Raw genomic sequence first — 57,671 nt, 5'->3', positions numbered from 1 at the left:
GGCGTGTCGACGAGGTTGGACAGCGCCGTCACGTACAGCCGGGCGAAGGCACCGCCGCCGGTGTCCAGCGCCAGGTGCTTGCCGCTGCCCGGGTCCAGCCAGCGCGGGCTCATCACCCAGGAGTACTTGTCCTCGAAGTCCCGCTTCTGCGGCACCGGAAGCGTGGTCTGGTTCCACGGGTGCCGCATGTCGATCGGGTTGCCCAGCGGGTCGCGGGTGACGAACGGCTCCTCGTTCACCCAGTCGTCGTAGTAGGAGCTGCCCAGCAGGATGCGCATGCCGAGGTTGATGTCCACCAGGTCGTTGGTCAGCAGCGCGCCGTCCACCACGATGCCCGGGGTGACGAACATCGCCTTGCCCCAGCGGTTCATCGTCTCGTACCGGTAGTCGGTGACGTCGGGATCCTGGAACGCCCCCCAGCACCCCAGCATGATCCGGCGGCGGCCGACCTCCTCGTAGCCCGGCAGCGCCTCGTAGAAGAAGTCGAACACGTCGTCGTTCATGGCCACGGACCGCTTGATGAAGTCGACGACGCGGATGAGGCGGCTGAGGTAGTCGGTGAACAGGGTCGGCTCCGGCATCGTGCCCACCCCGCCGGGATACACCGTCGACGGGTGCACGTGCCGCCCCTCCATCAGGCAGAACATCTCGCGGGTGACGCGGCTGACCCGCAGCGCCTCCTGGTAGAAGTCGCCCTCGAACGGGTTGAACGCCGCCATGATGTCGGCGATCGTCCGGTAGCCGTGCAACCGCGCGTGCGGCGCCTCGGTGGTGCGCGCCCTGGCCAGCAGCCCGGGGTTGGTCTCCTTGACCATGGCCTCGCAGAAGTCGACGAAGACCATGTTGTCCTGGAACAGGGTGTGGTCGAACATGTACTCGGCGGCCTCGCCGAGATTGATGATCCACTCGGCCAGCGGCGGGTTCTGGATGCCGTAGGCCATGTTCTGCGCGTACACCGAGCAGGTGGTGTGGTTGTCCCCGCAGATGCCGCAGATCCGACTGGTGATGAACCCGGCGTCGCGCGGGTCCTTGCCCTTCATGAACACCGAGTAGCCGCGGAACAGCGACGAGGTGCTGTGGCACTCCACGACCTGCCGGTTCGCGAAGTCGATCTTGGTGTAGATGCCGAGGTTGCCGATGATCCGGGTGATCGGGTCCCACGCCATCTCCACGAGCTGGCCGGGTTCGGCGGGTGCGGGTCTGCGCTCCGTCGTGGTCATCCGCCCGATTCCTTTCGTCCCGTTCCGCTGGTGCCGTCCGCCGGTGCCGTGAGCGCCTTCGCCCGCCCCGCCGGCTAGGGCCGGTAGCGCGGGTCGTAGCCGCTGGTGAGCACGTCACGGTTGTGGTGCCACTTGGGTTCCTTGTTCGCCGTGCGGTTGGTGATCGCGCGCAGGCGGCGGATGGCCGCCCCGTACGGCTTGATCGCCAGGGAGGAGAGGCTGCCGCCCGGCGGCTGGTCCATGAACGGCATGAACTTGTCCGGGAAGCCGGGCATGGTGCAGGCGATGCAGATGCCGCCCACGTTCGGGCAGCCGCCCAGGCCGCCCATCCAGCCCCGCTTGGGCACGTTGCAGTTGACGACCGGTCCCCAGCAGCCCACCTTCACCTGGCACTTGGGGGAGTTGTAGTCCTTGGCGAAGTCGGCCTGCTCGTAGTACGCGCCGCGGTCGCAGCCCTCGTGCACCGTCTTGCCGAACAGCCACTGCGGCCGCAGCATCGAGTCCAGCGGCGGCGGGGGCGCCGAGCCGGCCGCGTGGTACAGCACCCACGTCAGCGTCTCCATGAAGTTCTCCGGCTGGATGGGGCAGCCGGGGACGTTGACGATCGGCAGCCCCCCGGCCGACCGGAAGTCCCACCCGAGGTAGTCGGCCAGCCCCATGCAGCCGGTCGGGTTGCCCGCCATGGCGTGGATGCCGCCGTAGGTGGCGCAGGTGCCCGCGGCCACCACCGCCCACGCCCGCGGCGCGAGCACGTCGATCCACCGGTTGAGGGTGATCGGCTCGCCCGTCTCGGGGTCGTTGCCGAACGAGGTCCAATAGCCGTCGCCGTTGATGTTCTCGTTGGGGATCGATCCCTCGATGACGAGGATGAACGGCTCCAGCTCGCCGCGCGCGGCCGCGCGGAACGGGGCGAGGAACTGCTCGCCGCCGGCTGCCGGCGACAGCACCTTGTTGTGCAGGTTCACCTTGGGCAGCCCCGGGATGATGCCGTTCACCACGTCCTCGATCGCGGGCTGCGCCGAGGCGGTCATCGAGACGGTGTCGCCGTCGCAGCTCATCCCCTCGGAGATCCACAGGATCGTGATCTCGTCGATGCCCTCGCGGGCGGGGGCGGTCGCTTCCTGTGCCTTGGTCATGTGCGTGGCCTCCCCTGGATCCGGTCGCGGACACGGTCGTGGACGGCGGCCGCCGGGGCGGCCCCCGTCGGTACGGGCGGCCGGTCGGGGGCGGCCGGATGGCCGCGGGACGGCGGCTCGGCCGTCCGGCGGTCATGGGCGGACGGGGCGGCGTCCATCAGGCACCGTCCCGGACGGAGCCGTCCATGGTGATCGACTCCAGCACGACGTCGTCGTGCCCGGTGACCTCGACGTCCACCCCGCCGCAGTTGGGGCAGGCGACCAGGCGGGCGGCGTCGTCGACCGGCGAGCGGGCGCCGCAGCCGCCGCAGCGCGCCGTCAGCGGCACCACCACCAGGTCCAGGGCGGCGTCCTGGGCGACCGTGCCCGCAGCCGCCATCCGGAAGCCCTGCTCCACGACGCCCGGGTCGACGGCGTGCCCGCCGACGCGCACCCGCACGCCGCGCACCCGCCGCCCGCCGGCCCGGCGCACCGCCGCCTCGACGATCGCCTCGCACATGCCCATCTCATGCATACGCCCGCACCCCTTCCCCGGTCGCGTCCGTCCGGGCCGCCTCTGTCCGGGCCGCCTCTGTCCGGGCCGCCTCTGTCCGGGCCGCCTCTGTCCGGGCCGCCTCTGTCCGGGCCGCCTCCGCGCGGGCCACCTCGGTGACCAGGCGGACGGCCTCCGGCACGGCGGCGGCGACGGGCGGCGACAACCCCATGCGCTCGTCGACGCTCTCGGGGCGGCACCCCACGACCAGTGCGCGGTCCACGGCGCCGCCGAGGCGGTGCAGCAGGCGCAGCACCGTCAGCGGGTCCATGCCGTGCCCGTCGACGACCGGTGCGCAGGTGTCCGCGGCAGCGCCGCCGGTGCCCGCGGCGCCATCGCCGGTGTCGCGGCCGGTGTCGCGGCCGGTGTCATGGCCGGTGTTGTGACCGGTGTCCGAGGCGGTGTCGCCGACGTCGAGGACGGCCAGGGTGCCGGGCGGCCCGTCCAGCGGCACCGCGTCCACCATGATCAGCGTGTCGTGGCGGCCGTCGAGCAGCTCGTAGGCCAGATGCAGGCCGCGGATGCCGTAGTCGGCGACGTCCACGGCGGGCGGCAGATCCGCGGCGTCCAGACGGCGGACCACCTCGACGCCGAAGCCGTCGTCGCCGAGGAACACGTTGCCGATGCCCGCGACGAGGACGCGGCGCGGCCGGTCGCGGCTCATGCGCCCCTCCCCTCGCCGGGCAGCGGCTCGACCTCGTCGGGGCGGAAGTAGCGGAACCGGCCGTACCAGCGGTGCAGGTCGGCGCCGGGGTCGTCCTCGACCGTCACGGCCAGGTGGCGGGCGCCGTCCACGTCCAGCAGCACCGCCTCGACCACGGCGGTCCGGCCCTCAAGGAACGCGTCCTGCGGGTCCGTGCCCTGGGCGCGCGGCCGCAACCGCACCCGGGAGCCCCGGGACACCGGCACGCCGGACACCATGACCTGGTCGTTCTCCGGGGAGACCGAGTCGTCGGCGCCCGGATCCCACCACGGTGCGGACGGGCGCTCCACCGCCGCGCCACCGGACGGGGCGTGGGCGTGCGGGACCGGCCGCCGTGACCGGATCGCGCCGTGCAGCCGCGACAGGACCGCCGGGGGCATCCCCTCGACCTGGTCCAGGATCCGCGCGGCCCGCGGATCGGTCGCCCGCGCCTCCCGCTTCTCGGCGTCGGTCAGGGTGCGCGTGCGCAGCGACAGAATCTCGTCGATCTCGGTCGCGTCGTGCAGGTCGCCGGGGCTCTCCGGCGCCACGCGCGGGTGGTCGTACAAAAGGATCGGCGACGACAGCACCACCTCGCGCCCGCCGGGCTCGCCCGCCAGGACCGGGAAGGTGTGCTGGTTGGTGCACGCGCGGACCGCGTCCGCCGCCCACGCCGGAGGGTCCAGCAGCGACACGAACGCGCCGTCCCGCACGGCGAGCAGGACGTGCGAGGCGATCGGCGACACCCGCAGCGCCTCGTCCCGTGTCGCCTCCACCCGGAAGGTGTCGTTGAGGTTCTCCACGCGCACCCGCAGGCGGAACAGCGGGGGCCGCGTGCGGCACGGCACGGCCGACAGCGCCAGCAGCGCCGTCACCGGCCACCGCCTGCGCACCACGCGCCCCACCGGGCGGCCCGCGTCGTCGGTCAGCGGCTCGACGTCCTCGCCCTCGTCGGCGTGCAGCGTGACGCGGTGCTCCCCGGAGAGCAGGTCGCCGAGGGGCGCCGCCGCGTCGAACTCCCTGGGGACCGCCTCGTCGAAGCTCAGCTCCGGCCGGGAACCGGCGTCCAGGGCGTCGGCGGGCCGGTAGGAGCCGTCCGGCAGCAGCCGCTCCACCGACCGGTGCTGCACCTGCAGGAACCTGACCCGGCAGTCGACGAGGGCGTCGCCGGCGGTCTCCACCAGGCAGTCGGTCTGCTGCCACCAGGTCTCCGCGGACCCCGCCACACCCGCGTCGGCCGGGCCGCGCGCCAGCGTCCACGTCCGCGGCGTGAGGACGCCGAACTGCCAGCGCACCCGGTTCTTGATGGACGAACGGCGGTACGGGTACAGCAGGTAGCCCTCGTAAAGGATCGCGTCGGCCACCGCCCGCGCGGCCTCGAACCCCGCGGTGGCGGCACCGGCCTTCCCCATACGATCGTCCTCCGTTGCGCTGGATTCGCTCGCGGACGGCAGGCGGGGACTTTCCCGGTATAGCAACGGCGCACCGGGGCGGGTAAGTGGCGCCGGACGATAGGTGACGGGCGCACATAGCGGCATATGCGGGAATGCCGAAACGCCGCAGCCGTCCGCGGCGACCGCCCGTGAATCCGCTGATTCCCTTTCCGGGGCGGGCCGCCCAGCGCGCCGCCCGGAGGGCCCTTCCACGTCGACCTCTCGGACTGCTCCGCACGAGGTAAATCGCCAGGCCGGACGGGGGTTGCGCCGGTGAGAAGCGGCACGGGACGGGTACGACGGACCCCATGATTCCGGCGGGGGGCCGGTGAGCACCGTGCTCGCACTGGCGGCGGCCTGCTTCATCGGTGCGGGGTTCGTCGCCCAGCAGCACGTCGCCTACCGCGAGCCGCTGGACGAGATGCTGCACCTGCGGCTGCTCACCCACCTGGTCCGCAAGCGGGTGTGGCTGCTCGGCATCGCCGCCATGGTCTGCGGCCAGGTGCTGGGCGCGCTGGCGCTGACCGGCGCCGACCTCGGCAGCGTGGAGCCGCTGCTGGCCACCAACCTGATCTTCGCGTTCCTGATCGCGCACGCGGTCTACCAGGAATGGCTGAGCCACGCGGCGTGGTGGGGGGCGGTGCTGGTCACCGGAGGGGTCACCGGCTTCCTGGTGTTCGGCCGGCCGCAGGCCGGGCAGGCGGCGGGCCCCACGTCGCCGCGCTGGCTGGCCGCCGGGGCGGTGCTGGCGCTGGCCGCCGCGCTGGCGCTGCTCGCCGCGCCGTGCTCGCTGCGCACCAAGGCCCTGCTGTTCTCCGCCGCGGCGGGCATGATGTTCGGCGTCCAGGACGCGCTGACCCACGGCACGCTGCAGGCCCTCGAGCGCGGCGGCCTGGCCGCCGGCCTGTGGAACTGGCAGCCGTACACCCTGGTCGCCGTCGCCGTGGTGTCGCTGCTGCTGGCGCAGAGCGCGTTCGACGCCGCCCCGCTGGCGATCTCACTGCCCGCCATCACCGCCGCCGAGCCGATCATCGGGATCGTCCTCGGCGTCTTCGTGTTCGCCGAACGCCTGCAGATCACCGCGGGGGCGCTGGCGGCCGAGGTCGCCGGGCTGAGCATGGTCGTGCTCGGCATCGTCGTGCTCGCCCGGGCCCGCTATCCCGGCAAACCGGCGACCACCGGGGACGAACCGCCATGATCATCGCGATCGTGTTCGCCCTGTGCGCCGCGGCGAGCAACGCCCTGTCGTCGGTGCTGCAGCGGCGCGCGGCGCGCTCGGTCGCGCCGGGGGACTCCTTCCAGATGTCGGTTCTGCTGCGCCTGGTGCGCGACACCGGCTGGCTCCTCGGCATCGGCGCGCTGATCGCGGGTTTCCTCTTCCAGGCCGCGGCGCTCACCGTCGGCCAGCTCGCCCTGGTCCAGCCGATCCTGGTGACCGAGCTGCCGTTCACCATGGCCTTCATCTGGCTGCTGCTGGGACGTCGGCTCGACCGCGAGGCGTGGACCGCCGTCGGCGCCATGACCGTCGGCCTGGCCCTCCTGCTGGCCGCGGCCGACCCGGGCCACGGCACCCGCACGCCCCACCGGATCGAGTGGGCGATCGCCATCCTCGTCACGGTCGGGCTGATGGCGTTCCTGGTGTCGTCGTCGCGGGCGGTCCGCGGCCCGCGACGCGCGGTGCTGCTGGCGGTGGCGAGCGGGCTGGGGTTCTCCTTCACCGCCGCGCTCATGAAGGAGGCCACCCTCGCCATCCCCGGCGGCGCGGTCGCGGTGCTGACCTCCTGGGCCTTGTACGCCATGGTGGCGGCGGGGCTGGCGAGCCTGGTGCTGCTGCAGGACGCCCTGCGCAGCGGCACGCTGGTGGCCGTGCAGCCGGGGCTCAACGTGACCGACCCGGTCGCCAGCATCGCCTACGGCGTCGGCCTGTTCGGCGAGTCGATCCGCCTGGGCGGCTGGGCGGTGCCGGAGCTGCTGGGCATCGGCCTGATCCTCTACGGCAGCATCCACCTCGCCCGGCCGCTGCGCGACCACGACGGCGGCGCCGACGCCTACGACTGAGGCGCGCTCGGCGCCGCCGCGAAGGCACCGCCGAGCAGCAGCGCCTCGGCGGACGGCGCGGCGAACAGGGCGGCGCCGGCGGCGACCAGCCGGGCGCGTTCCGCGGGATCGGCCAGCCGGTCCAGCGCGGCCAAAAGGTCCCGGGGGCCGCCGGCGTGGACGCTCAGCCCGGCGCGCGCCATGGCCAGCGCGCCGTCGCGGCCGTGGCCGGGGATCGGCCGGTAGGAGACCACCGGCAGCCCGGCCGCGAACGCCTCCCGGCAGGTCAGCCCGGCGGCGTTGTCGACCAGCGCGTACGCGTCCGCCATCAGCGCGGGCAGGTCGTCGCGCCAGCCCAGGGCCAGGCCGGGCCGGACCGCGGCCAGGCGGCGGCGCAACCGCTCGTTGCGGCCGCACAGCACGACCGGCAGATACCGCCCCGAACCCGCCAGCACGCGCGCGGCCTCGGCCACCTCGCCGACCCCCCACGATCCGGCCGAGACCAGCACCAGCCGGTCGTCCGGCCGCACGCCGAGCCGCTCTCGGACCCGCCGGACCGCCGCCCGCGCGGCCGGCGGGCGGCGGAACGCCGGGCCGGTGAGCGGGGCGCAGCACGCCGCCGGACGCCCGGTCAGCGCGGTCACGCGCCGCGCGGTCGCCGGGGACGGGCACAGGTAGCGGTCGTTGCCCGGATGCAGCCACATCCGGTGCACGGCGAAGTCGGTCAGCAGCACCGTGCTCGGCACGGCGAGCAGGCCCCGGCCGCGCAGCCGCCCGGCCGCCTGCGCGGCCACGTGGAACGTGGTGACGACCTCGCCCGGACGGCGGCCCGCCACCAGCCGCCGCAGGCGGGCGGCGGCCAGCACCGTCAACGGCGAGTCCCAGGCGCAGGCCCGCCGGTGCCGCCGGGGCGGCGGGGGAGCGAAGAACACCCGGTAGATCAGCGCGTACAGCCACGGCGCCGACCGCATCATCCAGCCGTACCAGCGGCGCAGCCCGCCGCCCAGCCCGAGCGGCAGCAGCTCCAGCAGGTCCACCACCTCGGCCGCGCCGCCGGCCGCCGCGAGCCGCCGGGCCAGCTCGGCGGCGACGCCGTCGTGCCCGGCGCCCATGCTCGCGCTGACGATCAGCACGCTGTGTCGCGCTGGCGTCACCGTCCGGCATGGCGCAGACTGGGGAGGGTGGCCCGCGCCGCGCTGACGCTCACCGGCCTGGCCCTGCTGCACGCGGGGCCCGCCGCGTCCTGGCTGCCCGCCGTGCGCCGCCGCCTGCCGGGGCTGGCGGGCGTCGGCCGCGCCGGGCACGTCGCGCTGACCTTCGACGACGGGCCGGACCCCCACTCCACGCCGCTGTTTCTGGACGAGCTGCGGCGGCTCGGCTGCCGGGCCACCTTCTTCCTTCTGGGCGACATGCTGCGCCGCCACCCCGAGCTGGGCCGCCGGATCGCCGCCGAGGGCCACGAGACCGCCGTGCACGGCTGGGCCCACCGCAACGCGCTGGTGACGCGCCCCGGCCGGGTGACCGCCGAGATCGCCCGCGCCGCCGACCTCGTCGCCGCCGTCACCGGCGCCGAACCGGTCTGGTACCGGCCCCCCTACGGGGTGCTGAGCGCCGAGGCGCTGGCGGCGGCCCGCCGCCGCGGGCTGCGGCCGGTGCTGTGGACGGCATGGGGCAGGGATTGGACGCGCACGGCGACGCCGGCGTCGGTGCTGGCCGCGCTCGCCCCCGGCCTGCGGGGCGGGGCCACCGTCCTGCTCCACGACTCCGACTGCACCTCCGCTCCGGATTCCTGGCGGGCGGCGCTCGGCGCCCTGCCCGGCCTGGTGGCCCGCTGCGCCGACCTCGGCCTGCAGGTGGGGCCGCTGCGGGAGCACGGCGTCCGCTGAAAAGGGCCGCCCGCGCACCGGACACGGCGCGCGCCGGTCCGGTGGCGGTGCGTCACCACACGTTCCACCCGTCTGCCCGGTGGACCGCCCGGCCAAACCACCCCGGCCCGCGGGCGCGGGGCCGGGTCAGTCCGGAGGGACCGCGCTGTGCGGAGCGGAGTCCCGCCGCTGCTCGGGGAGCACCGGTTCCATCCGGTACATCGACGGCGTGCACGAGCCGCGCGTGCGGTCGGGGCCGGGGACCCCGGCCAGCGCCGCGACCAGGTCGCGGGCGGTGACCAGGCCGACGAGCTCGCCGTGCTCGCCGATCACCGTCACGTAGTCGCGCTCGACCGCCAGCATCGCGGCGGCGGCCTGCGCGAGGGTGGCCTCGGGCCGCACGCACATGGGGCCCCGGCGCGGCAGCAGGGTCGTGACCGCCCTGCGGGCGCCCAGCGGGCTGGACGGCTCCCACGTGGCCGTGAGCGTCGCCGCGTCGACGACGCCCAGGCAGTGTCCGCCGCCGTCCACCACCGGCAGATGGTGGACGCGCGCCCGGCACATCAGCTCCCAGGCCATCAGCACGGTCTCCTCGGCGGTGACGGTCAGCAGGTCCGTCGTCATCACCTCGGCGACCGTGCGCAGGTTCGGCGGCCTGCGCGTGTTCACGACTCCTCCCCGGCATGGGCGCAGACGGCGTCCCGCTGGGGCGGCCGCACGATGCGGCGGCCGCTGACCTGCCGCGCGGTGACGCGGATGAAGTGGTCCCGCATCCCCGGCGACCACGGCGTCAGCGGCAGCCGCGCCAGCCGGTCCCGCTCGGCCGGCGACGTCACGGCCCGGGCGGGCCCGATCAGGGTGACCGACCAGCCGGTGCGGCTCGCCTCGTCGAAGTCGTCGGCCTCGAACGCGACGATGGCGCCCCGGGTCGCCGCGGCCAGCTTCGACCCGGGCACTGTCCGGATGATCACGCTGTCGTCGGCGTCGAGGACGAAGTTCACCGGCTGGATCGCCGGCAGCGCACGGTCGGTGAAAACGATCCTGCCGATCGGCACCGACCGCATCAGGTCCAGGCACTCGCGCGTGCCGATGACCTGAAGCCCGCAGCGGGCGTCTGTTGTGTCGTGCCTCATATCGTGCCTCACGTTCTCCGTTCCGGCGCTGCCCTCATTCCTCCACTGTCGGCCCGCGCACGGGCGCTTGGGCAGGGTCGAACGTCACCGGATGCGGGGACGTCGGCGCCCGGACGGATCCCCGGGTGCGGACCTTCGTCCCTGTCGCCGCCGGTGCGGGCGGTGGTGCGATTGCCGTGCCCGGCCGCGGGGAGGTCGTCCAGATGCGGAACGCTCCGCGGACCTCAGGCGGCGGACCGGTCCCCGCCGCAGGCACCGACAAGGCGAAGGAACCGCCATGAAGCAAGCCGAAGCGCTGACCGACCACGACGTGCGACTGATCGACGCGTACTGGAGGGCCGCCAACTACCTGTCCGCCGGGCAGATCTACCTGCTCGACAACCCCCTGCTGCGCGAGCCGCTGCGCCGCGAGCACATCAAGCCGCGGCTGCTCGGCCACTGGGGCACCTCCCCGGGGCTGAACTTCTGCTACGCCCACCTCAACCGCGTGATCAAGGCCCGCGACCTGGACATGATCTACATCATGGGGCCCGGGCACGGCGGCCCGGCGGCGGTCGCCAACGCCTGGCTGGAGGGCACCTACAGCGAGGTCTACCCGCACGTGCCGCAGGACGCGGCCGGCATGGCGCGGCTGTTCCGGCAGTTCTCCTTCCCCGGCGGGGTGCCGAGCCACGTCGCGCCCGAGACGCCCGGATCGATCCACGAGGGCGGCGAGCTGGGGTACGCGCTGGCGCACGCCTACGGCGCGGCGTTCGACAACCCGGGCCTGGTGGTGGCGTGCATCGTCGGCGACGGGGAGGCCGAGACCGGCCCGCTGGCGGCCGCCTGGCACTCCACCAAGTTCCTCGACCCGGTGCGCGACGGCGCGGTGCTGCCGATCCTGCACCTGAACGGCTACAAGATCGCCAACCCGGCGGTGCTGGCCCGCATCCCCGAGGACGAGCTGGTGTCCCTGCTGCGCGGCTACGGCCACCGCCCGATCCTGCTCAGCGGGGACGACCCGGAGCAGATGCACCGGGCGATGGCGGCCGCGCTGGACGAGGCCCTGGACGAGATCGCCCGCATCCAGGCCGCGGCCCGCTCCGGGACGCTCGCCGGACGGCCCCGCTGGCCGATGATCGTGCTGCGCACCCCCAAGGGCTGGACGGGCCCCAAGGAGGTGGACGGCGTGCCCGTGGAGGGCACCTGGCGGTCCCACCAGGTGCCGCTGGCGGGCGTCCGCGACGACCCCCGGCACCTGGCGATGCTGGAGGCGTGGCTGCGGTCCTACCGGCCCGAGGAGCTGTTCGACGCCGACGGCCGTCCGCTGCCCGAGCTGCGCGCGGCCGCGCCGGCGGGGGAGCGGCGGATGAGCGCCAACCCGCACGCCAACGGCGGGCTCCTGCTGCGGCCCCTCGTCCTGCCCGACTTCCGCGCCTACGCGGTCGCGGTCGACCGGCCGGGCGCCGGCTCCGCCGAGCCGACCCGCGTCCTGGGCGCGTACCTGCGCGAGGTCGTGGCGGCCAACCCGCGCAACTTCCGCATCATGGGCCCGGACGAGACCGCCTCCAACCGGCTGGGCGCGGTGTTCGACGTCACCGACCGCGTCTTCACCGGGGACCGTTACCCGACCGACGAGCACCTGGGGCCGCACGGCCGGGTCATGGAGGTGCTCAGCGAGCACCTGTGCCAGGGCTGGCTGGAGGGCTACCTGCTGACCGGGCGGCACGGGCTGTTCAACAGCTACGAGGCGTTCGTCCACATCGTCGACGCCATGTTCAACCAGCACGCCAAGTGGCTGAAGGTCGCCCGGCAGCTGCCGTGGCGGCGGCCCGTCGCCTCGCTGAACTACCTGCTGTCGTCGCACGTGTGGCGGCAGGACCACAACGGGTTCACCCACCAGGACCCCGGCTTCCTGGACGTGGTGATGAACAAGAAACCCGAGATCATCCGGGTCTACCTGCCGCCGGACGCCAACACCCTGCTGTCGGTGGCCGACCACTGCCTGCGCTCGCGCGACTACGTCAACGTCGTCGTCGCGGGCAAGCAGCCGTCCCCGAACTGGCTGTCGGTGGACGAGGCCGTCCTGCACTGCACCCGCGGCATCGGCATCTGGGAGTGGGCCAGCACCGACGGCGGCGCCGACCCGGACGTGGTGCTGGCCTGCGCGGGCGACGTGCCCACCCTGGAGGCGCTGGCCGCCGCCGACCTGCTGCGGCGCCACTTCCCCGAGCTGCGGGTGCGGCTGGTCAACGTGGTGGACCTGATGCGGCTGCAGCCGGACTCCGAGCATCCGCACGGGCTGAGCGACGCCGAGTTCGACGCGCTGTTCACCGCCGACAAGCCGATCATCTTCGCCTTCCACGGCTACCCGTACCTGATCCACCGGCTCACCTACCGCCGCGCCGGCCACCGCAACCTGCACGTGCGCGGCTACAAGGAGGAGGGCACCACCACGACCCCGTTCGACATGGTCATGCTCAACGACCTGGACCGCTACCACCTGGTCATGGACGTCATCGACCGGGTGCCGTCGCTGGGCGGGCGGGTGGCGCACGTCCGCCAGCGCATGATCGACAAGCGGCTGGCCCTGCGCGCCTACACCCGCGAGCACGGCGAGGACGCGCCCGAGGTCCGCGACTGGACCTGGCCCGGCTGAGCCCGCGAGGAGGCAGCGAAATGCGGATACTGACCGTCAACCCCGGGTCCAGCAGCCTCAAGCTGAGCCTGCTGGACGACGACGCCCCGCCGACCCGCGCCGAGATCGCCGCCGGCGACGGGGGACGGCAGTCCGAGCGCCTGGCCGCCGCGGTGGCGCGGATGCCGCGGCCCGACGCGGTGGGGCTGCGGTTCGTGCACGGCGGCCGCGACCTCGTCGAGCCGGTGGTCGTCGACGACCGGGTGACCGAGCGGCTGTACCGGCTGGTGGACCTGGCGCCGGTGCACCAGCCGCTGTCGCTGTACGCGCTGGGCGAGATCGGCCGGGCCCTGCCCGGCGTCCCGGTCGTCGGCTGCTTCGACACCGCCTTCCACGCGCACCTGCCCGAGGCCGCCGCGACCTACGCCGTCCCGGCGGAGTGGCGTGAGCGCCACGGCCTGCGCCGCTACGGCTTCCACGGCCTGTCCTACGCCTACGCCACCCGGCGCGCGGGCGAGCTGCTGCGGGCCGATCCCGCCGCGCTGCGCATGGTGGTCTGCCATCTGGGGGCGGGCGCCTCGCTGGCGGCGGTCGCCGGCGGCCGCTCGGTGGACACCACGATGGGCTTCACCCCGCTGGAGGGGCTGGTCATGGCCGAACGCGCCGGGAGCATCGACCCCGGCATCCCGCTGTGGCTGATCCGGCACGGGCTGTCCGCCGAGGAGGTCGGCGACGCGCTGGAGCACCGCTCCGGCCTGCGCGGGCTGGCGGGCACCGGCGACATGCGGCGGCTGCGCGCCCGGGCCGCCGACGGCGACGAGACCGCCGCCCTCGCGCTGGACGTCTACCACCACCGGCTGCGCGCCTGCGCCGCCGCGATGGCCGCCGCGCTCGGCGGCATGGACGCGCTGGTGTTCACCGGCGGCGTCGGCGAGCACGATGCCGAGACGCGGCGCCGCCTCGCCGCGGACCTGTCCCACCTCGGCGTCGCCGTCGACCCCGAGGTGAACGCGGCCGCCCGCGGCGACGCCGAGATCACCGCCGCGGGCGCCCCCGTCCGCACCCTGGTGGTCACCGCGCGCGAGGACGTGGAGATCGCCGCGGGTGTGCGGGCCGCCCTCGGCTCCGCCTGAGGGCCGGGCGCCGCTCCTACCGGGAGGCCGCCTGGTCTGCCGAGTCGGGGGAGGGGACCGGGATGCGGCGCCCGGAGTACATCTGCGGACGGATGCGGACGAACTTCTCGCGCTCTCCCGGGGCCCACGGCGTCAGCGGCAGCCGGCGCAGCTCCTCCAGCTCGCCGGGATCGGTGACGACGCGGGCATGGCCGACGACCACCACCGACCAGCCGGTGCGGGTGGCGGCGTCGAAGTCGTCGGCCTCGAACGCGACGACGGCGCCCCGGACCGCCGCGGCCAGCTTGGACCCGTTGGACGTGCGGATCACCACCTCGTCGTCCACCAGCGCGAAGTTGACCGGCTGCACCGCGGGCAGGGCCCGGTCGGTGAACACGATGCGGCCGACGGGAGCGCTTGCCAGCAGGGCACGGCACTGGTCGGCGTCCAGGATCTCCAGTCCGCTGCGATCGAGAGGCATGCCCCTCAGCCTCTCGCCGGTCCGCGCGCCGACACCAGGGACGAAGGTCCCTGGACGAAGCCGGGGCGGCCGTGTCCGGAACGGTTTCATCGCCGCAGCCCACCGCCACTGGACGGTTCGGAAAGGGGCTTTCGGCCCTACGGCGGCGCGCGCGGACGAGGGTCGATGGAGATGAGAGGACGAGGAGGGCGCCATGGCGCACGGTTCGCACGTGCTCGTCGGCTACGACGCGACACGGGAGAGTGAGCGGGCGCTGCGGTGGGCGGCCGAGGAGGCCCGGCTGCGCGGGCTGCCGCTGCGCGTGTGCCACGCGTGGCGATGGCCGTACCCCGTCGGCTACGTCGACCACGAGTGCATGGCCAGGGTCCGCCGGATCGGCGAGCACATCCTCGACCGCGGGGTCGCCCTGGCCGGCGACGTCGCGCCCACGGTGCGGACGCAGAGGCAGCTGGTGGACGGCCCTGCCGACGCGGCGCTGACGCACCACGCCCACGGCGCGGAGCTGATCGTGGTGGGCTCGCGCGAAGGCGGCGACGTGTCCGCCGGGTCGATCGCGCTGCGGCTGCCCGCCCGCGCGCGCCGCCCGGTGGTGGTCGTGCGCGCCACCGGCACCCGGTCCGGCGAGGTGGTCGTCGGCGTCGACGGTTCGGCGGCCGGCGACGCGGCGCTGGCGCTGGCCTTCGAGGAGGCCGAGCTGCGCGGCTGGCGGGTGCGGGCCGTCTACGGCTGCTGGGAGCCCGGCGCGGCGCGCGACTGCGACCTGGGGCTGTTCAACGACCGGGAGAAGCTGCGCCGGATCTGCCGGGAGCGCCTGGACCGCGCGGTCGCGCCCTGGCGTGCCCGGCACCCGCGGGTCGAGGCCGAGACCGCCCTGGTGGTGGAGCCGCCGCGGCAGGCGCTGTTCGCCGCCGCCGAGACCGCCGACCTCGTCGTGGTCGGCAACCGCGGTACGGGCGGGCTGGAGCCGTCGGAGCTGGGGACGACCAGCACCGCGCTGCTGCGGCAGGTGCCGTGCACGGTCGCCGTCGTGCAGGCCGGCGGGTGGTTCGCCGAGTACTGACGGGCCGGGCCCGGCGGGGTGCGGTTCAGCGGTCGCGTGCGGCGTCGGCGCGGGACCCCTCCGCCCGAAGCTGGGCGGCCAGCGCGGCGGCCTGCGTGCGGCGGCTCATGCCCAGCTTGGCGAACAGGTTGGAGACGTAGTTCTTGACGGTCTTCTCGGCCAGGAACATCCGCTCGCCGATCTGCCGGTTCGTCAGGCCCTCGCCGATCAGCTCCAGGATCTGCCGCTCCTGGTCCGACAGCGCGGCCAGGGGGTCCTTGCGCTCCTGCCGTTCGCGCAGCCGCTGCAGCATCCGCTGGGTGCTGCGGGGGTCCAGCAGCGACTGCCCGGACGCGACGGTGCGCACCGCGCCGACCAGGTCCGAGCCGTGGATCTGCTTGAGCACGTACCCGGCGGCGCCGGCCATCACCGCGTCGAACAGGGCGTCCTCGTCGTCGAACGAGGTCAGCATCAGGCAGGCGATCTCGGGCTGACGGGAACGGACCTCGCGGCAGACGCTCACCCCGTCGCCGTCCGGCAGCCGCACGTCCAGCACGGCCACGTGCGGGCGCGCCGCCGGGATGCGGGCCAGCGCCTGCTCGGCCGAGCCCGCCTCGCCGACGATCTCGATGTCGTCCTCGGCCGACAGCAGGGCGGCGACGCCGCGGCGCACCACCTCATGATCGTCCAGGAGAAAGACCCGGATAATCTGGTTTTTGTCGGCCGTTGGGTCCGTCATGACATCAGTCCCCTAGTCTCGTGGTGTCGTCCATTGTTCGACGCTAGCCGCAAGGCGAGGGGGCGAACGGCGCCAAGGTCCCCGATCCGGGGGACCAAGGTCCCGAAATGGACGCCGGACCGCAGACGAGAAATGCTGAACGGGTGATCCACGACAACGGCTCCGGGGAAGAGGCCCGGCCCATGCTGCCCCATCTGCGGCTGGACGACCTGCTGGCCGAGCTGCAGGCGCGGCTGGAGGCCGCCCGCGGCACCCGCGACCGGATGCACGCCCTGCTGGAGGCGGTCGTCTCCATCGGCGGCGAGCTGGACCTGGAGACGGTGCTGCACCGCATCGTCGAGGCCGCCACCACGCTGGTGGACGCCCGGTACGGCGCGCTCGGCGTGATCGGCGAGGAGGGCGAGCGGCTCGTCGAGTTCATCACCGTGGGCGTGGCGGACCGGCGGATCGAGGAGATCGGGCACTGGCCGCACGGCCACGGCATCCTCGGCCTGCTCATCAAGGAGCCGCGGCCGCTGCGGCTGGCCGACCTGACCACCCACCCCGAGGCCTACGGGTTCCCGCCGGGCCATCCGACGATGCGCACGTTCCTGGGCGTGCCGATCCGGGTCCGCGACGAGGTCTTCGGCAACCTGTACCTGACCGAGAAGACCGGCGGCGCGCAGTTCGACGAGGAGGACGAGTCGGTCGTCGTCGCCCTGGCCACCGCCGCCGGGGTGGCGATCGAGAACGCCCGGCTGTACGAGGAGACGCGGCGCCGGGAGCGCTGGCTGGAGGCCTCGGCGGAGATCTCCACCGCGCTGCTGTCGGGCACCGACCCGCACGAGGTCACCGACCTGGTCGCCCAGCGCGCCCGGCAGATCGCCGACGCCGACCTGGCCGCGGTGTGGCTGACCGACGAGCCGGGCGGCGAGCTGCGGATGGAGGCCGCCGCGGGCGCGCACGCCGAACAGCTGCGCGGTCTGTGCGTCCCGCTGGACGACGGCACCGCCGAGCAGGTGCCCGCCCGCGTGTTCCGCACCGGCGCCACGCTGCGCCTGGAGGAGGGCGGGGCGGCGCCGTGGAGCGTCGAGCCGCCCGCCGGACTGCGGGACGGCGCCGTGCTGGCCGTGCCGCTGGGGCTCGGCGACTCCGCCCGCGGCGTGCTCGTCCTGCTCAACGCGCCGCTGTCGCAGGCGTTCGACGCCGCCGCCCAGCGGCTGCTGGAGGCGTTCGCGGGCCAGGCCGCGGTGGCGCTGGAGCTGGCCGGGCGGCGCCGCGACGCCGAGCGCCTGGCCCTGCTGGAGGACCGCGACCGCATCGCCCGGGACCTGCACGACACGGTGATCCAGCGGCTGTTCGCCACGGCCATGACGCTGATGAGCGCGAGCAAGATCACTCAGCGGCGGGACGTGGCGGTCCGGGTGCAGCGCGCGGTGGACGACCTGGACGACACCATCCGGCAGATCCGCTCCACCATCTTCGCCCTGCAGACCGCGCCCGACGAGGAGAGCCTGCGCAGCCGGCTGCACGCCGTCGCCGACGCGGCGACCGCCAACCTCGGCTTCGCCCCGTCGGTGCGGCTGGACGGCCTGCTGGACACCGCCGTCCCCGAGGGCGTCGGCGAGCATCTGCTGGCCGTCGCGCGGGAGGCGCTGTCCAACGTCGCCCGGCACGCGCAGGCCACCGAGGCGAAGGTGACCGTCGAGGTCGGCGACGAGGAGGTGGTGCTGCAGGTGGAGGACGACGGCGTGGGCATCCCCGAGGGCGGCCGCCGCAGCGGGCTGCGCAACATGGCCGAGCGCGCCGAGGGGCTGGGCGGCTCCTTCTGGACCCGCACCCGTCCCGGGGGCGGAACCCTGCTGGTGTGGCGCGCGCCCCTGGACGCAGCGGACTGACCGCCGCCGGCGGCCGCCCGCGTCAGCGGGCCGCGCGGATGAGGTACGGCCGCATCCTCTCGTGGTCCTCGTGCTCCAGCAGGTGGCAGTGCCACACGAACCGGCCCGCCCGGTCGAACCGCGCCTTGACGCGGGTGATCGTGTCCGGGAGGGCGAGCACGGTGTCTTTGTAGCCTCGTTCCCACGCCTCCGGCGACCGGGCCCGCCGCCCGCGCCGCTGCCGGTCGACGACCTGGAAGTGCACCTCGTGGATGTGGATGGGGTGCGCGTCCGCCGTGGTGTTGTGGATCTCCCAGATCTCGGTCGTCCCCGCCACCGGGTCCTCGGTGACGGGCGCGTCCCAGGCAAGGGGGACCGGCCTGCCGCCGCGGTCGAGGGTGCCGAGGAACACCGCCCTGGGGCCGATGCCTTTCAGCCGGGCGGAGCCCGCCTCGCTCAGGGAGACCCGCCGGGTGCGGCGGGCCGCGCCCAGCGGCTGGAACGCCGGGAGCGTGAGCTGCTCGGGAGGCGTCGACCGGTCCGGGCCGGCGAGGGGGCGCACCGTGAACTTCATGACCTGCCCGGTGGTCCGCGGGTTCGCGGGCGCGAAGTCGGTTCCGGCCGTCCCGCCCCGGAAGGCCGTGTCCGGCCCCTCGTTGATCAGGTACAGCTCGGTGCCGGCGGGCAGGCCCGTGAAGTCGATGATGACGTCGGCGCGTTCGGCGGGCGCGATGAGCAGCCGGTCGAGCCGGACGGGCGCCGGCAGGAAGCCGCCGTCGCCGCCGATCTGCCACGGGGTGAGCGCTGCGGACGCGGGGCGCCGCGCCAGCGGATCGGTGACGATCTTCAGGATCAGGGTGCGCCCGTTGCAGCCGTTGAGGAGGCGGAACCGGTAGCGGCGCGGTTCGACCGGCAGCACCGGCCAGGTCCGGCCGTTGGCGAGCATCGCGTCGGCGAAGAACTCCGGGTTCCAGATGGGGGAGATGTCGCTCGCCGGGACGTAGGGCCCCTTGAATCCGTCGAACGCGGCCCGGCTCGCCGGATAGGACAGGCTCCCGTCGGCGTTGAACGACCGGTCCTGGATGACGATGGGGATCTCGTAGTACCGCGTGCCGGGCGGGTCGCCGAGTCTCGGCGCGGGACCGGGCAGCACGCCCCGGCCGAGGTCCGCGGGCCCGCCGCGCAGAAGGTAGAAGCCCGCCAGGCCGGCGTACACGTTGAGGCGGGTGATGCCCAGGCAGTGGTCGTGGAACCACAGCGTGGCGGGCGGGTCGTGGTTGTCGTAGCGGAACACCGCGTCCCCCGGCCCCAGCGGGTCGCGTGTCTGGCCTCGGATCTCCGTCTGAATTCGTCGTAGAAGGATCCGACGGAGGCGTAGCCCCGGGGGATGTCGCGCGCGGCCGGCAGATACCACGCCTCGGTGTACCCGTCGTTCTCCTCGCCGTTCAGCCCTCCGTGCAGGTGCGTCACGATGGGCACCGGCCCGGTGTACGGCCCCGGGGTCGAGGTGAAGGAGGGGCGGGAGTCGCGCCCCGACGCGCCTCCCGGCGGGTTGGCCCAGTGCAGCGTGGGGTCCACCGGCAGCAGGTGCGGCAGGTACCTCCCCCGGGCGTCCACCAGCTCGTTGACCCATCGGACCTCGACCGGCCGGTCGGCCTGCGCCTCGATGGTGCAGGCGGGGAAGTGGAACGTCTCCGGGTGCCGGGGGGACCCGTACCCCCACACGGTCGTGGCCGGGCTGCCCGGCGGGAGCAGCCGCTGGCGGAACTGGCGCACGGCGATCGTGTACCGGTCGGTGCCGCCGCGGCGGTCCGGCGGCATCACCGGCGGTATCACCAGCTCGGCCGCGTATTTCTTGATCTTCGCGGGGTCGAGCGGGGCGGCCCTGCCCGCACCGGTCCGCGCGGCCGCCGGGGCGGGCAGGAGAAGGCCCGCTCCGCCCGCCGCCCCCGCCTGCAAGATGCGCCGCCTGCTGATCATCTTCCCCCCGTTCGCCGTCGCGTCGGAATGGGCGCCATGGCGTGTGAAATTGCGCGTACCCGGACGAAGTTGGCGCATTCTCTGCCGGGCGGCGCCGGGCGGCCCGCGAGGCCGTGTCAGCCGCCCGGAAACCGGGCATCGCGGCTTTGGGAAGGAGGCGGTGATGCGGGCGTGGAGCGTGCAGGAGCCCGGGCCGATCGCGACCCGGCCGCTGCGGCGGGTGGACCGGGACGTCCCCGAGCCCGGCCCCGGCGAGCTGCTGCTGCGGGTCCGCGCGTGCGGGGTGTGCCGCACCGACCTGCACGTGGCCGAGGGCGACCTGCCGGTGCACCTGCCGGGCGTGACACCCGGGCACGAGATCGTCGGCGAGGTGGTCGCGGCGGGCCCGGGCTGCCGCCGCGCGCCGGGCGACCGGGTCGGCGCGGCGTGGCTGCGCGGCACCTGCGGCGCCTGCCGGTACTGCCGCCGCGGCGCCGAGAACCTGTGCCCCGACTCGACCTACACCGGCTGGGACGCCCACGGCGGATACGCCGAGTACACGGTCGCGCGCGACGCCTACGTCTACGACCTGCCCGAGCACCGCACCGACCTGGAGGTGGCGCCGCTGCTGTGCGCCGGGATCATCGGCTACCGGGCGCTGCGCCGCGCCGCGCTGCCGCCGGGCGGGCGGCTGGGCATCTGGGGCTTCGGCGCATCCGCGCATCTGACGGCCCAGATCGCGCTGGCCGAGGGGGCGGCCGTGCACGTGTTCACCCGGGCGGAGGCCGCCCGCACCCTGGCCAGGTCGCTGGGCGCCGCGTCCGCGGGCGACTCGTTCGACCCCTCGCCGGAGCCGCTGGACTCGGCGATCGTGTTCGCCCCGGCGGGCGGGCTGGTCCCGGTCGCCCTGGAGCGGCTGGACCGGGGCGGCACCCTGGCGATCGCCGGGATCCACCTTTCGGACGTGCCGCCGCTCGACTACCGGCGCCACCTGTTCCAGGAGCGGCAGGTCCGGTCGGTCACCGCCAACACCAGGGCGGACGGGGAGGAGTTCCTGCGGCTGGCGGGACGGCTGCCGCTGCACGTGACCTGCACGCCCTACGAGCTGTCCGACGCCGACCGGGCCCTGGCCGACCTGGCCGCCGACCGGGTCCAGGGCGCCGCCGTCCTGGTCGCCGGCTGACCGCCCCGGGGGCTCACACCCGGCGGTAGGACTCGGGAATGGTGTCGTCCTGCTTGTAGTAGAGCAGTTCTTTCACGTTCACCACGCCCTCCGTGGCCGCGGCCAGCCGGACCAGGACCGGGATCATGCTGCGCCGGTCGACCCGCCCGGTCAGCTGCACCACCCCGTCCTGGACGCGGACGGCGACCTGCGACGGGTCCTGCCAGAGCCGGTCCACCAGCACCTCGCGGATGATCTCATCGCGGATGTCGTCGTCGGAGCGCAGGAACACGCGCAGCAGGTCGGCCCGGGTGACGATGCCGGCCGGGCGGCCGTCGTCGTCCACCACCGGGGCCTGCTTGAACTCGTGCCGGGCCAGCAGCCGGGCGGCCTCGGCCACCGAGGCGTCCCGCGGCACCGTGACGGCGGGGGCGGTCATCAGGCCCCGGGCGTCCACGGCGTCGGCCTTGGCGTGCACCCGGCGGCGCCGCAGCGCCTCCAGCAGCGTCCGCGGGCCTTCGGCGTCCTTGTACTCCTGCTTGCGCAGCAGGTCGGCGTCGGTGACGATCCCGGTCACCCGGCCGTCCCGGCCGACCACGGGCACGGCGTGGACGCCGTGCTCGGCCATGGCCTCCACGATCTCGATGAAGGGCGTCTCCTCGGCGACGGTCACCACCCGCGTGGTCATGACGTCGGCGACCTTGCGTCGTCGCATGTCCCCTCCCGGGGCCTGTCGTAGGTGTCCGGCCCCGCCGGCGGATCCGGGCGGCCTGGTGCAAGTGCCGGGCGGCCCGCCGCGCGGGCCCTTCGGCCGGCGGCCCGCCCGCCGGATCACCTTCCCGGCGGGCGGGCGGCCATGCGCCCGCCGCGGCCCCGGCGTCACTCCATGAACCTCCCGATCGCCATCCAGCCTCGCGGCGGCGGCGACCCGCCGACAGTGCCGGGCGGCCCCGGCTCGCGGGACCTTCGCCCCTTCGGACGGGGACCGGCGGCGGGAAGCCTGGAATTACTGCTCCGAAGGCACCGTTGGGGGTACGCCATGAACGAGATCACCGTGGTCCACCGCTCCGGGGACGCGTTCGCCGTCCTGGTGCGCGGGCACGTCGTCTGCGTGGACCAGCCGTTCGCGCTGGGCGGCACGGACGACGGCCCGACGCCCGTCGAGCTGTTCGTGGCGAGCCTGGCCGCCTGCGCCGCCTACCACGGGCGGCGCCATCTGCGCGACCGCGGCATTCCCGCCGACGGCCTGGAGGTCAGGGGGCGGTTCGTCATGAACGCCGGAACACGACCGCACGTGGCCCGCATCGACCTGGCCGTGCGCCCGCCGCAGGGCCTGTCGCAGGCGAGCGCGGCGGGGCTGCGGGACGCCATCGACCGCTGCACGGTGCACAACTCGCTGCTGGACCTGCCGCGGATCACCGTGGATGTCGAGAGCGCCGCGGGCGCCCCCGTGATCTGACCCGTGATCTGAACCCCCGGCGCCCCTCCGGGCGGTCAGCGCCGGGTCGTCGGCGCGTGCACCGGGCGCTCCGGCGGGGTGCCCGGTTTCGGTACGACGCGCAGCCGGGGCCTGGGCGGGGTGGCGCGGGAGCCGCGCGCGGCCCCGGCGTGGTCCGGTGGCGGCGGCACCAGTTCGAGACGGCGACGCGGCGGCGCGGCCGTCTCCTCTTCCCGCGGGTCCGTCGGCGGGACGCCGGCCCTGCCGAGGTCCCGCCAATGGACGGCCAACCGCCTGAGCCAGCCGTGCGGGTGGGGGAAGAGGACGGCCGTGATGACGGTGAGCACGGCCCGGTCGACCAGGTCCCGGAGGCCGTCGCCGACGCCGCGGACGCTCCTGGCGTTGCGGTTCATGCGTGCCTTCTTCCCCTTCTCTTCCCTCCCGCCCCGGCCGTCGGCGGGCGTCAGCCCGTCCGGGCGGCGGCCGCCCCGACCGCGAACCGCTGCTGCAGCCCGGTGATCCGCAGCAGCCGCACCAGCAGGGGCCGGGCGTTGACGATCGTGACCCGGCCGCCGAGCGCCTCGGCGAGGTCGGCGGCGGCCGTCAGCGCGCGCAGCCCCTGGGCGTCGCAGAACTCCAGGTGCTCGGCGTCGACCACGACATTCGGGTGGTCGAGGTCCAGGGCGGCCAGCAGCAGGTCGCCGAAGATGTCCGCGGTGGCGATGTCCACCTCGCCGGACACGCCCACCACCCTCGTCCCGCCGGGAACGGTCATGAGCGACATCGCGAAGCGGGGCGGGTCCTGCGTCGGAGGGCCGTCCACTACGGTCACCGTCTCTCCATCTCTGTCCGCTGCCGTCGTCGCATCGGTTCTCATGCTCCTCGGCGCCGCCCGCGGCACCGTAGAGGCAAAGGTCCCGGCGGGGACGGCCGTCGGTCAGCCGAGGGCGCGGCTGAGCGGGGACGGCGCCGGCGGGGGAGGGGCCAGGCGGATCCGCACGTCCACGGCCGCCGCGCCGCGCGGCGTGACGATCACCGGGTTGAGGTCCAGCTCGGCGATCTCGGGGTTGTCGGCGACCAGCCGGGACACCCGCGCCAGCTGGTCCTCCAGGATGGGCACGGCGGCGGCCGGGCGGCCCCGGTGGCCCGACAGCAGCGGGGCGCAGCGCAGCGAGCGGATCAGCTCGCCGGCCTCGCCGTCGAGCAGCGGCGCCGCCCGGAACACCCGGTCGCCGAGCAGGTCGGCGGCGATCCCGCCCATGCCGACCATGACCAGCGGGCCGAAGCGGGGGTCCTCCACCGCGCCGATGATGATTTCGACGCCCTCGCCGGCCATGCGCTGCACGACGGCGCCGGTCATCGCGTCGCCGAGGGCGGCGGCCATGTCCCGGTAGGCGTCCCGGACCTGCTCGGGCGTGCGCAGGTCGAGCCGGACGCCGCCGACGTCGCTCTTGTGGACCAGGGTCGGCCCGACCGCCTTGAGCGCGACCGGGTAGCCGGTCAGCGCGGCGGCCTCGACGGCGCTCTCCGGCCCGTCCACGCCGATCGTCTGCGCCACGGCGATGCCGTAGTGCCCCAGCAGCCGGTGCGCCGTCTCCGGGGCCAGCCAGCGGCCCGACGGAGCCCGGCGCAGCTCTTCTTCGATCAGCGCACGCGCCCGCTCCCGCCGTATGCCGGTCGGCGCGGCCGCCGGGGACGCGGGCCGGGCGCGCCACTCGGCGTGGTCCACCGCGTGCCGCAGCGCCGCGACCGCCTGCTCCGGGTAGGCGTACGCGGGCACCTGCACGGTGCCGTCGTCGATCAGGGAGTCCTCGCCCAGCACGCAGGCCAGCACCGGCTTGTCCGCGCCGCGCGCCGCCGCCGCGACCGCCGCCTTGGACGCCTCGGCGCCGGAACCGAACGGCGGGGTGTAGACGGCGATGACCGCGTCGACGCCCGGGTCGTCCAGCACCGTCCGCAGCGCCGCGGTGAACTGGGCGGCGCCGCCGTCGGCGGTCAGGTCCACCGGGTTGGCGACCGCCGCCGACGGGCTCAGCGCCTCGCGCAGCGCCCTGCGGGTGGCCTCGGCCAGTTCGGGCACCTCCAGGGCGTGCGCGGCGCAGGCGTCGGCGGCCAGCGCGCCCGGCCCGCCGGAGTTGCCGACCACGGCGACGCGGCGGCCGCGCGGCAGCGGCTGGCAGGCCAGCAGGCGGGCGGTGTCCAGCAGGTCCCGCACCGTCTCGACGCGCACGACCCCGGCGCGGCGCAGCAGTGCGTCGACGGCGATGTCGGAGGTGGCCGCGGCGGCGGTGTGCGACCGGACGGCGCGGCCGCCCGCGTCCGAACGGCCGGCCTTGAGCACCACGATCGGCTTGCGGCCCCCGATCCGGCGCGCCAGCGCGGCGAACTTGCGGGGGTTGCCGAACGACTCCAGGTACAGCGCGATGACCGAGGTGTCGGGGTCGTCCTCCCAGTACTGCAGCAGGTCGTTGCCGCTGATGTCGGCCTTGTTGCCGGCCGACACGAAGCTGGACACCCCCAGCCCGGTCGCGCCGGCCTGCTCCAGCAGCGCCGAGCCGACCGCGCCCGACTGCGACATCACCGCCAGCCGCCCGCGCGCCGGGATGGCGGGCAGGAAGCTGGCGTTCAGCTTCTCCGCGGTGTTGACGATGCCCAGGCAGTTGGGCCCGACCAGGCGCATGCCCGCGTCGCGGCAGATCGCCAGCAGCTCGGCCTCCCGGCGGGCGCCCTCGGCGCCCGTCTCGGCGAACCCCGCCGACACCACGACCAGCGCCTGCACCCCGTGCTCGGCGCAGTGGCGGGCCACCTTGGGCACCGCCTCGGCGGGCGTCGCCACGACCGCCAGGCACACCCCGCCGGGGATGTCCGCCACGGTGGGGAACGCGGGGAGCCCGAGGATCGCGTCGGTGTGCGGGTTGACCGGGTAGATCGCCCCGGAGTAGCCGCCGTCCAGCAGGTTGCGCAGGATCCGGTGGCCCACGGTCCGCGGGTCGCGGCTCGCGCCGATCACCGCCACCGACCACGGCTGCAGCACCCGCTTCAGCGACGCCACCCCGGCGGTGTGCTCGCGCGCCTCGATCGCGGCGACCAGCTCGCCGGTGCACTCCAGCGGGACGCGGACGTCGTACTCGCTGCCGCCGAACCGCCGTTGCAGCCGGAACCCGGCCGTGACCAGCAGCTCCATCATCGCCCGGTTCTCCGCCAGCACGGTCGCGGTGAACTCGGCGATCCCCCGGGCGTCCGCCTCGATCGCCAGCTGCTCCAGCAGCAGCGTGCCCAGGCCCCGCCCGTGCATCCGGTCGTCGACCAGCACCCCGAGCTCCGCGCTGCCGCCGTCGCCGGCGGGGATCATCTCCGCCAGCCCCATCGCCTGCCCGCCCATGAAGGCCACCAGGGCGTGCCCGTGCCAGTCGCCGCCGGTGAGCAGGTCGACGTAGGCGTGCGGTGTGCGCCGGCCGCCGGTGAAGAAGCGCAGGTAGGCCGACTGCTCGGACAACCGGTCCACCAGGGCGTGCAGCGCCGCGCGGTCCGACGGCGCCAGCGGCCGGATATGGACCATCGAGCCGTCGCGCAGCAGCGCGTGCTCGCCCGCGTCGGTCATGGGTGCCGACATCGATCTCCTCCCGGGGGCGCGAATGCGGCCCGAGCCGTCCCGGACCGCAAGCCGTAGCGGTCCTAACGACATCAGCCGGAGGCGGCACTGCGGCAGGGGCGAAGGTCCCCGAGTGGCAAGAAAGAGAGGTCCCCAGAAGACGGGATCGGCGTCCCGACGGGACCGGCTCCGCAAGCGGCACCCACCGGCGGTCGCTCGTGGGGCGCCTGGAATCCGGGTCATCCGTCTTGACGACGGAGGGTCTTGCGGCCTCGGCGGCCGTCTCGTCCCGGCCCGGTCCGGCGGTTCCTCCACGCCGTCGGTGGGTGTCACCTGCATGCTGCCCGCCTCCCGCCCGAGGCGCGACAGCCATTGGCCCTGTGCCGCAGGGACGAAGGTCCCGGCCTGCCCGCACACCGCCGTCCGCGGGCGCCGACGGCGTGCGGAGGTCCCCCCGCCTCGGGCCTTTCGCCTCTGGGACGGCGCTGGAACGCGAGGATGCGATGGGACGAGGACGTACGGAGACCGCGTACCGGACCGGGGAGGGGCCATGGGCAGGGGTTCGTACGTGCTCGTCGGCTACGACGGCACCAAGCAGAGCGCATACGCGGTGGGCTGGGCGGCGACGGAGGCCCGGCTGCGGAGGCTGCCGCTGACCGTCGTGCACTCCTGGCACTGGCCGTACTCCATCAGCCACATCGACTACGAGGGCGCTGCGACCGTCAAGCGCATGGGCCGGCACATCCTGGACCGCGGCGTGGCCCTGGCCGAGCGCTCCGCACCCGGCGTGCGCATCACCGGGCGGCTCATGGACGGACCGGCGTACGCGGCGCTGCTGGCGGCGGGCGACGACGCCGAGGTGATCGTCATCGGCTCGCACGAGCAGGCCCGCCTGCCGGTGGCCTCGACGGCGCTGCACCTGCCGGCCCGGGCGCACCGTCCCGTGGTCGTCGTGCGCGGCCCCACCGCCGGGCACCGGCGCGTCGTCGCCGGGGTCGACGGCTCGCCGGGCGGCGACGCGGCTCTGGCGTTCGCGTTCGAGCAGGCGGCCCTGCGCGGCTGGAGCCTGCTGGCGGTGTACGGCTGCTGGGAGCCGGGCGCGGTGCCGCGCGAGGAGCTGGACATGTTCCACGACGACGACAAGCTCAAGCGGGTCTGCGGCGCCCGGCTGGAACGGGCCGTGGCCCCCTACCGGGTGCGCTATCCGCAGGTCGACGCGTGGACGTCGCTGGTGCTCGACCCGCCCCGGGAGGCGCTGTTCGACGCGGCCGACAGCGCCGATCTCGTCGTGGTCGGCAACCGGGGCCGGGGGACGGTGGATCCGCTGCTGCTGGGCGCCACCAGCAGCGCCCTGCTGCAGCACGCACCGTGCTCGGTCGCCGTCGTCCAGCCCCTCTTCGCCGGGGAGGGCGGGACGGGCGAGGATCAGCCGGCGTAGCGCCGGTCGAGCCGCTCCCACGCCCGGTCCCACGACGCGGCCCGGCGGCGGTCGCACACCCGCCGGGTCACCGCGTACACCAGCGCCAGCGGCGCGCCCACGCCCAGCACGGCGAAGCAGGCGCTCAGCACCGCATTCACGACGACCTGCTCCCGCCGCAGCGGCCGGCCGACGACCTTTCCGGACGCGTTCACCCAGATGCGCCGGGTGCCGTCCCTGCCGGCGGACGGCCAGGCCGGGATCTCCCCGGTGCGGGGCGTTCCGTCCGGTGCGTTCCAGCGCGCCCACACCGTGGACGGCGACTGGTCGCCGGCGCCCGCCGTCGCGTCCGCCGGACGCCGCGTGACCGTGGCGACGACGGGGTACCGGCCGGCCTTCTGGGCGGCCTCGTCGCGCAGGCCCGTCCGGTAGGAGCGCTCCGCCGCCCAGGCCGCCAGCGGCACCGCCAGCGCCAGGAACACGACAACGAGCGTGACGCCGACGGCGCGCTGCACGCGGTCGACGGGACGCCGCAGGTCGCTGCGGCCGAATCCGAGCCTCCGGACGAGCCGCAGGACGAACGGGCGCACCCGGGAGAACGGACGCGGCCGGGCTCCGTCGCGCGCCGGATGTGATCGTCGCATGCACTCCTCCCTCGGTCCCCACCGACGCTAGAAGCCGGAGGCACGGTCCGGGAGGGGCTTTGTTCCCTGCCCGGGCGGACCGAAAGCCTTCTCCGCCGTCCTCGGGCCGGGCCGCTACGCGGACGTCCCGCCCGGGCGGAGGTGCTCGACGCGCACCCCGCCCGGATGCAGGGGGAGGCGGCGGCCGGACACGCGGCGGATCGCGATGCGCACGTAGACGGGCTTGGGCTCCGGCGCCCACGGCGCCAGCCGCAGCGACTCCAGCCGGCGCAGCTCGCCGGGGTCGGTGACGACCGCGCCGAACCCCTCGGCCACGACGCTCCAGCCCATTTTCAGGGCCGGCTCCACGTCGTCGGCCTCGAAGGTCAGGGGACGTCCCGCCGCGACGGCGGCGAGCTTGCCGCCCGCGGCGCTGCGGAAGACGACGGTGTCGCCGTCCAGCAGGAAGTTCACCGGCAGCACCGTCACCCGGCCCCGGTCGTCGGCCCAGGCGACCCGGCCGATCGGGACGCTGCCCAGCAGCGCCAGGCACGTCGCGCGGTCCAGCACCTGGACCTGCTGGCGTCCGCCGGGCATGGTCACAAGTCCTCGACCATGGATCGCTCGACCGCCCGGCGGACGTCCTCCGCCGGCGTCTCGGAGACGTTCCGGACCGGCGGCCGCCGCGTCGGTTCCATGGTGCCTCCTCGTGCCGACATACGCCCAGTACACCGGCGGGCCCCCAGGGTGGTAAGGGCCGAACGGCTCGTCTCGGCTGCCGGACGTCCCGCCCCCCGGGGGGCGGCCCGCCACGGTGACGGAGGAACATCCCCCGGCAGAACGGATGCACACGTCTATTTCCGACCTGGCGTGAGATGCCGGAGTTCGGGGGTAGGGGGTGCGGACGCGACCGAACGTCCCTAGGGGGAGGCCATGACAGGCGATACGGCGGGCGCACGGTCCGGCGACTCCGTGACCTTCGTGGGCAACGCCACCACCATCATCCGCTGCGGCGGTTTCACGCTGATCACCGACCCGAACTTCCTGCGCCGGGGCGAGCGCGCCCACCTCGGCTACGGCATCACCGCCACGCGGCTGCGCGACCCCGCCCTGGCCGTACACGAGCTGCCCGACCTCGACGGCGTGGTGCTGTCGCACCTGCACGAGGACCACTGGGACCGGGTGGCCGAGCGGAACCTGGATCGGGCCCTGCCCGTCCTCACCACCGTCGCCGCCGCGCGGACCCTGCGCGCCCGCGGATTCGGCGAGGCGATCGGGCTGCGCACCTGGGAGCCGCACGAACTGGTCAAGGGCGACCGGATGGTGCGCGTCACCGCCATGCCGGGCCGGCACGCGCCCGGCCAGCTGCGGCGCCTGCTGCCGCCGGTGATGGGCTCGCTGCTGGAGTTCGGCCCCCGCGGCGGCCCGCCCGGCCTGCGGCTCTACATCAGCGGCGACACGCTCATGTACGACGGCATCGCCGAGATCGCGCGGCGCCATCCCGACATTGACGTCGGCATCGTGCACCTGGGCGGGACCCGGCTGATGGGCCTGCTGACGGTGACCATGGACGGCCGGCAGGGCGCCGAGTGGCTGGAGACGGTGCGGTGCGCCGTCGCGGTCCCCGTCCACTACGACGACTACAGCGTGATGAAGTCGCCCCTGTGGGACTTCGAGCGCGAGGTGGAACGACGCGGCCTCGAACACAGGGCCCGCCACCTGCGCCGCGGCGAGCGGCTCAAGCTCGTCCCCGCGCACCGCTAGCGCACCGCCGTCACGCCTCCGCGGCCGATGCGGGGCTGCGCGGCGGGATGCGGCCGTCCGGCCCCCGCCATTCCAGCAGCAGCACGGTGGCGTCGTCGTCGAGCTGCCCGGCGTGGTGGTCCAGGATGCTGCGGACGAGGCGGCGCAGCGTCTCGGGGACGGGCAGCCCGTCGGCGTTGCGGCGGATGATGAAATCGATGAAGCGGTGCAGGCCGAACTCCTGGCCGCTGCTGTTGCGGGCCTCGATGATGCCGTCGGTGTAGAGCAGGATGCGGTCGCCGGGCTCCAGCTGCTCCTGGCACAGCACCGCGTCGTCGCCCAGCCCCGTGCCCAGCGGCGCGGCCGGCGGGCATTCCAGGGTGGTGACCCAGCGGCCGTTGCGGATCACCACCGGCGGCGGGTGCCCGTGGTTGGTCCACGACAGCATGCCGGTGCGCGAGTCCAGCTCGGCGAGCAGCGCGGTGACATAGCTGGTGGCGGCGAACTGCTGCTCCAGGATCTTCTCGATCGCCTTGCCGACCTCCAGCAGGTCGGCGCCCTGCAGGCGGCTGTTGCGGCAGGTCGCCACGGCCAGGTTGGAGGTCAGCCCCGAGGTGGTGTTGTGGCCCATCGCGTCGAAGATCGCCAGGTGGACGGTGTCGCCCGCCAGGCCGTAGTCGAAGGCGTCCCCGCCGAGCTCGTAGGCCGGCTCCAGCAGTGCGCCGATCACCACCCGGTCGTTGGCGAAGGTCCGCGGCGGCAGCAGCCGCCACTGCATCTCGGCGGAGACCGTCATGGGCCGGGTGCGCAGCAGCCGCGCGTAGGTGTCGCTGAGCGCCCGCTTGCTGACGACCATCAGCCCCACCAGGCCCGCCAGGCGCCACAGGAAGCGCATGACGTCCCGGTCCGTGGGGGGAACGACGACCTTCAGGACGCCCAGCCGCTCGATGCCGTCCAGTAGCGGCACCCACCACACGGTGCCGCCGTCGGCCGCGGGGCCCTGCACGCCGGTGACATTCTGGAACGCCCGCCCGGCCAGGGTGCCCTCGACGCGGATCTCGTCCGGCGCGCACCTGAGGTGCGGCGGCGCCCCCGCGTCGCGTCCCCGCAGCGGGCGCAGCACGTTCTGCTGGATGTCGGCGAGGTAGATGACCGTGTCCCGGTAGCCGGCCCGTCCGGCGGTGTCGGCCACCACGACGGGGATCTGCTGCATCGAGATGGCATGGCTGCTGTCGAGCAACTCGCCGAGCAGCTGGTCGTCCCGATTCGGCTCCATCGGTCCTCAGTCCCCCGGGCGGGCGGCCGAAGCCGGGCGCGGCGCCCGCCTTTGTCGTACATTCCCGGCATTCACCGCGCCATGCGGCCCCTCGCAGCCGGTGTCCCCCGCCGGTGACCGGACGCCGCGCGCGGCCCAGCGGTCACCGGCGGGGGAGGGCGTCGACCCGGTCGGTCGGCCTGTCCAGCGCCCGCAGCACGGCGCGCAGCTCCTGGCGCTCGGCGGCGGTGACCGGCGCCTCGCACCGGCACAGGGCCGCCACCAGGTGGTCGACGGCCGCGTCCCAGCGTCCGCCGGCCGCGGCCCGCGTGACCTGCCGCAGGGCCGGGGGGCCGAGCCTGTCGCGGTAGCGGTCGGGCAGGCGCCGCAGGGTCTGCTCCAGTCGGCGCCGTCCCACCGCCGGTGCCGCCGCCGGTCTTTCGGGGGCGGCGGCCGGCGCTGCGGCCGGTGCCCGGGGCGCGGGCCGCGCGGCGTCGCCGGCACGCGCGGGGTCGGCGTCGCCGGTCAGCCCGAGGAGCCGCAGGAAGTCCTCCATCGCGCCCATCACACACCTCGCGCTCCCGTCGGCCGCGGTGCGACCTCCTGACCACAGCGACACACACATCGTAATCAGATCGTTGCAGTACGTCGCCGGCAGGGTGGGGTATCCCGGCAGCGACATGACGGCGACCCGCGGGCCCCCACCCCCGATTCCCGACCCCCGATTCTGACCGTGGGCCTCGCCGGCGCTATGCCAGCCGGGCCAGCAGCTGGTCGGGACGCGCCACCGTCACCGTCGCCGTCGGATGGCCGATCAGGTGCAGCGGGTCGATCGCCGGCACCGGGGTGCGGAAGCGGACGCACACGCCCCCGTCGCGGTTGGTGGCGAAGGTGATGCCGCGGTCGGCGAGCGAGAGATGGGCCGGACCGGCGGTCTTGACGAAGGCGTAGGGGCCGCGGACCTCCTCCGCCTCGGCGATGTTGTCCAGGTCCGTGGTGAGGCGCCACGGCCCGAACCGGATGTGCAGCGCGACGTCCGTCACGATGACGCACGCGGTCGACGACGTGACGCCGAACGGCAGTGCCGCCAGCCGGTATGCCGGGCTGAACCGGAAGGGGAAGACGTGGCGTTGCGCGGTCATCGCTTCGAACCTCCTGCGTGGGCCCGCCGCTGCTCGGCCAGTGCGGCGCTGGTCAGCTCCGCCATGCGGCGGCAGGCCCGCCTGTAATACCTGACCTGCGTGGCGCGGCCGAACAGCACGAACCCGAGCCGCACGACCGGGTTGGGGATGTCCGCCATCTGGGAGTAGGCGTGGATGCGGAACTCCACCTCACCGGTGTCCAGCCACTTGCGCACCTCCTGGTCCATCTGGCCGCGTTCGAGATGCCCTTGGAGCGTCCGGTAGTTCCACCCCCACACCCGCGCCCGGCGCCCGTCCTGCTCGACGACTCCGTCGACCACCGCCCCGATCCGTACCCCGAGGTAGAACCGCAACCCGTAGAACCGGCCCTGGAGCAGCATGTCCCGGCCCGGCTCGGGAGGGCCTTCGCCGTAGGCGTGCCGGATGAAGGCCGGGTCGGCGAACTCGTAGTCCCGCACGAGGCGGCGGGCGATCTCCCAGCTGCCGCCGGGGAGCGGCGGGCCGGGCGGCTCGGCGGGCAGGGGCTGCCGGTAGTCGTCGATGTGCCAGCCGGGATCCGCGTCGCCGCCGGGCGCCTCGCCCGGATCGAAGTTGACCGGCCGGTGCCGCAGCTCGGCGTGCAGCCGCCGCAGTCGTCGCCGGATGCGCGTGTTCTCGCCCATGACATCGAGCTTCTCCGCCTGGCGGTGTGCGGAACGCTCAGAGCGCGACGCGGTCGCGGGGGCCGGCGGCCCGGTGGACGGCGGCGTAGACGGGGCCCCGGATCTGCTGCAGCGTCCCGGCCGGCGGCAGCCCGGGGACCTGGTGCCCGGCCGGGTCGAAACGCATCGGTGCGCCGTCGTCGCCGCGCGCCGGGCCGGTGAGCAGCAGCTCGCCGAACGGCTCCCACGCGCCGAACTCGGTCGCGATGACCAGGTCCAGCGGCAGGGGGCTCTCGCCGAGGGCGCGGGCGAGCGAGACGGCGTCGGCGGAGACGACGCAGGGCCGCCGCGCGACCGCGCCGAGGAGGACGCGGCGGTCGCCGGCCGCGTACGGCAGCAGGGAGCCGTAGAAGCCCGGGCTCCACCTGAACGCCGGCCGCGGCAGGTGGCGGCCGAGCAGGCCCTGCCCGGTACTGGCCAAAAGCAGCTCCGCGGTGTCCGGTTCGCCGCCCGGCGGGACGGTTGCGGGTTGCCTCCACCGCAGCGCCAGCCCCAGCACGTCCGGCAGCGGGGGAGGCAGTCCCACCGACCGCGACAATCGCGCCACTCCCCGCAGCTCGGCGGTGTCGTCCAGGAACGGCACGCCCCAGGGCTTCGAGGCGCCGTGCAGCAGCAGGACGGCGTCGCACACCAGCCCGTCGGGGTGCAGCGGACGGCCGCCGCGCAGCCGCGCCGCCGTGGTGAACATCCGCGAGACGGCGGCGGCAGCGAACCGGGTCAGGTGCTGCGCGTGGAGCCGGCTGTCCCCGGCGACCTCGGCCCTGTCGGTGTGGACCTCCACCTCGCCGGCCACCCGGCCCCCGGCCAGGTCCGCGACGCGCGAGCAGAAGTGGGTCCACATGTGCAGCTGCATCTCCTTCGCGATGCGCAGCCTGTCGTACAGCAGGTCCGCCAGGCGGCTGCCGCTGCGCGCCCACGACTCGATGGTGAACACCACGTCGCCGTCCGGGGCGTCCGCCGCCCGGAACTCGATCTCCCCCGCCTCGATGTGGCCTTCCAGCGTGGCGAACCGGAAGGACCGCGGCCGGCGTTCCACCACGCGCACCGGGCAGTTCCACGGGCCCGGCATGTGCACGTCGTACTCGTCGCCGATGTCCAGGCACCGCGCGCCGCCCGACGTCTTGTCGAAGACGGCGATCTCCACCGGCGACGCGGCGTTGATGTCCTCGCACAGGCGGTCGATCAGCTGTTCGGCGTTCAGCGGGGTGCCGGTGATCCGGACGGTGTAGCGGCGCTGGAACGCCGGCCCGGCGCCCTGCCGCGGATGCTGCAGCCGGTCTCCGCCGCGTTCCGGGAGGCGCTCGATCTCGGCGACCACGCTGCTGCGGAGCCGCCCCCGCGCCACCCCCCGGGAACCGCGCAGCCACCGCCACGCGGCCAGGCCCATACCCGCGGGCCAACGCATCATCCGTATACGCTGCCGCCAGCGAACCCGCACGGCGCCCCCCGATGATCGTCTCCCCGTCGCCGCGCCCGCCCGCGGACGCGACGGCCGTGCCCGCCATGAGTACCCCCGGCCGCCCGCCCCCAATCCGCCCCGGGCCCGGACATACGCCCTGATCGGCCGGTTGACCGCCGACGCGTCCGGAGGGGGAACGGGCGTCGGCCCGGACCCGGCCGGGGTCCGGGCCGACGTGAGCGGCCGGCGGACGGGGGTCAGTCCGCCTTCCGCTGCGCCGGGCCCCAGCCCTGGATTCCCGCGCCGTACGGGTAGAGCGGGTCTCCGTATCCGGTGGGGACGGGGCGTCCGGCGTCGATGTGGGCGCGGATCTCGGCGCGCTGCGCCTCGCTCGCGCCCAGGTCGTAGGGGACGGTCCAGTCCTCGACGGCGTCGGCGGGGTCGTCCCTGCCGCCCGGCGTGAGGATCTGGTCGAGGGAGCGGGGCATCTGCCAGGGCAGCCGTCCGCCGGGGGCGTAGTCGCCGAACAGCAGGGCGGCGGTGGCCGTGCCCGTCTTCTCGCCGCCGCGGTAGGTCAGCACGATGGCGTCGACCAGCTCGTGCCACTCGGTGATGACGGTGGGCCGGGGCAGCGTCATCACCACCACGACCGGGACGCCCTGGTCGTGGAACCGGCGGATGATCTCCAGCTGCTCGGGCGGCAGCTGGGGTCTCGTCTGCTCCCAGGCGGTGGCGTGCGTGTAGGTGGGCTCCCCGACGGCCACGACGGCCAGTTCGGGGTCCGCCGCGGAGTCCTGGTGCACGTCGACGCCCGCGGCGGCGGCCCGGTCCCGGATCGCCTGCAGCAGCGTCTTCGAGCCGTGCTCGGCGTGGAAGTAGCTGGTCCAGATGCAGCAGGCGGTGCCGTCGGCGGCGGTGGGCCCGGCCACCACGATGTCGTCGCCGGGCCGGAGCCGGACGGGCAGCACGCCGTCGTTCCTGAGCAGGGTGTTGACCTCCCGCGCGGCCCGCTCGGCCAGGGCGGCGTAGGACGGCTGGTGGAACCGGAAGGGCCCGTTCACCGGGTCCCCGTACGGGCGCTCGAAGATCCCGAGCCGGAACTTCAACCGCAGGATCCGGGTGACCGCGTCGTCGATGCGGGCCATCGGGACGTCGGCCAGGAACCGGGACATGTCGAACCCCTCGGCGCCCGGGTCGGCGCCGCCCATCACGTCCGAGCCGGCCTTGGCGGCCTTCGTCCACACGCCGGACGGCAGCCAGTCCGTGGTGATCAGGCCCGTGTAGCCCAGGTTGTCGCGGAGGTAGTCGAGGATGGGCTTGCTGTCCCCGGCGCCCGACCCGCCGGGGTCGAGGTACCGGCTGCCGGCGTACCCCGGCATGATGTTGACGGCGCCCGCCTCGATCGCCGCCCGGAACGGGATCATGTGGTACTTGATGGTGACCTCGTCGTAGGTGATCTGGGACTCGCCGCCGGCGCCCTCGCCGGGCCAGTGCTTGACCGTGGCCAGCACCGAGCCCGGGTTCAGCTCCGGCCCGCCCTGCAGGCCCGTCACCAGCGCCCGCACCTGGGCCGCGGCGACCTGCGCGTCCTCGCCGTTGCCCTCCTGGATCCGCGGGTAGAGCACCTTGGTGCCGACCTCGGCGAGCGGCCCCAGCACGCCGCGGGTGCCGACCTCCAGCTGCTCGCGCCGCTGCATGTCGCCCAGTTCGCGGTCCAGCGGGTAGTTCCTCGCCGCGGCCAGCGCGCTCTGCAGCGGGTAGGTGGTCTGGTACCCGGCGATGGTGTCGCCGGCGGACACCGGCGGGATGCCGAGGCGGGTCGCGGCCGAGCCGAGCAGCACCTCGTGCAGGTCGCCGGGCTGCGCGGGCCCGAAGTGCCAGCCCGACCGCGGGTGCTTCTCGGCGCCGTAGAACATCTGGTACGCCTTCTCCTCCGGCGTCATCCGGCCGAGCAGGTCGCGCACCCGCTCCTCCACCGGCCGCCGCCAGTCCTCGTACGGCTCGATCGTCCCGTTGCGGTTGAGGTCGCGGGCGCCGTCGACGATGGGGACGCCGTCGTCGACCCGCTCGATCTCGGGCAGGTAGACGCTGAAGGTGCGGACGGCCGAGGCGGTCCGGTTCCCCGACCCGTCCACCGCGACGACGAACCACCGGTACGTCCAGCGGTCGGAGATGTCCCAGGTGGGCGTGTACGTGGTGGCGGCCGTCTCGGCGACCTTGGTGTAGAGGTCGAGCAGGCTGCCGGAGGCGGTGAAGTCGTAGTCGGTCCGGCTGACGTTGATCCACACCTCGTAGCGGACGGTGCCCGGCACGGCCGCCCATGACAGGGCTGGCCGCCGCGTGTCGGTGACCATCGCGCCGTCGGGCGGGGAGGACAGCGCGAACCGGCCGGTGTCCTCCGGTGCCTTGGTAGGCGGCGACAGCAGCGGCGGGGTGTCGGCGGTGGTGTCGAGGGTGCCGTGGACCTGGAACTCCCACAGCGAGTACCCGTAGCCGGTGGCGCGGGCCGTCCCGGTGAACCGGACGTAGCGGCCCTTGCCCGAGACCGTCAGGTTCTCCACGCCGCCCTTGCCGGTGGTGGTGCTGTAGAGGGTCCGCCAGGTGGAGTCGTCGTCGGAGACCTCGATGCGGTAGCCGGTGGCGTAGGCCGCCTCCCAGTTCAGGGTCAGGCCGGTGATCGTTCCGACGCCGCCGAGATCGACCTTCAGCCACTGGTCGTCGCCGGGGAGGCTGGCCCACCGGGTGGTGGTGCGCCCGTCCAGGGCCGCGGCGGGGGCGTTGCCGCCCTCCCAGGACGAGGCCGAAACCTGCTTGAACGCCGAGATCGGCGCGTCCGCCGGGACGGTGCCGTCGGCGGTGTGGACGGCCAGCTCCCACAGCGAGTACCCGTAGCCGGTGCCGCGCGCGGTGCCGTACACGCGCAGGTAGCGGCCGGTGCCGGTGACATCGAGGGACTGGGTGCCGCCGGTCGCGGTGGCGGTGGTGTGAATCGGCGTCCAGGTCGATCCGTCGGCGGAGACCTGGACCTGGAAGGCGCGCGCGTAGGCGGCCTCCCAGGTGAGCACCACCCGGCAGACCGTCTTGGCTGAGCCGAGGTCGACCTGGATCCACTGCGGGTCGGAGAAGGAGCTGGACCAGCGGGTGCCGGGGTCGCCGTCGACGGCGGCCGAGGCGGGGAAGGCGCCGCTCTCGACGGACGAGGCGGTCGCCGGGCGGTTCAGGGCCGCGTTGGCGGTGCCGCAGGCGGCGGCCGCCGCTGGGCGGGCGGTGGCGGTCACGGCGCAGGCGGCCAGCAGGGACAGCGCGGCCAATGTCGCGGGCAGGGGGCGGGGGCGGTGTTTCATGGGCGTCCTTCAGGGGGGTGGGGAGCCTGGCCCGCGGGGCCCGGCGGCCGTAACCCGGCGGCGGCGTCCGTCGGCGGTGTCCGCCGGAAGCGCCCGCCGGGCCCCGCGGGGACGCTGTCATGGGTAGGAGACCACCACGGACGGGATCGTGGAGGTGCCCGACGTCGGCGCGCCGGTGTCGTTGATCACGTGGTTGTACTGGCCGTTGCCGCCCAGCGACACCACCAGCGCGTGGTGGAACCTGACGCCCGGCTTGACGGGGGTCTGGAAGCCGTGGTCCTGCCGGATCGTCGGGTCGACGTTGTAGTTGCAGTACGAGCCGACGCCCCACGCCTCGTGGACGTCCACCGAGTCGGCGACCCGGTAGGCGGCGTAGCCCTTGATGGAGCCGTTCTGGATCGCCGCCTGGTTCGGCGCGTCGTAGGCCTTCTCGTTCTGGAAGAAGATCGTCCGGCCGCGCTCGCCGGACCACTGCACGTCGTACTTGTTGAAGTGCTCGACGAACAGGCCGGTGGCCAGCACGTCGTCGCCGTTGACGACCAGGCCGTGGTCGGCGCGGTTGGTCTGCCAGCCGACGCCGTCGCCGTGGTCGGCCCGCCAGATCCAGGTGTGGTCGATGAGCACGTCGTCGCTGTTGACGATCATGCTGGTGGCGGCGCGGCCGGGTCCGGCGCCGCCGATGCGGATGAACACGTCCTGCACGCTCGTCGGGTCGGCGGAGTGGTCGGCGGCGGAGCCGGGCGGGCCGATCTCGACGAGCGCGGCGGACTCGGTCGGCCCGGCGTCCACCAGGAACCCGGCGAGCCGCACCCCGTCGACGTCGGCCACCTTCACCGCGGTGACGCCGCCCTCGGGGATGAGCGTCGCCAGCCCGAGCCCGAGCACGACGGTGCCCGCGCGGTCGATGTCGATGGGCTGCTCGAGGTGGTAGATGCCGGGGGTCAGCAGCAGGTGCAGGCCCTGGTCGAGGGCGGCGTTGATGCGCGCGGCGCTGTCCCCGGGCCTGGCCACGTAGAACCGGGTGAGCGGGAGGGACGTGCCCGGGGTGGAGCCGCCTTCCCAGGACGTGCCGCGGGCGTCGGTGCGCTTGGCGGGGACGAACACGCGGTAGTCGTCGCCGTCCAGGTAGATGTAGGGCTTCTCGCGGCTGATCGGGGTGGTGTCCAGGTCGGTGTACGGCGGCTCGGGGAAGGTGTCGCCGGGAGACCCCTGGACACCGGAGAACACCATGTTCCACACGCCGTTGAGCCACCCGCCGATGGAGCTGTCGCGGGTGTACCACTGCTGCTGGGAGTACGGGCTCACGGTGCCGTCGATCTTGCTGTCGGCGATGTAGCCGCCGCTGGCCCACCCGTATCCGGTGGGCGCCAGGTTGAGCCCGCCGCGCACGTGCATGCGGCGGAAGGGCGCGGCCTGCGCGACGGCCCACCGGTTCGTGCCGTTGACGGGGGTGATCGACAGGTTCTCGGCCGAGCGCCAGAAGTTCTGGGTGGCGTTGCCGTTGAACCAGCCGGCGTCGACGGTGATGTCGCCGTCGATGGCCACGTCGTCGGGGTTGCGGCCGAGCCCGTGCACGGAGGTGTAGAAGCCGATCTGCGCGTTCAGCCCGCTGTAGCGGCCCGGCTTGAAGAAGATCGCGTGCCGTCCGGTGCCGAACTGCGCCGACTCCTGCTCCCGGAAGATCTGGTCGAGCCGGGACTGGATGGCCGACGACGGCATCGACGGGTCGAATACGTGCACGTTCGGGCCGAGGTCGCCCCCGCCGGTCGGCGGCGGCTCGTCGCCGTCCTCCACGTGCACGGCGAACTCCCACAGCGAGTACCCGTAGCCGGTGCCGCGTGCCGTGCCGTACATGCGCACGTACCGGCCCGAACCGGTGACGGTGTAGGCGGCGGTGCCGCCGGTGCCTCCGGTCACGGCCGTCAGGTCGGTCCACGAGGTGCCGTCGCGGGACGCCTGGATGCGCAAGTCCTTGCCGTAGGCGGCCTCCCAGTTCAGCTCCACCCGGCAGATGTCGCGGACGGAGCCGAGGTCGACCTGGATCCACTGGGGGTCGGAGAAGGCGCTGGACCATCGGGTGCCGGAGTCGCCGTCGAACGCCGCCGACGCCGGGGTGCCCGCGTGTTCGACGGACGAGGCGGTGGCGGGCCGGTTCAGGGCGGCGTTGCCGGACCCGCACGCGGCGGCGCTCGCGGGGGAGGCGGGGACGGTGAGCAGCGCCGCCAGCACTGCCAGGGCCGGCAGCGCCGTGCGGGCGGGGTGGGATCTCATCACACTCCTCCTCGTCAGGGGTGGCGGTGGGTGCGGATGATCTCGGCGTAGCGCTGGCCGCTGGCCTTGATGGTGCGGGCCTGGGTCGCGTAGTCGACGTGGACCAGCCCGAACCGCTTGTCCCGGCCGTCGGCCCATTCGAAGTTGTCCAGCAGCGACCAGGCGAAGTAGCCCTTGACCGGCGCGCCGGCGCGGGCGGCGCGGGCGACGGCGGCCAGGTGGTCCTCCAGGAAGGCGGTCCGCTCCCGGTCGTCGACCGAGCCGTCGGCGCCGACCTTGTCGTCCCACGCCGAGCCGTTCTCGGTGACGTAGATCTGCGCGGCGCCGTACTCGCCGCTCAGCCGCAGTAGCAGCTCGGTGAGCCCGTCGGGGTGCACCTCCCAGCCCATCGCGGTGGTCTGCACGCCCGTCACCGGGAGCTGCCGGAAGTACGGGGCGGGCCCGTCCGGGTCGTCCGCGACGATCTGCCGGAAGTAGTAGTTGACGCCGTCGTAGTCGAGGGGGGCGGCGATGGTCTCCAGGTCGCCCGCCTGCACGGGCGGCTCGACCCCGTAGACCTCGATCATGTCGGCGGGGTAGCCGCGGCCGTGGACGGGGTCGAGCCACCACCGGTTGATGTGGCCGTCCGCCCGGGTCGCGGCCCGCACGTCCTCGTCCCGGTCCGACGCCGGCACGATCGGGCTGAGGTTGTTGACCAGCCCGATCGACGGGGTCGCCGCCGCGTGGGCGCGCACCGCCGCGGCGCCGAGGCCGTGCGCGAGCAGCAGGTGGTGCGCGGCGCGGACGGCCTGGTGCAGGTCGCGCACGCCCGGGGCGAAGCGTCCCTCCAGGTGCCCGATCCACGCCGTGCACAGCGGCTCGTTGACGGTCGTCCAGTCGGTGACCCGGTCGCCGAGCCGGGCGGCGACGACGGCGGCGAAGTCGGCGAAGTGCGCGGCGGTGCCCCGGGCGGGCCAGCCGCCCCGCTCCTGCAGCGCCGACGGCAGGTCCCAGTGGTACAGCGTGACGAACGGCCGGATGCCCGCCTCGAGCAGCGCGTCGACGAGCCGGTCGTAGAAGTCCAGGCCCGGGGCGTTGACCGCGCCCGTGCCCTCCGGAAGGACCCGGGGCCAGGCGACGGAGAACCGGTAGGCGTCCAGGCCGAGCCGCCGCATCAGCGCGACGTCCTCCCGCCAGCGGCGGTAGTGGTCGCAGGCCTCGTCGCCGCTGTCGCCGCCCGCGACGGCGCCCGGGACGCGGCAGAAGTCGTCCCAGATGGACGGCAGGCGGCCGTCGGCGGAGACCGCGCCCTCGATCTGGTACGCGGAGGTGGCGGCTCCGAAGAGGAAGTCGGCAGGAAGGTTCACGGCGGTCTTCTCCCAGAAGGCGTGCGCCGGCCCGCCGCCCGGGCGGGCGCCGGCGTCGAACGGCCGCCCGGCGGGGGGCGAATGGCGGACAGGGGGGCGGACAGGGGCAGGTCACTTGACGGCGCCGGCGGTGAGGCCGGCGACCAGGTAGCGCTGCAGGAGCAGGAAGCCCGCGACGATCGGCACCGACACGATCAGCGAGGCGGCCATGACCTGGTTCCAGTAGACCTGGACCTCGGTGGAGTACTCCTGCAGGCCGACCGCGAGGGTCCGGGTGCCGGAGTCGGTCATCACCGACGCGAACAGCACCTCGCCCCAGGCGGTCATGAACGAGTAGATGGCGACGGCGACGATGCCGGGCATGGCGGCGGGCACCACGATCCGCAGCAGCGTGCCGATCGGGCCGTTGCCGTCGACCAGCGACGCCTCGTCCAGCTCCTTGGGGATCGAGTCGAAGTATCCGGCGAGCATCCAGATGGCGAACGGCAGCGAGAACGTCAGATAGGTCAGCACCAGCCCGAGCCGCGTGCCGTACAGCGCGACCCCGGTGCTGTTGCCGATGTTGACGAAGATCAGGAACAGCGGGAGCAGGAACAGGATCCCGGGGAACATCTGGGTGGACAGCACGCTCACCGAGAACAGCCGCCGGCCGGGGAAGCGGTACCGGCTGATCGCGTACGCCGCGAAGATCGCGATCGTCACCGACAGCACCGTGGCCGCGCCCGACACGATCAGGCTGTTGAGGAAGTAGCGGCCGAGCGGGATCGTCGTCCAGATGTCGGCGAACGGGCGGAACGTGATCTTTGAGGGGAACCAGCGCCAGTCGCGCTGCACGTCGCCCAGCGGTTTGAGCGCCGAGGTCGCCATCGCGTACAGCGGCAGCCCGGTGAACACGATCAGGAACCCCAGGACGGCGCGGCGCGTCCAGCGCACCCCGCGCGGCTCACGCATCGACCCTCCTCCTTCGCGACGCGACCGCCAGATACCCGGCGGTGACCAGCAGCAGGAACAGCAGCAACAGCACCGACATCGCCGAGCCGAGCCCGAAGTTCCAGGTCACGAACGAGCTCTGGTAGATGTGCACGGAGATCAGCGACGCCTCGCGCGGCGCGGACTCGCCGAACAGCACGTACGGCGTGTTGAAGTCGTTGAACGTCCACAGGAACAGCACCAGCAGCAGCACCTGGTTGACCGGGCGCAGCAGCGGCTGGGTGACGCTGCGGAACCGGCGCCACCAGCCCGCCCCGTCCAGCGCGGCGGCCTCGTACAGGTCCTGCGGGATGTTCTGCAGCCCGGCCATGACGATCAGGAACGCGAACGGCCAGGTCCGCCACACCGACACCACCACCAGCGACCAGAAGCTGTTGCCGCCGATCAGCCAGAACGGCGCGTCCGGCCCGTCCAGGCCGAGCAGCCCGTTCACCAGGCCGGTGTCGCGCTGGAGCATGAACGCCCAGGTGATCACCGCCGCGTACATCGGCAGCGCGTACGGCACGAGGAAGAACGCCCGCAGCAGGCCGCGGCCGCGGAACACCGGCTGCATCAGCACGGCGGCCGCGGTCCCCAGCAGCCATGCCGCCCCGACCGACACGACCGTGAACGCGACCGTCACCCCGAACGAGTGCAGCAGCTCGCGGCCGACCGCCGAGTCGAGGTCGAGCACCACGCGGTAGTTGCCCAATCCGGCGTTCGGGGCCGCCGACCAGTTGCGGATGTAGAACTGGGTGAGCTTGCGGAAGCTCATGGCGATCCCCACCAGCATCGGCACGATGTGCACGAGCAGCTCCAGCGCCAAGGCGGGCAGCAGGAGCAGATACGGCAGGGCGATCCGGCGGCGCCGGGCGCGGACGCGCCGGCGCGGGGGGCGGGCCCCGGCCGCCGGGGCGGCCGGGGGCTGGTCGACCAGTGTCGTCATGGGGCGTCAGCCTCCGGCGGCCAGCTGCTGGTCGGCCTGGGCGAGCCTGCCCTTGATGGTCGCGGCGTCGACCGTCTGACCGGCGGCGATGTCGGCGAACATCGTCTTCATCGCGGTGCCCACGGCGGTCTCGAACTGGCTTTCCTGCGGCACCTGCGGCATGGGCTCGGCGGTGCCGCTGAGCACCTGCTGGAACACCTTGGCGTGCTCGGTCTGGAAGGCGGGGTCGGCGTAGGCGTCCTTGACCGTGGGCAGCGAGCCGTAGGCCTTGTTGAGCGCCACCTGCTGCTCGGTGCTGGTCATGAACCGCACGAACTTCAGCGCGCCGTCGCGGTTGCCGGTGTCGGCGAACACCGCGAGGTTGATGCCCGCCACGAAGCTGTTGACCTTGCGGCCGCCCGGCGGGAACCGGTCGGGCATGGGGATCGGGGCGACGCCGAGATCCTCCATCTTCATCCCGACGGCCTGGAACGAGCCCGCCGACGCCTGGTTCATGAACATCGCGGCCCTGCCGTCGGCCAGGTCCTTCAGCGACTTGGCGGTGTCGGTGTACTCGGCGTTGCCGGGGTTGACGATCTTGTGTACCTGCATCAGGTCGAGGTACTGCTTGATCGCGTTGGCGGCGGGGTCGGACGCCAGCGTGGGCTTGGTGCCGTCGAAGAACCGGGCCCCGTGCTGCGCGCCGAGGATCGCGGCGTGGTGGGCGTTCTCGGTGACCTGCCCGGCCTGCAGGGTCAGGCCCCACCGGCCCGGCCGGGTGAGCCTCTTGCCGATGTCGACCAGCTCGCTCCAGGTGGCGGGCGGCTTCTCGATGCCCGCCTCCCGGAACAGCTTCTTGTTGTAGTAGAGGCCGTACGCCTGGCCGTAGAGGGGGACGGCGGTCGGCGGCTTGCCCTCGGCCCCGGTGGCGGCCAGGCAGGGGCCGAGGAACCGGTCCTTGCCGCCGACCTTGGCGAGCGTCGCGTCGTCGAACGGCAGCAGCGCCCCGGTGGCCTGCAGGGACGCCGACCAGGTGTTGCCGATGTTCAGCACGTCCGGGCCCTCGCCGGAGGTGGTGGCGGCCAGGATGCGGTTGAGCAGGTCGGGCCAGCCGATCACCTCCAGCTTGACCTTGATCCCGGTCTGCCGGGTGAACTCGGCGAGCCGGGGCTCCAGCACCCGCCGGTCGTGGTCGAGGCTGGTGCCCTGGTTGGAGGCCCAGTAGACGAGCTCCTTGGGATTGCCGGCGGACGAGCCGCCGCCTCCGCAGCCCGCGGCGGTCACGGCGAGCAGGGCCAGCGCGGCCGCAGATGCGATCTGTCTGATGCCCATGAACGGGTCCCTCACGTTCGGGGTGGGACGACGGGAGTGTGGCGTACGCCACATTTCCTTTTTTTCAAGGCTTGATTTAATCCCGTGGACAGGTGGGCGTCAACACTTCGAGATGACTTTCTTCACGCCGTGAAGGAAGATGGGGGCGGACAGGGGGGAGGAGCCACGATGGCGCAGCGCAGGCGGGGCACGGTGCGTGACCTGCGCCGGGACAACCGTTCGGCACTGCTGCGGGCGCTGTACTTCAGCGGCCCGCGCAGCCGGCAGGAGCTCGCCGAGGCGACCGGGCTGAGCCAGGCCTCGGTCAGCAACGTGACCCGCGAGCTGATCCGCGACGGGATCGTCGCCGAGATCGGATCGGTCGACTCCGAGGTCGGCCGGCCCAGGGTGCTGCTGCAGGTGAACCCCGAGCACGGCTACGTCGTCGGCGTGGACGTGGGGGAGACCCGGGTGCAGGTCGAGCTGTTCGACCTGGCGATGACCGAGCGGGCCAAGGCCGCCTTCCCGCTGGACCCGGCCCGCCATCCCGCGCCCGAGGTCGTCTCCCGGATCCTGGCCGGCATCGAGGCGGTCCTCGCCGACGGCGGCGTCCCGCACGAGGCGATCCTGGGCGTGGGCATCGGCGTGCCCGGCGTCGTCCAGCAGCGTCCCGAGGTCGTCGTGGACGCCCAGACGTTCGGCTGGGACCGGGTGCCGCTGGAGCGGATGCTGCGCGCGGGCACCGGCCTGCCGCTGCTCATCGACAATGGCGCCAACACCATGGGCCAGGCCGAGCTGTGGTTCGGTGCCGGCCGCGGCGCCCAGAACACCGTGGTCGGGCTGATCGGCTCCGGCGTCGGCGCCGCGATCATCGCGCAGGGCACCGCCGACCGGGGCCTGCCCGCCTCCGCCGGGGAGTGGGGCCACACCCCGGTCGTCGTCGGCGGCCGGACCTGCCGCTGCGGCAACGTCGGCTGCCTGGAGGCCTACGTCGGCGCCGAGGCCATGCTCGCCCGCTACGCCGAGGCCGGCGGGACGGTCACCGCGGCCGACCAGGAGTCGGCCCTGGCCGCCATGATCCTGGAGGCCGGCACCCCGGGCACCGTCGGCGCCCTCGTCGTCGAGGAGACCATCTGCTACCTCGGCGCCGCCATCGGCGGGCTGATCAACCTGCTCAACCCCGAGCGCGTCATCCTCGGCGGCTGGGCCGGCCTGCTCCTCGGCGAGACCTACCTGGACGCCATCCGCGAGGCCGCCCGCGGGCACGCCCTGCGGCACCCGTTCGCGACCACCTCGATCGAACTGTGCACCCTGGGCCCCGACGCGGTCGCCCTGGGCGCCGCCACCCTCCCCCTGGAACTCTTCCTGAACAGCGGAGGCGGCTAACGCGGGCCGGCGGCAGAACAGGGCTCGCTCCCCGGGACCGGCGAACTCCGGCGAGCGGGCCCTGAACGCGGACAAGATGTCCGGTCACACCGACAGGTGAATCTTCTCGGCCGAGCGGAGCCTTCTGGAACACCGGCGCCGTCCGCCGAGTAATCGGCGTCCTACCCGGAACGGCTCGCAAATAGCGCTGCTCACGCCAATATTCGGGTCAATGTCCGGCATGCAGGACGATGAGCGGCATCGCCGCACATGACGTGCACGAAGGTGTGGTTCTCCCGCCGGCGGCCGGCGCGCGCGATCGTCCACCGAGCGGCGACCCGCCGGACGGGCGCCCGCCGGGCGGTGCTCCCGGGCGGTGCTCCCGGGCGGTGCTCGCGGGCGGAGCGGGCGCGTCCGGCCGTCCCGCCGAGGCCGCACGGGAGCAGGCGGCGGCCCCGGGCGGTCGTCTCAGCCGCGCCGCAGAAGCCGAATACCGTTCTTCCGGCGCGGTGTCCAACAGAACGGAAGCCGATTCAATGACCACATGCGGTCATGTGTTCGAGTGGGGGCGGCAAAGGTCGTGCGCACGTTTGCTGGCCTCTTTTCACAGAACGTATGAGAAGCCTTACGCGGGGCGTTGTCCCGCCGCGGGACATGGCGCCCGCCGGCTCGGCTTCACCGCGATTGACCCGTGATCATTCGCGTGGCTATCCTGCGTTTCCGATGAGCCGACCGCTGTAGTCGCCAATTCTTCGGGAATCGCCAATGAGCAAGGAATCCGCGATTATCGCCGGACCGCGGCCGGACGTGATTCCGTTGTCGCCGGGGCAGCAGCGGATGTGGTTCGCCAATAAATTGGAGCGCGACGGCGCGGTTTACCGGCAGGTGTTCTGCGTGCGGCTGCGCGGTCGGCTGGACGTTTCCGCCCTGCAGCGCGCGCTCCACGACGTGGCCGAGCGGCACGAGGTGCTGCGCACCGTGTACCCGGAGGTCGACGGCGCGCCGCGCCAGCAGGTGCGCACGGACCCGGACGCCCTGCCGGCGCTGCGCACGGTCCGCGTCCGCGAGGACGAGATCGGTGCGGCCGTCGGCGCGGAGCTGGCGCAGGGCTTCGACCTCGGCGGCGAACTGCCCTGGCGGGTGACGCTGTTCGACGTGCGCGAGGACGAGCGGGTCCTGCTGGTGGTGCTGCACCACATCGCGTGGGACGGCTGGTCGTCCGTAGTGCTGGTGCGTGATCTGTGCACCGCCTACGCGGAGCGCGTGCACGGGCGCGCCCCCGGGTGGAAACCGCTGAAGGTGCAGTACGCGGACTTCGCGGTGTGGCAGCGCGAGCTGCTGGCCGACGAAGATGCGCTGGCGGGGGAGCTGAAGTACTGGCGTCGGGCGCTGGACGGGGCGGCGGAGGAGCTGACGTTGCCGGCGGACCGGCCGCGGCCCGCGGTGGCGTCCCACCGCGGCGCGGTGGTCCCGCTGCGCATCGACCCGCGGCTCCACGCCGCGTTGCACGAGCTGGCCGCCCGCCAGGGCGTCACCCTGTTCATGGTGGTGCAGGCGGCACTGGCCCTCCTGCTGAGCCGGATGGGCGCGGGCGCGGACATACCGCTGGGCACGGTGACGCCCGGCCGCCCCGACGCGGCGTTGCACGACCTCGTCGGGTTCTTCGCGAACACTGTCGTGCTGCGCACGCCGCTGCACGGTGATCCGACTTTCGTCGAGCTGCTGGCGCGCGTACGCGAGGCGGACCAGGCGGCTTTCGCCCATCAGAACGTCCCCTTTGATTTCCTGGTGGACGAATTGCGGCCGAGGCGGTCGCTCGCGCGCCATCCCCTTTTCCAGACCCTTCTCGTCATCGACGACTTTCCCGAGCCGGCCTGGAATATGCCGGGCCTGGCAGCGGCCCCCGAACGGCTCGACGCATTGGTCGGACGGCCGGAGTCGTCCTTCCAGATGTTCGACCTGTCCTTTTATCTCACCGAGCGCCGGGACGCCGGCGGCGCCCCGGCGGGCCTTGACGGCGACCTGCTCTACGCGGTCGATATGTTCGAGGAGCGCACCGCGGCGGCGCTGGCGGAGCGTCTCGTGGGGGTGCTGGAGCAGGCCGCCGCCGACCCGGGACGCCGTGTCGGCGCATTCCAGGTGCTCACCCGGGACGAAGTGGACCTGTTCGACGAACGTGCGAACGCGGTCGGCGGCCCCATGAGCGCGGCGACGGTGCCGGAGATGATCGCCGCTCAGGCCGGCCGGTCGCCCGGCGCGGTGGCGGTCTGCGACAGCGTCCACTCGATGACGTATGAGCGGTTGGACACCACCGCCGGAGGGTTCGCCGCTCGGTTGGCGGATCTGGGAGTGAGGCGCGGGGACCGTGTCGGCGTGCTGATGCCGCGTTCGGTGGACGTGGTGCCCGTGCTGTTGGGGGTGTGGAAGGCGGGCGCGGCTTACGTTCCGGTGGATGTGGCGTATCCGGCGGAACGCATCGGCTACGTGCTGAACGATGCCGGATGCTCGGTCGTGGTCTGTACACCGGCGACGCGGCGGCAGGTTCCCGACGGTTTGCCGGTGGTGGTGGTCGAGGATCTGGCGTTCGCAGGCGAGCCGCGCGCTGTGCCGGTGGGGCCTGGTGATGCGGCGTATGTGATCTATACGTCGGGTTCGTCTGGTGTGCCGAAGGGTGTGGTGGTGCCGCACGGCAGTGTGGCCGCGTTGGTGGGGGCGTCGGGTTGGTCGTGTGCTGATGGTGCGGTGTTGATGCATGCGCCGCATGCGTTCGATGCGTCGTTGTTCGAGGTGTGGGTGCCGTTGGTGCGTGGCGGCCGGGTGGTCGTGGCCCCCGAGGGCGTGGTGGACGGCCGGGTGCTGCGCGAGCAGATCGACACCCACGGTGTGACCGCGGTGCATGTGACAGCCGGTCTGCTGCGTGTGCTGGCGCAGGAGTCTGCCGAGTGCTTCGCGGGTGTGCGTGAGGTGTTGACCGGTGGCGACGTGGTTCCGGTGCAAGCCGTGGAACGCGTCCTGGAAAAGGTGCCGGGTGTGCGGGTGCGGCATTTGTACGGGCCGACCGAGGCGACGCTGTGCGCCACCTGGCGCGTGGTGGAGCCGGGTGAGGACCTGGGTGAGGTGGTGCCGATCGGTGGGCCGCTGCCGGGCCGCCGGGTGTTCGTCCTGGACGAGGCGTTGCGGCGCGTGCCGGTCGGCGTGGTCGGCGAGCTGTACCTGGCCGGAGAAGGGCTGGCGCGCGGCTACTGGAAACGGCCGGCGTTGACCGCCGAGCGGTTCGTGGCGTGCCCGTGGGGCAAGGGGGAGCGGATGTGCCGCACCGGGGATCTGGTGCGGTGGACCGCCGATGGCGAGTTGGTGTTCGTGGGCCGGGCCGACGACCAGGTGAAGATCCGCGGTTTCCGCGTCGAGCCCGCCGAGGTGGAGGCCGTACTGGCGCAGCTTCCAGGAGTGGCTGAGGCCGTGGTGGTGGTACGCGGCGACGAGACCGCCCGCCGCCTGGTGGCCTACGTGGTGGGCGATGTGGACGGCGCCGACATCCGGCAGGCGGCCGCCGAGCGGTTGCCCGAGTACATGGTTCCGGCGGCCGTGGTCGTGCTGGACGAGCTGCCCGTCACCGCGCACGGCAAAGTGGACCGCGACGCGCTGCCGGACCCGGTGTTCGCAAGCGGAGGCGGACGCGCGGCGGGCTCCCCGCAGGAGGAGATCGTGTGCGGGCTGTTCGCCGAGGTACTGGGGCTGCCCGCGGTCGGCGCCGACGACGGCTTCTTCGACCTCGGCGGAGACTCCCTGCTGGCGATGCGGGTGGTCGTGCGGCTGCGCGAAGCCCTGGGCGCCGAGGTGGACATCGGTGACCTGTTCGCGGACCCCACACCGGCCGGGCTCGCCCGCGCCGCGGCCCAGGGCAGGCGCGCACGGCCGCCCGTGGAAAGGACGGCGCGGCCGGACGAGATCCCGCTGTCGTTCGGCCAGCGGCGGATGTGGTTCGCCAACCAGGTCGAACACGCGGGCGCCGCGTACAACATGACGCTGGCGGTGCGGCTGCGGGGGCCGCTGGACGTGCCGGCCCTGCACGCCGCGCTGGAAGACGTGGTGACCCGCCACGAGGTGCTGCGGACGACCTATCCCGACACGGACGGAGTGCCGCGCCAGCGGATCCTGCCTCCCGAGCAGGCGCCGGTCCGGCTCGTGCGCAGCAGCGTCACCGAGGACGAGCTGCCGGGTGTGCTGTCGGCGAGGGCGACACGGGAGTTCGCCCTCGCCGACGAACTCCCCTTCCACGCCGAGCTGTTCGACCTCGGCGCCGACGACCGGGTCCTGCTCCTCGTCGTCCACCACATCGCACTGGACGGATGGTCGTCGGGCATCGTCGCCGCGGACCTGTCGACCGCCTACGCCGCCCGCGCGGCCGGAGAGGCCCCGGCATGGCCGGACGAGCCGGTCCAGTACGCCGACTTCACGCTCTGGCAGCAGCGCCTGCTCAGCGGCGGCGGCAACGAGGACGGAGGCGAGGACCTGCTCACCCGGCAGCTGGCGTACTGGCGGGAGACGCTCGCCGGGGCCCCGGAGGAACTGCCGCTGCCCACCGACCGGCCGCGCCCGCCCGTGCCCAGCCACCGCGGCGGAACCGTCCGGCTGTCGCTGGGGCCGCGCACCCATGCGGCACTGGTGGAGCTGGCCCGGCGGGAACGGGCGACGGTGTTCATGGTGGTGCACGCGGCGGTCGCGGCCATGCTGTCGCGGCTGGGCGCCGGAACCGACATCCCCATCGGCACGGTCACCGCCGGACGGACCGACGCCAACCTGCGCGGGACGGTCGGGTTCTTCGCCAACACCCTCGTGCTGCGGACCGACCTCGCCGGGAATCCGGCCTTCGCCGAGCTCGTGCACCGGGTCCGGCGCACCGCCATCGACGCGTTCAGCCGCCAGGACCTGCCGTTCGACCAGCTCGTCGACGACCTCAACCCGGCCAGGGCGCTCGCCCGCAACCCGCTGTTCCAGGTGGCGGTGATCTTCCAGGACGCGCCCGAACCGTCCTGGGACCTGCCCGGCCTGCACGCCGAACCGCTGCGCGTCCACGGCGACGCCGCCCGGCTCGACCTGTCGTTCAGCCTCACCGAGAACCGCACCGAGGACGGGGCGCCCGCCGGCATCGACGGCGACATCCACTACGCGGCGGACCTGTTCGACCACGCGACCGCCGACGCCATCGCCGTCCGGCTGGCCGGCCTGCTGGAGCAGATCGTCGCCGACCCGCAGGTGAAGATCGGCGACCTGGACGTGCTGACGCCCGCCGAACGCGAACTGCTGCGGGAGGCGAACGACACGGCCCGGCCCGTGCGGGCGGCGCCCTTCGCGCGGCTGTTCGAGGAGCAGGCGGCGCGCACCCCCGATGCCACGGCGGTCGTGTTCGAGGACCTGGAACTGAGCTACCGGGACCTGCACGCCCGCGCCGCGCGCCTCGCCCGCCACCTCATCGGCCTGGGCGCGGGCCCCGAGCGGCGCGTCGCCGTCGCCGTTCCGCGCTCGGCCGACCAGCTCGTCGCCATGCTCGCGGTGTCGCTGGCGGGCGCGGTGTACCTGCCGATCGACCCCCGCTATCCGGCGGAGCGGATCGCGTTCATGCTCGCCGACGCCCGCCCGGTCTGCGTGGTCACGACGGTGCGCCAGGCGGCGGCCCTCCCGGACGGCGCCGCACCGGCCGCGGTGGTCGCACTGGACGACCCCGACTGCGCCCGGGCGGTCGCGTCACGCCCCTCCGGGCCGGTGACCGACGGCGAACGGCTCGCACCGCTCGACGTCCGCCACCCCGCCTACATGATCTACACGTCGGGGTCGACCGGGACGCCCAAGCCGGTGCTGGTCACCCACGCCGGACTGGCCGGGCTGGCGGCCGACCAGATCGAACGGTTCGCGGTCGGCCCCGACGCCAGGGTGCTGCAGTTCGCCGCGCTCGGCTTCGACGCGGCGATCTCCGAGGTCTGCATGGCGCTGTTCGCCGGCGCGACGCTCGTGCTTGCCGACCCCCGCGACATGCCGCCGGCGGCCCCGCTCGGCGACCTGCTGCGCAGGCGGCGCGTCACCCATGTCACCCTGCCGCCCTCGGTGCTGGCGGCGGCCGCCGAGGACGGCGGGCTGCCCGCCGAACTGGCGACCCTGGTGGTGGCGGGCGAGGCGTGCCCGCCGGCGCTGGCGGCGCGCTGGTCCCCCGGACGCCGGATGATCAACGCCTACGGGCCGACCGAGACCACCGTCTGCGCGCTGATGAGCGGCCCGCTGGCGGGCGACGACCCGGTGCCCGTCGGGCGGCCGCTCCGCAACACCCGCGTGTTCGTGCTGGACGGGGCGCTGCGGCAGGTGCCGGTCGGCGTGGTCGGCGAACTGTACGTTGCGGGCGACGGGCTGGCCCGCGGATACGGGGACCGCCCTGCGCTCACCGCCGAGCGGTTCGTGGCCTGCCCGTGGGGCGACGGCGAACGGATGTACCGGACCGGGGACCTGGTCCGCTGGACCCGCGCCGGCGAGCTGGTGTTCGTCGGCCGCGCCGACGACCAGGTGAAGATCCGCGGCTTCCGCGTCGAACCCGGCGAGATCGAGGCGATGCTGGCCGCCCACCCGCGGGTCGCGCAGGCCGCCGTGACCGTCCGCGAGGACCGGCCCGGCGACCGGCGGCTGGTCGCCTACGTGGTCGGGGAGGCCCGCCCGGCGGAACTGAAGGACTTCCTGGCCGAGCGGCTCCCGGAGCACATGACGCCCTCGGCCGTGGTGCGGATGGACGCGCTGCCGGTCACCGCCAACGGCAAGCTCGACCGGCAGGCGCTGCCCGTCCCGGACCACACCCCGGCCCCGTCCGGGCGACGCCCCGCCGACGCCGCCGAGGAGATCGTCTGCGGACTGTTCGGCGAACTCCTCGGCCTGCGCGACGTGGGCGCCGACGACCGGTTCTTCGAACTCGGCGGGGACTCGCTGCTGGCGATGCGGCTGCTCGCCCGCCTGCGCACCGCCCTCGGCGTGGAGGTGCCGATCGGCGACTTCTTCGACGACCCGACCCCGGCGGCACTGGCCCGGCTGGGCAGGCGCGGCCGGGCGGTGCGCCCCCCGGTCGAAGGCACCGTACGCCCGTCGAAGGTCCCGCTGTCCTTCGGGCAGCGGCGCATGTGGTTCCTCAACCGGCTGGAGGAGGCTGGCTCCGCCTACAACATGGCCCTCGGGGTGCGCCTGCGCGGCGAACTGGACGTACCGGCGCTGCAGGCGGCGCTGCAGGACGTGGTGGACCGCCACGAGGTGCTCGGCACCGTCTACCCCGAGACCGACGGGGTGCCGTACCAGCACGTCCTGCCCCCGGAGCAGGCGCGCATCCGCCTGGTCACGGCCCGCGTCGGGGAGGAGGAGCTGGACGCGGCGGTCCGCGCGGTCGCCGGACAGGGCTTCGAGGTGGGCGGCGAACTGCCCTGGCGGGTCATGCTGTTCGAGGTCGCCGCGGACGAGTGGCTCCTGCTGGTGGTGCTGCACCACATCGCGTGGGACGGCTGGTCGTCCGGGGTGCTGGTGCGCGACCTGTGCACGGCCTACGGCAACCGGGTGCGCGGCGCCGCACCGCAATGGGAACCCCTCGCCGTGCAGTACGCCGATTTCGCCGTGTGGCAGCGGGAACTGCTGGAGCGGCACGGCGTCCTTGAGGAGGAACTGGCGTACTGGCGCAAGACGCTCGACGGCGTGGTCGAGGAGCTGCCGCTGCCGACCGACCGGCCGCGGCCCGCGGTGGCGTCCCACCGCGGCGACGTGGTGCCGTGGTCGGTCCCCGCGGACCTCCACCGGCGGCTGGTCGGACTGGCGGGCGAGCAGGGCGTGACCGTCTTCATGGTCGTGCAGGCGGCGCTCGCCACCCTGCTGCACCGGATGGGCGCGGGGGAGGACGTCCCGCTCGGCACGGTGACGGCGGGCCGCTCCGACGCGGTGCTCGACGACCTGATCGGGTTCTTCGCCAACACGGTGGTGCTGCGCACGTCGCTGGCGGGCGACCCGACGTTCACGGACCTGCTGGACCGGGTGCGCGAGGTGGACCTGGAGGCGTTCGCCCACCAGGACGTGCCGTTCGAGCTCCTGGTCGAGGAGATCAACCCGGCGCGTTCCCTCGCCCGCCACCCCATCTTCCAGGTGATGCTGACCGCCCTGCACTTCCCCGTCGAGGAATGGGAGCTGCCCGGCCTGACCGTCACCACCGAACCCGTCGCCCCCGACACCGCCGAGTTCGACCTCGTCTTCGGCATCCGCGAACGCCGCACCGCCGACGGCGACCCGGCCGGAATCGAAGGCGAGGTGCTGTACGCCACCGACCTCTTCGATGAGAGCTCGGTGGTGGGTCTGGTGGAGCGTCTGGTGGGGGTTTTGGAGCAGGCGGTGGGTGACCCCGGCCGTCGTGTGAGCGGTTTTGAGGTGTTGACGGCGGCCGAGGTCGGGTTGCTGGAGCGGGCCGGTGTGGGTGAGGCCGCTGATGTGCTCGGCGGTTCGGTGGTGGATCTGCTCGGTGGTCAGGTGGAGCGGTCGCCGGACGCGGTGGCGGTGGTCGATGGGGACCGGTCGTTGTCGTATGCCGAGTTGGACCGCGCGGCGGGGGTGTTCGCGGCTCGGTTGGCGGCTTTGGGTGTGGGCCGCGGGGATCGGGTCGGCGTGGTGATGCCGCGTTCGGTGGACGTGGTGCCCGTTCTGCTGGGCGTGTGGAAGGCGGGCGCGGCCTACGTCCCGGTGGATGTGGCCTATCCCGCGGAACGCATCGCCTTCGTGATGGACGACGCCGGGTGCAGGGTCGTGGTGTGCACGCGGGCCACCCGGCAGCAGGTCCCCGACGGTCTGCCGGTGGTGGTGCTCGAGGATCTGGTGTTCGACGGCGAGCCGCATGCCGTGCCGGTGGGTGCCGGTGACGCGGCCTATGTGATGTACACGTCGGGGTCGTCGGGTGTGCCGAAGGGCGTGGTGGTGCCGCATGGCAGCGTGGCCGCGCTGGTGGTCGCCTCAGGTTGGTCGTGTGCTGACGGTGCGGTGTTGATGCATGCTCCGCATGCGTTCGACGCGTCGTTGTTCGAGGTGTGGGTGCCCTTGGTGCGTGGCGGCCGGGTGGTCGTGGCCCCCGAGGGTGTGGTGGACGGCCGTGTCCTTTGCGAGCAGATCGACACCCACGGCGTGACCGCGGTGCACGTGACAGCGGGTCTGCTGCGCGTGCTGGCACAGGAGTCGCCCGAGTGCTTCACCGGGGTGCGTGAGGTGTTGACCGGTGGCGACGTGGTTCCGGTGGGAGCCGTGGAACGCGTCCTGGAAAAGGTGCCGGGTGTGCGGGTGCGGCATTTGTACGGGCCGACCGAGGCGACGCTGTGCGCCACCTGGCGTGTGGTGGAGCCGGGTGAGGACCTGGGTGAGGTGGTGCCGATCGGTGGGCCGCTGCCGGGCCGCCGGGTGTACGTGCTGGACGAGGCGTTGCGGCGGGTCCCGGTCGGCGTGGTCGGCGAGCTTTACCTGACCGGGGAGGGGCTTGCGCGCGGCTACTGGGATCGGCCCGCGTTGACGGCCGAGCGGTTCGTGGCGTGCCCGTGGGGCAAGGGGGAGCGGATGTATCGCACCGGGGATCTGGTGCGGTGGACCGCCGACGGCGAGCTGGTGTTCGTGGGCCGCGCCGACGACCAGGTGAAGATCCGCGGTTTCCGCGTCGAGCCCGCCGAGGTGGAAGCGGTGCTGGCGCAGCTTCCAGGAGTGGCTGAGGCCGTGGTGGTGGTCCGGGGCGACGAGGCCGCCCGCCGCCTGGTGGCCTACGTGGTGGGCGATGTGGACGGCGCCGACATCCGGCAGGCGGCCGCCGAGCGGTTGCCGGAGTACATGGTTCCCGCAGCGGTGGTCGTGGTGGAGGAGCTGCCGGTCACCGCACACGGCAAGGTGGACCGCGACGCGCTGCCGGACCCGGAGTTCACCGCCGGCGGACGCGCCGCCCGCACCCCCCTGGAGCAGCGGCTGTGCGACCTGTTCGCCGACGTGCTCGGCGTCGAACGGGTCGGCGCCGACGACGGCTTCTTCGAACTCGGCGGCGACAGCATCGTCTCGCTGCGCCTGGTGTCCCAGGCCGCCAAGGCGGGCATCGGCATCACCACCCGCGAGGTGTTCCTGCACAAGACGCCCGAGAAGCTCGCCGCGCACGCCGTCGCGAAGCAGGCACCGGCCCGGCGGGCGCACGACGAAGCCACCGGCACCGTGCCGCTGACCCCCGTCATGCACGCCGCCCGGCAGCGCGGGGAACTCGCGCACCTGCACCAGGCGATGCGGATCTGGACGCCCCCCGGGCTGGACGAGCAGCGGCTGGCCCGGGTGGTGGAGGCCGTCCTCGACCATCACGGCATGCTCCGCGCCAGGCTCGTCGACGGCGACCGCGGCCCGGTTCTCCAGGTCCCGGCCGCCGCCACCGTCCCGGCGAGTGCGCTGATCCGCCGGATCGACGTGGCGCCGCTGGGCGACGACGCCGTCGACGACATGGCCGCCGAGCACCTGCGGGCCGCCGCGGCCCGGCTGGACCCGCACGCCGGGGTGATGCTGCAGCTGGTCTGGTACGACGCCGGCCCGCGGAGGAACGGGCAGCTCCTCCTGGTCGCGCACCACTTCGCGGTGGACGCGGTCTCCTGGGGCATCCTGCTCCCCGACCTCGACGCCGCCTGGCGGGCCGTCTCGGCGGAACGCGCCCCCCAGCTCGAACCGGTCGCCACGTCCTTCCGCACCTGGGCGGAACGGCTGCACGCCGCCGCCCGCTCCGCCGAGCGGCGCGCCGAACTGCCGGTGTGGCGATCGATCCTCGACGCCGGCGGACCGGGCGCCGCGGCCGCCGACCGGTGGCGGCCGCGCCCCCCGCGCACCGGGCCCGCCGCCGTGCACGAGGTCACCGTCCCGCCGCACGTGACGGAGCGGCTGCTGCGCGACATCCCGGCGGCCTTCCACGCCACCGTCGAAGAGGTGCTGCTGGCGGCGCTGGCCGTCGCGCCGGACGGCGGCGGCGCGCTCGTCGTGGAACTGGAGCGGCACGGCCGGGACCCGGCGGCCGGGCTGGACCTGAGCCGCACCGTCGGCTGGTTCACCGGCACCCACCCCGTCAGGCTGGACCCGGGGCCGGTCGACCGGGCCGAGGCGCGCACCGGCGGCGCCGCCCTGAGCCGGGTCGTCAAAACGGTCAAGGAGCAGGTGCGCGCCGTGCCCGGAGACGGCCTCGGCTACGGGATCCTGCGCCATCTCGACGAGGACGCCGCCGCGGCGCTGGCCGAGCTCGGCGCGCCCGCCGTCTCGTTCAACTACCTGGGTCGGCCCGCCGCGGACAGCGGAGCGGCCCGGCGACCGTGGACCCCGGTGACCGGCGGCCCGGAGCGCCCCGCCGCGCCGGTCACCGGACGCCCCCTGGAGATCGACGTGGCCGCCGTGCCGGACGCGGTCGGGCCGAGGCTGACGGCGGTGTTCGCCTGGCAGCCGGACGAGCTGTCCGAACCCGAGGTGCGCCGCCTCGCCGACACCTGGGTGCGCGTCCTGGCGCTCCTCGCCGACGCCGCGGACCGACCCGACCTGGGCGGCCGGACGCCGTCCGACCTGCCGCTGGTGGCCGTCACCCAGGACGACATCGACCTGTTGGAAGAGGAGTGGGGGACCTGACATGAGGAAAGCCGGGGTCGCCGACGTGTGGCCGCTGTCGCCGATGCAGCAGGGCCTGCACTTCCTGGCCCGCTACGACGGCGAGGGACCCGACGTCTACCTGCTCCAGCTGGTCTTCGACCTGGACGGCGCACTGGACGCCGGCGCCCTGCGCCGCGCG

The 57,671-nt window shown here is 74.0% G+C and carries 42 protein-coding genes (2 of these 42 only partly in view); 14 read left to right on the top strand and 28 right to left on the bottom strand.

Annotation, left to right across the window (positions count from 1 at the left end; all coding sequences use genetic code 11):
* From QSK22_RS15640 to QSK22_RS15620, 5 genes are all read right to left on the bottom strand, one after another.
* Window positions 1-1,220: the 5' portion of a nickel-dependent hydrogenase large subunit gene (locus QSK22_RS15640; protein ID WP_285494886.1), read on the bottom strand. Its footprint begins 574 nt before the window's first position; only the first 1,220 of its 1,794 coding nucleotides appear in the window; its start codon is at window positions 1,218-1,220; its stop codon lies beyond the left edge, outside the window.
* A gap of 74 nt (window positions 1,221-1,294) precedes the next feature.
* A complete protein-coding gene (locus QSK22_RS15635) occupies window positions 1,295-2,356 on the bottom strand; it encodes an NADH-quinone oxidoreductase subunit B family protein (protein ID WP_285494885.1) in 1,062 nt (353 codons plus the stop codon).
* Between the two features lie 157 nt (window positions 2,357-2,513).
* Window positions 2,514-2,870 (bottom strand): hydrogenase maturation nickel metallochaperone HypA/HybF, encoded by a 357-nt coding sequence (locus tag QSK22_RS15630; protein ID WP_285494884.1) that lies wholly within the window; start codon window positions 2,868-2,870, stop codon window positions 2,514-2,516.
* Window positions 2,863-3,552 (bottom strand): hydrogenase maturation protease, encoded by a 690-nt coding sequence (locus tag QSK22_RS15625; RefSeq protein WP_285494883.1) that lies wholly within the window; start codon window positions 3,550-3,552, stop codon window positions 2,863-2,865. The genes QSK22_RS15630 and QSK22_RS15625 overlap by 8 nt, the downstream gene beginning before the upstream one ends.
* Window positions 3,549-4,982 (bottom strand): hypothetical protein, encoded by a 1,434-nt coding sequence (locus QSK22_RS15620; RefSeq protein ID WP_285494882.1) that lies wholly within the window; start codon window positions 4,980-4,982, stop codon window positions 3,549-3,551. The genes QSK22_RS15625 and QSK22_RS15620 overlap by 4 nt, the downstream gene beginning before the upstream one ends.
* A 349-nt stretch (window positions 4,983-5,331) precedes the next feature.
* Here QSK22_RS15620 and QSK22_RS15615 point away from each other — a divergent pair, with 349 nt between their 5' ends.
* Window positions 5,332-6,201, top strand: a complete 870-nt coding sequence (locus QSK22_RS15615; protein ID WP_285494881.1) for a DMT family transporter — start codon at window positions 5,332-5,334, stop codon at window positions 6,199-6,201.
* Window positions 6,198-7,061 carry a DMT family transporter gene (locus QSK22_RS15610; protein WP_285494880.1) on the top strand — a complete coding sequence of 288 codons (864 nt, stop codon included), beginning with the start codon at window positions 6,198-6,200 and terminating at the stop codon, window positions 7,059-7,061. The genes QSK22_RS15615 and QSK22_RS15610 overlap by 4 nt, the downstream gene beginning before the upstream one ends.
* On the opposite strand, the gene QSK22_RS15605 is transcribed toward QSK22_RS15610, so the two are convergent.
* On the bottom strand, window positions 7,052-8,194 hold the full coding sequence (locus QSK22_RS15605; RefSeq protein WP_285494879.1) for an MGDG synthase family glycosyltransferase: 1,143 nt from the start codon (window positions 8,192-8,194) through the stop codon (window positions 7,052-7,054). The genes QSK22_RS15610 and QSK22_RS15605 overlap by 10 nt on opposite strands.
* A 27-nt stretch (window positions 8,195-8,221) precedes the next feature.
* On the opposite strand from QSK22_RS15605, the gene QSK22_RS15600 reads away from it, so the two are divergent.
* Window positions 8,222-8,926: a polysaccharide deacetylase family protein gene (locus tag QSK22_RS15600; RefSeq protein ID WP_285494878.1), complete on the top strand. Its 705-nt coding sequence runs from the start codon at window positions 8,222-8,224 to the stop codon at window positions 8,924-8,926.
* A 126-nt stretch (window positions 8,927-9,052) separates the two neighbouring features.
* Here the strand turns inward: QSK22_RS15600 and QSK22_RS15595 are convergent, their stop codons facing one another.
* Window positions 9,053-9,574: a CBS domain-containing protein gene (locus tag QSK22_RS15595; RefSeq protein ID WP_285494877.1), complete on the bottom strand. Its 522-nt coding sequence runs from the start codon at window positions 9,572-9,574 to the stop codon at window positions 9,053-9,055.
* Window positions 9,571-10,038 carry a pyridoxamine 5'-phosphate oxidase family protein gene (locus QSK22_RS15590; protein ID WP_285494876.1) on the bottom strand — a complete coding sequence of 156 codons (468 nt, stop codon included), beginning with the start codon at window positions 10,036-10,038 and terminating at the stop codon, window positions 9,571-9,573. The genes QSK22_RS15595 and QSK22_RS15590 overlap by 4 nt, the downstream gene beginning before the upstream one ends.
* Window positions 10,039-10,315: 277 nt before the next feature.
* On the opposite strand from QSK22_RS15590, the gene QSK22_RS15585 reads away from it, so the two are divergent.
* Complete coding sequence (locus QSK22_RS15585; protein ID WP_285494875.1) at window positions 10,316-12,676, top strand: phosphoketolase family protein; 2,361 nt, start codon at window positions 10,316-10,318, stop codon at window positions 12,674-12,676.
* Window positions 12,677-12,696: 20 nt separating this feature from the next.
* On the top strand, window positions 12,697-13,788 hold the full coding sequence (locus tag QSK22_RS15580; protein ID WP_285494874.1) for an acetate/propionate family kinase: 1,092 nt from the start codon (window positions 12,697-12,699) through the stop codon (window positions 13,786-13,788).
* A gap of 16 nt (window positions 13,789-13,804) precedes the next feature.
* On the opposite strand, the gene QSK22_RS15575 is transcribed toward QSK22_RS15580, so the two are convergent.
* Window positions 13,805-14,248 (bottom strand): pyridoxamine 5'-phosphate oxidase family protein, encoded by a 444-nt coding sequence (locus QSK22_RS15575; protein WP_285494873.1) that lies wholly within the window; start codon window positions 14,246-14,248, stop codon window positions 13,805-13,807.
* Between the two features lie 193 nt (window positions 14,249-14,441).
* On the opposite strand from QSK22_RS15575, the gene QSK22_RS15570 reads away from it, so the two are divergent.
* Window positions 14,442-15,308, top strand: a complete 867-nt coding sequence (locus QSK22_RS15570; protein ID WP_285494872.1) for a universal stress protein — start codon at window positions 14,442-14,444, stop codon at window positions 15,306-15,308.
* Between the two features lie 25 nt (window positions 15,309-15,333).
* Here QSK22_RS15570 and QSK22_RS15565 read toward each other — a convergent pair whose 3' ends face one another.
* The gene (locus QSK22_RS15565) at window positions 15,334-16,026 is read right to left on the bottom strand and encodes a response regulator (RefSeq protein WP_285494871.1); all 693 of its coding nucleotides are present in this window, start codon (window positions 16,024-16,026) and stop codon (window positions 15,334-15,336) included.
* Between the two features lie 143 nt (window positions 16,027-16,169).
* Here QSK22_RS15565 and QSK22_RS15560 point away from each other — a divergent pair, with 143 nt between their 5' ends.
* On the top strand, window positions 16,170-17,903 hold the full coding sequence (locus QSK22_RS15560) for a GAF domain-containing sensor histidine kinase (RefSeq protein WP_502872316.1): 1,734 nt from the start codon (window positions 16,170-16,172) through the stop codon (window positions 17,901-17,903).
* 22 nt (window positions 17,904-17,925) lie between these two features.
* On the opposite strand, the gene QSK22_RS15555 is transcribed toward QSK22_RS15560, so the two are convergent.
* Window positions 17,926-19,176, bottom strand: coding sequence for a multicopper oxidase family protein (locus tag QSK22_RS15555; RefSeq protein WP_285494870.1), 1,251 nt, complete (start codon window positions 19,174-19,176; stop codon window positions 17,926-17,928).
* A gap of 849 nt (window positions 19,177-20,025) precedes the next feature.
* Between QSK22_RS15555 and QSK22_RS15550 the strand changes: the two genes are divergently transcribed.
* Complete coding sequence (locus tag QSK22_RS15550) at window positions 20,026-21,024, top strand: zinc-dependent alcohol dehydrogenase family protein (protein ID WP_285494869.1); 999 nt, start codon at window positions 20,026-20,028, stop codon at window positions 21,022-21,024.
* Window positions 21,025-21,037: 13 nt separating this feature from the next.
* On the opposite strand, the gene QSK22_RS15545 is transcribed toward QSK22_RS15550, so the two are convergent.
* Complete coding sequence (locus tag QSK22_RS15545; RefSeq protein ID WP_285494868.1) at window positions 21,038-21,718, bottom strand: CBS domain-containing protein; 681 nt, start codon at window positions 21,716-21,718, stop codon at window positions 21,038-21,040.
* 324 nt (window positions 21,719-22,042) lie between these two features.
* Between QSK22_RS15545 and QSK22_RS15540 the strand changes: the two genes are divergently transcribed.
* Window positions 22,043-22,462: an OsmC family protein gene (locus QSK22_RS15540; protein WP_285494867.1), complete on the top strand. Its 420-nt coding sequence runs from the start codon at window positions 22,043-22,045 to the stop codon at window positions 22,460-22,462.
* Between the two features lie 35 nt (window positions 22,463-22,497).
* Here the strand turns inward: QSK22_RS15540 and QSK22_RS15535 are convergent, their stop codons facing one another.
* From QSK22_RS15535 to QSK22_RS15525, 3 genes are all read right to left on the bottom strand, one after another.
* Window positions 22,498-22,854, bottom strand: coding sequence for a hypothetical protein (locus QSK22_RS15535; protein ID WP_285494866.1), 357 nt, complete (start codon window positions 22,852-22,854; stop codon window positions 22,498-22,500).
* A gap of 50 nt (window positions 22,855-22,904) precedes the next feature.
* Entirely contained in the window at window positions 22,905-23,273 is a 369-nt protein-coding gene (locus QSK22_RS15530; RefSeq protein ID WP_285494865.1) for an STAS domain-containing protein, read from the bottom strand.
* Between the two features lie 105 nt (window positions 23,274-23,378).
* On the bottom strand, window positions 23,379-26,054 hold the full coding sequence (locus tag QSK22_RS15525; RefSeq protein WP_285494864.1) for a bifunctional acetate--CoA ligase family protein/GNAT family N-acetyltransferase: 2,676 nt from the start codon (window positions 26,052-26,054) through the stop codon (window positions 23,379-23,381).
* 529 nt (window positions 26,055-26,583) lie between these two features.
* Here QSK22_RS15525 and QSK22_RS15520 point away from each other — a divergent pair.
* On the top strand, window positions 26,584-27,471 hold the full coding sequence (locus QSK22_RS15520; protein WP_285494863.1) for a universal stress protein: 888 nt from the start codon (window positions 26,584-26,586) through the stop codon (window positions 27,469-27,471).
* Here the strand turns inward: QSK22_RS15520 and QSK22_RS15515 are convergent.
* Both QSK22_RS15515 and QSK22_RS15510 read right to left on the bottom strand, forming a co-directional pair.
* Entirely contained in the window at window positions 27,459-28,094 is a 636-nt protein-coding gene (locus QSK22_RS15515; RefSeq protein ID WP_285494862.1) for an Rv1733c family protein, read from the bottom strand. The two genes, QSK22_RS15520 and QSK22_RS15515, sit on opposite strands and share 13 nt — an antisense overlap.
* 114 nt (window positions 28,095-28,208) lie before the next feature.
* Window positions 28,209-28,670, bottom strand: a complete 462-nt coding sequence (locus tag QSK22_RS15510) for a pyridoxamine 5'-phosphate oxidase family protein (RefSeq protein WP_285494861.1) — start codon at window positions 28,668-28,670, stop codon at window positions 28,209-28,211.
* Window positions 28,671-29,006: 336 nt separating this feature from the next.
* On the opposite strand from QSK22_RS15510, the gene QSK22_RS15505 reads away from it, so the two are divergent.
* Window positions 29,007-29,837, top strand: a complete 831-nt coding sequence (locus QSK22_RS15505) for an MBL fold metallo-hydrolase (RefSeq protein WP_285494860.1) — start codon at window positions 29,007-29,009, stop codon at window positions 29,835-29,837.
* A gap of 10 nt (window positions 29,838-29,847) precedes the next feature.
* On the opposite strand, the gene QSK22_RS15500 is transcribed toward QSK22_RS15505, so the two are convergent.
* From QSK22_RS15500 to QSK22_RS15450, 11 genes are all read right to left on the bottom strand, one after another.
* The gene (locus QSK22_RS15500) at window positions 29,848-31,092 is read right to left on the bottom strand and encodes a PP2C family protein-serine/threonine phosphatase (protein ID WP_285494859.1); all 1,245 of its coding nucleotides are present in this window, start codon (window positions 31,090-31,092) and stop codon (window positions 29,848-29,850) included.
* A gap of 142 nt (window positions 31,093-31,234) precedes the next feature.
* The gene (locus tag QSK22_RS15495) at window positions 31,235-31,636 is read right to left on the bottom strand and encodes a hypothetical protein (RefSeq protein WP_285494858.1); all 402 of its coding nucleotides are present in this window, start codon (window positions 31,634-31,636) and stop codon (window positions 31,235-31,237) included.
* A 184-nt stretch (window positions 31,637-31,820) separates the two neighbouring features.
* Complete coding sequence (locus QSK22_RS15490; protein WP_285494857.1) at window positions 31,821-32,213, bottom strand: hypothetical protein; 393 nt, start codon at window positions 32,211-32,213, stop codon at window positions 31,821-31,823.
* A complete protein-coding gene (locus QSK22_RS15485; protein ID WP_285494855.1) occupies window positions 32,210-32,875 on the bottom strand; it encodes a DUF1990 family protein in 666 nt (221 codons plus the stop codon). Before QSK22_RS15485 ends, QSK22_RS15490 begins: the two co-directional genes overlap by 4 nt.
* A gap of 37 nt (window positions 32,876-32,912) precedes the next feature.
* Window positions 32,913-34,322, bottom strand: a complete 1,410-nt coding sequence (locus QSK22_RS15480; RefSeq protein WP_285494854.1) for a DUF1990 family protein — start codon at window positions 34,320-34,322, stop codon at window positions 32,913-32,915.
* Between the two features lie 248 nt (window positions 34,323-34,570).
* Window positions 34,571-37,657, bottom strand: a complete 3,087-nt coding sequence (locus tag QSK22_RS15475) for a discoidin domain-containing protein (protein WP_285494853.1) — start codon at window positions 37,655-37,657, stop codon at window positions 34,571-34,573.
* Between the two features lie 117 nt (window positions 37,658-37,774).
* The gene (locus tag QSK22_RS15470; RefSeq protein ID WP_285494852.1) at window positions 37,775-39,928 is read right to left on the bottom strand and encodes a discoidin domain-containing protein; all 2,154 of its coding nucleotides are present in this window, start codon (window positions 39,926-39,928) and stop codon (window positions 37,775-37,777) included.
* Window positions 39,929-39,942: 14 nt separating this feature from the next.
* Window positions 39,943-41,274 (bottom strand): GH1 family beta-glucosidase, encoded by a 1,332-nt coding sequence (locus QSK22_RS15465; RefSeq protein WP_285494851.1) that lies wholly within the window; start codon window positions 41,272-41,274, stop codon window positions 39,943-39,945.
* A 111-nt stretch (window positions 41,275-41,385) separates the two neighbouring features.
* Window positions 41,386-42,225, bottom strand: coding sequence for a carbohydrate ABC transporter permease (locus tag QSK22_RS15460; RefSeq protein WP_285494850.1), 840 nt, complete (start codon window positions 42,223-42,225; stop codon window positions 41,386-41,388).
* Window positions 42,218-43,189 (bottom strand): carbohydrate ABC transporter permease, encoded by a 972-nt coding sequence (locus QSK22_RS15455; protein ID WP_285494849.1) that lies wholly within the window; start codon window positions 43,187-43,189, stop codon window positions 42,218-42,220. The genes QSK22_RS15460 and QSK22_RS15455 overlap by 8 nt, the downstream gene beginning before the upstream one ends.
* Before the next feature lie 6 nt (window positions 43,190-43,195).
* Window positions 43,196-44,500: an extracellular solute-binding protein gene (locus tag QSK22_RS15450; protein WP_285494848.1), complete on the bottom strand. Its 1,305-nt coding sequence runs from the start codon at window positions 44,498-44,500 to the stop codon at window positions 43,196-43,198.
* Window positions 44,501-44,668: 168 nt separating this feature from the next.
* Between QSK22_RS15450 and QSK22_RS15445 the strand changes: the two genes are divergently transcribed.
* The 3 genes from QSK22_RS15445 to QSK22_RS15435 form a co-directional block, all read left to right on the top strand.
* The gene (locus QSK22_RS15445; protein WP_285494847.1) at window positions 44,669-45,865 is read left to right on the top strand and encodes an ROK family transcriptional regulator; all 1,197 of its coding nucleotides are present in this window, start codon (window positions 44,669-44,671) and stop codon (window positions 45,863-45,865) included.
* A 744-nt stretch (window positions 45,866-46,609) separates the two neighbouring features.
* Entirely contained in the window at window positions 46,610-57,511 is a 10,902-nt protein-coding gene (locus QSK22_RS15440; protein WP_285494846.1) for a non-ribosomal peptide synthetase, read from the top strand.
* Between the two features lies 1 nt (window position 57,512).
* Window positions 57,513-57,671, top strand: partial view of a non-ribosomal peptide synthetase gene (locus QSK22_RS15435; protein WP_285494845.1) — the start only. Its footprint extends 7,452 nt past the window's final position; the window shows 159 of its 7,611 coding nt (coding positions 1-159); its start codon is at window positions 57,513-57,515; its stop codon lies off the right edge, out of view.

The sequence above is a fragment of the Actinomadura sp. NBRC 104425 genome (assembly GCF_030269545.1).
GTDB classification, from domain to species: Bacteria; Actinomycetota; Actinomycetes; order Streptosporangiales; family Streptosporangiaceae; genus Spirillospora; species Spirillospora keratinilytica.
This window is presented reverse-complemented; position numbering and strand designations above follow the sequence as displayed.

Excerpts from the sequence above, each read along its gene's own strand:
- QSK22_RS15455 (WP_285494849.1), bottom strand. The coding sequence starts at position 43,189 with ATGACGACACTGGTCGACCAGCCCCCGGCCGCCCCGGCGGCCGGGGCC.
- QSK22_RS15480 (WP_285494854.1), bottom strand. The coding sequence starts at position 34,322 with ATGATGCGTTGGCCCGCGGGTATGGGCCTGGCCGCGTGGCGGTGGCTG.
- QSK22_RS15545 (WP_285494868.1), bottom strand. The coding sequence starts at position 21,718 with ATGCGACGACGCAAGGTCGCCGACGTCATGACCACGCGGGTGGTGACC.
- QSK22_RS15590 (WP_285494876.1), bottom strand. The coding sequence starts at position 10,038 with ATGAGGCACGACACAACAGACGCCCGCTGCGGGCTTCAGGTCATCGGC.
- QSK22_RS15570 (WP_285494872.1), top strand. The coding sequence starts at position 14,442 with ATGGCGCACGGTTCGCACGTGCTCGTCGGCTACGACGCGACACGGGAG.
- QSK22_RS15540 (WP_285494867.1), top strand. The coding sequence starts at position 22,043 with ATGAACGAGATCACCGTGGTCCACCGCTCCGGGGACGCGTTCGCCGTC.
- QSK22_RS15460 (WP_285494850.1), bottom strand. The coding sequence starts at position 42,225 with ATGCGTGAGCCGCGCGGGGTGCGCTGGACGCGCCGCGCCGTCCTGGGG.
- QSK22_RS15500 (WP_285494859.1), bottom strand. The coding sequence starts at position 31,092 with ATGGAGCCGAATCGGGACGACCAGCTGCTCGGCGAGTTGCTCGACAGC.
- QSK22_RS15585 (WP_285494875.1), top strand. The coding sequence starts at position 10,316 with ATGAAGCAAGCCGAAGCGCTGACCGACCACGACGTGCGACTGATCGAC.
- QSK22_RS15625 (WP_285494883.1), bottom strand. The coding sequence starts at position 3,552 with ATGAGCCGCGACCGGCCGCGCCGCGTCCTCGTCGCGGGCATCGGCAAC.
- QSK22_RS15550 (WP_285494869.1), top strand. The coding sequence starts at position 20,026 with ATGCGGGCGTGGAGCGTGCAGGAGCCCGGGCCGATCGCGACCCGGCCG.
- QSK22_RS15630 (WP_285494884.1), bottom strand. The coding sequence starts at position 2,870 with ATGCATGAGATGGGCATGTGCGAGGCGATCGTCGAGGCGGCGGTGCGC.
- QSK22_RS15610 (WP_285494880.1), top strand. The coding sequence starts at position 6,198 with ATGATCATCGCGATCGTGTTCGCCCTGTGCGCCGCGGCGAGCAACGCC.
- QSK22_RS15510 (WP_285494861.1), bottom strand. The coding sequence starts at position 28,670 with ATGCCCGGCGGACGCCAGCAGGTCCAGGTGCTGGACCGCGCGACGTGC.
- QSK22_RS15565 (WP_285494871.1), bottom strand. The coding sequence starts at position 16,026 with ATGACGGACCCAACGGCCGACAAAAACCAGATTATCCGGGTCTTTCTC.
- QSK22_RS15620 (WP_285494882.1), bottom strand. The coding sequence starts at position 4,982 with ATGGGGAAGGCCGGTGCCGCCACCGCGGGGTTCGAGGCCGCGCGGGCG.
- QSK22_RS15450 (WP_285494848.1), bottom strand. The coding sequence starts at position 44,500 with ATGGGCATCAGACAGATCGCATCTGCGGCCGCGCTGGCCCTGCTCGCC.
- QSK22_RS15520 (WP_285494863.1), top strand. The coding sequence starts at position 26,584 with ATGGGCAGGGGTTCGTACGTGCTCGTCGGCTACGACGGCACCAAGCAG.
- QSK22_RS15505 (WP_285494860.1), top strand. The coding sequence starts at position 29,007 with ATGACAGGCGATACGGCGGGCGCACGGTCCGGCGACTCCGTGACCTTC.
- QSK22_RS15490 (WP_285494857.1), bottom strand. The coding sequence starts at position 32,213 with ATGACCGCGCAACGCCACGTCTTCCCCTTCCGGTTCAGCCCGGCATAC.
- QSK22_RS15485 (WP_285494855.1), bottom strand. The coding sequence starts at position 32,875 with ATGGGCGAGAACACGCGCATCCGGCGACGACTGCGGCGGCTGCACGCC.
- QSK22_RS15535 (WP_285494866.1), bottom strand. The coding sequence starts at position 22,854 with ATGAACCGCAACGCCAGGAGCGTCCGCGGCGTCGGCGACGGCCTCCGG.
- QSK22_RS15525 (WP_285494864.1), bottom strand. The coding sequence starts at position 26,054 with ATGTCGGCACCCATGACCGACGCGGGCGAGCACGCGCTGCTGCGCGAC.
- QSK22_RS15580 (WP_285494874.1), top strand. The coding sequence starts at position 12,697 with ATGCGGATACTGACCGTCAACCCCGGGTCCAGCAGCCTCAAGCTGAGC.
- QSK22_RS15475 (WP_285494853.1), bottom strand. The coding sequence starts at position 37,657 with ATGAAACACCGCCCCCGCCCCCTGCCCGCGACATTGGCCGCGCTGTCC.
- QSK22_RS15440 (WP_285494846.1), top strand. The coding sequence starts at position 46,610 with ATGAGCAAGGAATCCGCGATTATCGCCGGACCGCGGCCGGACGTGATT.
- QSK22_RS15470 (WP_285494852.1), bottom strand. The coding sequence starts at position 39,928 with ATGAGATCCCACCCCGCCCGCACGGCGCTGCCGGCCCTGGCAGTGCTG.
- QSK22_RS15445 (WP_285494847.1), top strand. The coding sequence starts at position 44,669 with ATGGCGCAGCGCAGGCGGGGCACGGTGCGTGACCTGCGCCGGGACAAC.
- QSK22_RS15575 (WP_285494873.1), bottom strand. The coding sequence starts at position 14,248 with ATGCCTCTCGATCGCAGCGGACTGGAGATCCTGGACGCCGACCAGTGC.
- QSK22_RS15495 (WP_285494858.1), bottom strand. The coding sequence starts at position 31,636 with ATGGGCGCGATGGAGGACTTCCTGCGGCTCCTCGGGCTGACCGGCGAC.
- QSK22_RS15635 (WP_285494885.1), bottom strand. The coding sequence starts at position 2,356 with ATGACCAAGGCACAGGAAGCGACCGCCCCCGCCCGCGAGGGCATCGAC.
- QSK22_RS15515 (WP_285494862.1), bottom strand. The coding sequence starts at position 28,094 with ATGCGACGATCACATCCGGCGCGCGACGGAGCCCGGCCGCGTCCGTTC.